We start from the raw sequence: 42385 nt of genomic DNA, 5'->3' as shown, positions 1-42385 counted from the left end.
GGAACCAAGCGAAGACATTCGCGCGGTAGCTGGAAAAGCGTACAAATTTAGAGTGCCAGAAATACTGGGATGAATAGGGTACCGAGAAAAGTTTGACACAAACATTTTAAAATATCTCCTTGACATCCTCCTGATTTCCCTTCATAATACTTTAAAATAATAGTCGGCAATGAACAGGCTAGTAAATGACGAGCAGACATTAAAGAGAGCGGAATGAGTAGCTGAGACATTCTGCAGCCCTGCGCTCATTGAACCCACCTGTGAGCTGTCAGTGACGAAGCTGACCGTCCCCTGTGCGTTAATCAGAAATGAAGCGGGCATTAAAAACAATGTCAATCTAGGTGGTACCGCGGAATCAAACCCCATTCCGTCCTTATTAATAAGGCGAGATGGGGTTTTTGTGTTGTCAAAATTCGCAAATACAATCTATGAGGAGGAATAAAAAAGCAATGTTTAAAAAGGTAGCATTTATTGGAGCGGGAGCCATTGCAGAGTCCATGATTACCGGTATACTCGCTCGGCACATTCTAGAGCCACAGCAAATATGGTTGACCAACCGAAGTAATAAGCAACGCTTAGAAACTTTACGAGACTGCTTTGAAGTGTCTGTTTCAGAGCAAACAGAGCACGTGATCCAAAACGCTGACCTCATTATCTTATCGGTTAAACCAAAAGATATCTCAGAAGTGCTTTTTTCTATAAAAGATAAGCTTCAAGAAAACCAAGTGATCCTCTCCGTATTAGCTGGCGTATCCACTGATTACATTTCCGAGCAGTTGGCGTTAGCTAATCCCGTTATTCGTGCCATGCCTAACACTTCTGCTGCAATCGGTCTATCGGCCACCGCGATCGCAGCAGGGCGCCATGCTACACCCGACCATTTACAACAGGTCAGTCATTTATTAAGAGCGATCGGCACCACGGTTAGTGTCCAGGAAAACGCTCTCCATGCGATTACTGGACTATCCGGCAGTGGGCCCGCTTATATTTATTATCTTGTAGAAGCGATGGAAGAGGCCGCTTCACACATCAATCTTGACACTAGAGTTGCGAAGGATTTAATTCTACAAACCCTTATTGGTGCAGCAGAAATGCTGAGGAGCAGTTCAGAAACCCCAAGACTTTTGCGAAGAAAAATTACCAGCCCAGGGGGGACGACGCAGGCAGGGATTTCGGTATTAGAGGATTATCACTTTCAAGAGGGGCTGATCGCAGCGATTCAAGCCGCTACAAAACGTTCTGAAGAGCTTGGCAGCCCTTTTGAGGTCCTTTCTGATTAAAGAGGATTTTTATTTAAGCGGTAGGCACTAGTTATTTTAATACAGATTTTGTTATTTAGAAACGCAATCGAGACTTTTGCTGCGCTCATATCCTGATTGGAAGCTTCTGCCTTGGATTGGATTCCCACAAGCTTCAGACGGCCAAAATCAAAGCCTAAACTTATAAGGTCTTCCACAAAGTTATAATTGCTGACGTTATTAGAAAACTTGGCTTGCACCACTTCACTGGTACTCCTGGTGTGATTTTTGCTAATCACCCACTTAGGGTGCCCGCAAGCCTTAAAAGTCGAAAGCCAAAGTGACACTTATACTCTCTTCCTTTGGGGGCGTCAGCGAAATTATACATTCTGATAGTATAAGAAAAACCGGGCGAAGAGCATGCCCGGTCCTTGTCCTTAGTATAGAGCATCAGCCAATATGAAAGAGACTTCATTGCCTGATCAAGTGGATGGAGCGCAAGGCGCGAGATTCGGAACACTCTAAAATCGTGTGTTCCGCGGGTGCCGCTGACTCATGATGCGAAGACTAGACTCCAGCGGGAAATGGGAGATCGGTAAGAGCTTAGCAGTACGAAGGCGCGAGGAGGCTTACCACTCCCCCGCGGAAAGCGAGCGGCTTGGGGCGGCAATCCGCACCGTCCTCATGACCAGAAATTTTATACTTTCTGATCTTTAAATAAAAACCCGCATGTAGCGGGTTTTTAAAACATTAATTCCAGGAGATTATCTTTAGTAATTTTACCGAAATAATGGCCAACATCAATGGAAGATAGCTTGTCTTCCACTGCATTATATTCAAAACGGGTCCCTTTTAAAAGATTGATCACATCATTGACATCCCCAACACCAAAGAAGTCACCAAAAATAATGCCTTCTTGAATGATGCCTTTTCTTACAACCATGCGGATATCGACCGTTCCAGCTCCGGGAAATCGCTTTTTATATTGAACATTGAATTTAGGTGATTTTCCGTAAACCCAATCCCAGTTTCTATAACGCCGCTCAGCGATTTCTTCAATACGTTTCCAGTCTGCTTCTGTGAGCTTATATTCATCAATCTTATCTTCAGAACCGAAGATATATCTTAGTAAGGTTTGCTTAAATTCCGTGATGGTCATGTCCTGAGCCAAGTGCTCACGAATATTAGTCACACGACTGCGCACAGATTTTATGCCTTTAGAAAGGTATTTTTCGGCATCTGGGTTAAGCGCCTTTGCAACATTTTCCAAATTGACATCGAACATAAGCGTGCCATGACTATACATACGTCCACGCGTCGAAAATTGAGCATTACCACTTATCTTTTTCCCATCAACAAGCAAGTCATTTCGCCCTTGAAGCTCAGCGTTCACCCCCATTTGATGCAAGGCTTGTACCACGGGGTCCGTGAATTTTTTAAAGTTATGAAAGCTATTGCCATCGTCTTTTGTAATAAAGCTAAAGCTGAGATCGCCCTCATCGTTATAAACTGCACCACCGCCTGACAGACGGCGCGCCACTGTGACATTGTGTTTTCTTACATAATCCAAATTGATCTCTTCAAGCGTATTTTGATTTTTCCCGACAATAACCGTTGGGGTCATGCTATAAAAAAGCAAATAGGTTTCATTAATATCCAGCTCAGTAAGGATGTATTCCTCAATAGCAAAATTGAGATTGATATCCATGATATCTTGATTATCTATGTATTTCACGCTTTTTTCCCTCCGTCTATCTCTTAAACAGCTTTTCATTTCCTTCTCTATCATAACGACACAAAACGATTTTTTCCATCAAGATTTTCTTGCAAGTGCAGAGCCTCAAGGTTTTAAATCGACTGGGCACTTTTTGCGAAACATTCTTCCTATATATAGTATAATAAAAGCATATCACCTCTTCAAAGGAGAACAACTATGCCTTACATTGTTTTTGACCGCCCAAAGTGGAGTACCTTTCCACATGACATTTCTATAGATGAAAAGGAACATTTTTCGACAATGATTGCCGAGCAAGAGCTTTCGGACATCTATAACCCACTTGGAAGCCTGTTACTGAGGCTCTATACCCTTCATCAAGAAAGAAGCACCGCTCTAGAGCAATTTTTTCATCAAGACACTCCAGCCCCAAAGCCCTTTATTATTGGCATTGCAGGCAGTGTGGCCGCTGGAAAAAGCACTTTTGCCAACACCCTCATCCAGCTGTTGACAGCAGCCGACCAGCCATTAAAAGCCACCGTGCTTTCTACCGACCATTTTTTATTTCCAAATCATGTATTAAAAGAAGGCAACATGATGGATTTAAAAGGATTCCCTGAGAGCTATGATTGGGACAAGCTGATTCACGCATTACATCAGATTAAGCTCGGAAAGCGTACGAACGTTCCCATCTATTCACATGAAACCTATGATATCCTGGACCATGAACAGACTATTGAGAAAGCGGACATTATCATTGTAGAAGGTATTAATACACTACAATATCATTCTCAAGCTCAAGGCTTGCCTAAGCTGCTGGATGTTACGATTTATCTTGATGCAGAAGAACGGGATTTATTTCAATGGTTTTGGAAACGCATTAGTGAATTAAAGAAAAAGGCTGAACAGGATCCTACGTCTTATTATCATGCCTTCAAAGAAAAATCTGAGGCAGAGCTCCTCCAGTTAGCCCAAGGGGTTTGGGATAAAGTGAATGGAAGAAATTTGTACGAGCACATTCTTCCTACGCGTTCGCATGCCGATATCATCATCAAAAAAAGAAGCGATCACACAATAGAAAACATAAAAATCAGGGACACCTTTATTTAAGGAGTGTCCCTTTACTCGTTGCTGCCACTGCCTCTACTTTAATACGGTCGGGATCCTCGAAGTATACCGCATAATGATTAGGACCGCCGGCGTAAGGATGCTTTTCTTCATATAAAGGTCGAACACCCCGCTTCTTCAACTCCTCCGTAAGCTGGTCCACTTGCTCCTGTGTCTCTACATGAAAAGCAAGATGATTTAGCCCTGCTCGGCAGCGATGATAGGGAATATCTAAAAAGCGCTCCTCTACCTGAACAAAGACAATATAACATTCGCCTAGCTTCCAGCTGATACCTTTCGGCCATTGTTGATAGACCTCATATCCAAGCCAAGTAAGAAACCAACCCCAAAAGGTTTTCGAGCGCTGTAAATCGGATACATATAACTCTATGTGGTGGATTAAGCCTTTTGTCATGATCACACCCTCCTTTATCACCTAGTATGACAGAAGGATGTCTAGAAAAGAATAAGAAAAACCAGGCGAAAAGCTACCCGGTCCTTGTCTTAGTATAGAGCATCAGCAGATATGGAAGAGGCTTCATTGCCTGAACAAGTGGATTGGAGCGGAAATCACCTCCCTTTGCCATACACATTTCAACATTTATTTTCGCGCCAAGGGAGAAGTATGCCCAAAAACAGATAACTTTTTAGTTCGCGATCTTTTATTGCTTCATCACAGTGACTTTCTTAATATGCTTCCTAATATAGTTTGGTCTTGACCTGAAATCTTGTTTTTCTTTGAAGTATGAATAAATCAGATTATACTTTCTTTTCTTTGAACAAGAAGAAGGCCGAATCATGTTTCAGCCTTCTCATTCTTTTCGCCATCATCCAGTGGAAGCCAATCCAGCATTTCTTTAATCACCGTGTTGATTTTTTGGTCGACAAATGCCTCTCCATACTTCGCCTTTGCCTTTTCGATGTGTGCCACAACGCTCTCTTCGAATTGAATGAGCTGCTGTTCTTCTTCAAGTGCGTTATATAAATTGATAATATCCTCCATACCATTATTAATGGCATCAATAGCATCACTAAACAGCTGACTTTCTTGATCATTCGCCTTCATGCATATCACCTTATTTATCTTTACATTTGTAGTTAGCTTCTTCACAATCCCGTGCTTTCATACTTTTTCTATGGGAAAATATCTGACATTCTGGTCGAATTCAGACATAAAGAAAGAAGGAAACTCTTATATTAAATTATATAAAAATTTAACTAAGGAGGACTGTACATGAAAAAGCTGCCCATGTGGCTACAAATGGTCATCAGTATGGCGCTAGCTGTCATTGTTGGCTTAATTTTTGTCGCAGCCAATATTGATGAGGGAAACTGGCTTTACAGTTTTTTTGCCTTTATCTCTAATGTCTTTATTCGTCTGATCAACATGTTAGTCGTTCCGCTTGTCGTTACTTCCTTAATCGTAGGTGTGGCCGGTCTTAAAGATCCGCTAAAACTAGGAAGTATCGGCTGGAAAACCATTGTTTATTTTATATCCACAACATTTTGTGCGGCGCTCATCGGACTCATCTTGGTCAATATCTTTCATCCTGGAAATGGCTTCACTATCCCTTCGGACATTAAGGCACCCGACTCTAATAAGCTGACCTCACTGAGTGACACCTTTTTAAATATGATACCCACCAATCCCATCCAAGCCTTAACCCAAACCTCTATCTTACAAATTATTTTCTTTTCAATTTTTATTGGTATTGCCATGGTCTTTCTTGGAGAAAAGGCAAAGCCTGCCTACAATTTCTTTGAAGCTTGTTTTGAAATTATGATGAAAATCACTGCATGGATCATGGCGCTTGCCCCCTACGGCGTTTTTGCACTCATTGTTAAAACCATTGCTGATAACGGCACTACCGTCTTTGCTCCACTTGCTAAATACATGTTTGTCATTTTATTAGGACTATTTCTCCACCTCTGCATTGTTTATTTCTCATTAATCAAAACGCTTGGTAAAATGAATCCCATTACCTTTATGCGCGGAGTCTTCCCAGCCTGGCTTATTGCCTTTTCCACTGCGAGCAGTAATGCCACTTTACCGGTAAGCTTAAGGTCGGTAGAAAATAATCTTGGCGTCAGCAATCGGGTTTCCAGCTTTGTGCTTCCTTTGGGAGCGACAGTTAATATGGATGGTACCGCTCTTTATGAAGGAGTTGCTGCCCTTTTTATTGCACAGGCCTATGGCATCCACCTTAGTATCGGCGCCCAAATTATTATTTTACTCACAGCTTCTCTTGCCGCCATTGGTGCTGCTGGGATTCCTGGAGCTGGCTTGATCACCATGGTGCTCGTCTTGAATGCCGTTAACCTTCCCGTAGAAGGGATTGGACTCATTCTTGCTGTCGATCGTCTCCTTGACATGTTTAGAACTTCAATTAACGTACTCGGAGATTGTACGGGAAGTGTTGTAGTGGCTAGAAGAGAAGGAGAAATAGAAGAAGGTACTGAACAAATCGCTTAATTGGGCCTTACTGCGCCTTGAATGCCACATCCTACTAAAAAATCATAAACCGATTATACTATGACTGGGTGTATCCTTTAGCTAAAGGTACATCCAGTTTTTCAATGTCCTTAAATAAAAACCGGGCAAATGCCTGATTTTACTTAGATTTTAATATCAAAATGCTTTGCTGTAAGCCATTAGAGCGGAGTTCCTCCCAGCGTCAGATGATCAGGATAGCTATAAAAGCGTTTGAGACAGAGCCCCTTAATATTTATGAAAGGTGAAAGCGATGCCAGTCCTCTTTTTTCATAAAATCACAAAAAAATTGATCAAAAAGGTTGCAAATTTTCCCCAAACCGCATATTATAGCCTTAGATACAAAAGTTGCACTGATGCAAAACTATGTCTTGCAGCTAAAAAGGAGGACTTCGACATGAAAGATAAGCTCTTTCGGTCGCCAAATGCTTCTGGATCCAGCGAAGCACTAGACTCAACGCAGCAATTATCTGAGGGGCAATCATTGGAGAGTATTTTGGCAAAAGGGAAAGGTTTAAAACAACTCCTACCATTTCTTGGCCCAGCTTTTATTGCAGCGGTCGCTTATATTGATCCTGGGAACTTTGCAACAAATATCCAGGGCGGATCACAATACGGCTACATGCTGTTATGGGTTGTTGCTATCTCCAATCTCATGGCGATTCTCGTCCAATCTCTATCTGCTAAATTAGGGATTGCTACGGGAAAAAATCTTCCTGAGGTTGCGCGTGATCATTTACCCACATGGGCTTCTGTCGGCTTATGGATTCAAGGTGAAATTATTGTCATGGCGACTGATCTTGCAGAATTCATTGGTGCTGCCCTCGGCCTTTATTTAGTTTTTGGCATACCGATGTTACCTTCAGCGTTGATCACAGCCGTTGCTTCCTTTTTAATTTTAGAATTACAACGGAAAGGATTTCGGCCATTAGAAGCCGTCATCGCTGGTATGGTTGTTCTGGTCGTCTTAGCCTTCGGTGTCCAGGTTGTTTTTGCCCAGCCTGAGCTCGCACCTTTAATGAAGGGGCTGGTTGTTCCGAGATTTGATGGTGTAAATAGTATTTTGTTAGCAGCAGGTATATTGGGTGCTACGGTTATGCCTCATGCCATTTACTTACATTCTGGATTAACCAACAAGCGTATTATCGGTCGCAATGACGATGAAAAATTAAAGATTTTTAAATTTGAATTTGTTGATATTTTAATTGCCATGATTATTGCCGGCATCATCAATGCCAGCATGCTTATTGTCGCAGGGGCCCTCTTCCATAAACACGGCATGGTCATCCAGGATCTTGATGTCGCCTTCGACCAATTTAAAGTGTTGATTAGTCCTTTAGCAGCCATCATTTTTGGGGTAGGACTTTTATCGTCAGGATTATCAAGTTCATCTGTCGGCACTTTATCCGGTGATATTATCATGCAAGGGTTTATTAGAAAAAGAATCCCAATTTATCTCAGACGGTTTATTACGATGATTCCGCCACTTGCCATTATCATTTTCGGGGTCAACCCAACTTACGCGCTTGTTATGAGTCAAGTTGTTTTATCCTTTGGCATCGCCTTTGCTCTTATTCCGCTTATTATCTTTACGAGCAAGAAGGAGCTTATGGGAAAACTCGCCAATAAGAAAATAACAAATGTGGCCGCATGGGCCATCGCCAGTCTAGTCATCGTACTCAATTTATTTCTTCTTTATCAAACGCTTTTTGCCTAAAAATTTAGGGAGGTGAATCTTATGCATCCTTCCCCTAGAGCACAGCAGCATCCTAATGAAATCAAAGCCCATACAGCGGCTATGAGCAAAAAACATGTTCATCGTTTTATCACAACTATTGGTTTTATATCTGCTTTTCTTGCTTAAACGCAGGCGTCAATTTTCAGTTGACGCCTGCCACATTTTAGTGTACCTTATAAGTAAGTTTATAAATGAAGTCCACTAGGGGAGCCGTTAAAAACGGCTGAGACAAGAATGTATCATTCTTGGACCCTTTGAACCTGATCTGGTTGATACCAGCGTAGGAAAGTGGAGCCGGCCTTGTCTATCCAGCCGCTCCCTTTTGGAGCGGCCTTTTGTCGCTCTAAAAGCGGCGTCCTCTAGTGACTTCACTACAATCACAAAGGAGGACTTTTTGTTATGCATTTTTCTGAGCAGCTTCGTCAGGAAGCCGATCCTATTTTTCAGGCTATTTTTGAGCATCCCTTTGTCCAAGGCATTGCCACTGGTCAGCTTCGTAAGGAGCAACTGATCCATTACGTTAAGCAGGATTACGAATACTTAAATACGTTTATGCGTATCTATGGGCATGCCGTTAGCAAAAGCACCTCAAGGAAAGATATTGAATTTTTTAATGGACAGATCGCCTTTATCCTCCATAGCGAAATCCATCCCCATCATAACTTTTGCGAGGTGGCAGGCGTGCAGTATGAGGAGCTGCAAGGTGAACCCTTGTCACCAAGCGCCCATCATTACACCCGCCACATGTTAAGCGTGGCTCAAACCGGTTCGCTTGCAGAAATTATTGCTGCACTTCTTCCCTGTCCTTGGACCTATTACGAAATCGGTCAAAAGCTTCTAAAAGAGGTCCAACCGTCACCTGACCATCCCTTTTTTGATTGGATAACTTTTTATGCCGAATCACCCAAAACAACCAACCATCTTTGTCAGCGTCTTGACGCGCTTGCACAAACCGCCAATTCTCAAGAGCGCCAACAGATCCTGGAACATTTTTTAATCAGCACTCAGCTTGAATATCAATTTTGGGATATGGCTTATCGGCTTGAAGACTGGCCGGTTAAAACGAAGGGGGTTTCACTATGAATTGGCGAATGAGAGAGGTTGTGCTCACCGTCATTCTCTCCATCGTTTGTGGGATCATCTACTTAGGCTGGTCCACCTTATCCATTCCTATCTCTGCACTTTTTGGCCCAGTGGGGTCAGAGTGGATGTTCGGCATTTGGGTGATCGCCAGTCCCTTAGTCGCCTACATTATCCGCAAGCCTGGAGCCGCATTGATTGCAGAAGTGGCAGCAGCTGCCGTCGAAGTCTTGACGGGGAGTCAATTTGGTCTATCCTCTTTCTTTGTTGGTATTTTTCAAGGGATAGGCTCTGAGCTCGCTTTTGCTCTTTTTCGCTATAAACGTTTTACACTCATCCCTTTAGTAATCTCAGGTATTTTGGGAGCCTTTGGCAGTACGATTTATGATGTAATAGCAAATGGCTTTGGCTATTATAGCGTGAAGCTTCTGCTAACTATTCTCGGACTTCGCGTTCTCAGTGGTGCCATTTTAGGTGGCTATCTAGCCAAAATATTGGCTGATACACTCTGTAAAACAGGTGCTTTACAAGCTTATGCCATAATGAAGGAGCGATACTATGGACAGGATCAGCGTGACGCAAAAAAACATTCCTCCTCATCTCGGCTGTAAAAATCTCAGTGTCTGGTTTCCTGAGCAGGTGGATGCCACATTACAAAATGTGACGCTATCCATTGCTAAAGGGGAAAAAGTGCTTTTTTTAGGACCAAGTGGGTGTGGAAAATCCACATTGCTTTCTGTGCTCTCTGGGTTGATTCCAAAGCACATCGATGCTGATGTCAAAGGAACTGTATATGGTGCAGAACAGTGCGGAGTCATGTTTCAAGATCCGGATACGCAATTTTGTATGCTTAGGGTTGACGAGGAAATCGCCTTTAGTTTGGAAAACCGTGCCATCCCCCGCCAGCGCATGGATGATCTGATTCATGAAGTAAAGGAAACCGTTGGCTTAGACATTCCTGGTCATACAATGATACAAAGCTTATCTGGAGGAATGAAGCAACGCCTTGCGCTCGCTTGCCTGTTAGCCCTTGAGCCAGATGCCTTATTTTTTGATGAACCCACTGCGCAGCTAGATCCTGCTGGTCAACAAGAGGTATTCCAATGTCTTCACGATTATTCAGTAAAAAGTGATAAAACCTTTATCTTCATAGAACATCGCTTAGATGGCTTGATTGAATGGATGGATAAAGTATTTTTATTCGATGCATCTGGGTCTTTAGTGGCAGCCGGTAATCCGAAGGACATCTTAACCACGTATGAATCAGCCATCGATAAGGCAGGAATATGGAAGCCGCAGCTTTTCCCAGCCACATGGAATGACGTTGTAGCTCAAGAACATCACCCTATCAGTCTAAGGCTAACCCAGGCGGTTCACCATTGTGCTCACAACGCCCCCTCTACTCCAGGGCCCACTCCATTATTTGAGGTTACAGATTTAGAGCTAGGCTATGGCGATTCTCCCATTATGCGGGAAATAAGCTTTACGATTGAACAGGGGGAATGGGTCACGATTATCGGTAAAAATGGCAGTGGAAAATCTACATTACTTAAGGCATTGGCTCGTCTCACAAAAGGAAAGGCTGAACACTTGACTTTCATGGGGAAAGAACTGAATCGTTGGTCTGAAAAGCAGCTTTATGAACGATTAGGCTTCGTCTTTCAAAACCCAGAGTGGCAATTTGTCACACAAACGGTTTATGATGAGATCGCCTTTGCAGGAAAGCTGCGGGATTGGCCTGCTGCTAAGCTCAAAAAGACGACGGAACGTTTGTTAAAAACCTTTCATTTAGAGCAGGTTGCCAACCAGCACCCTTTTACCCTCAGCCAAGGACAAAAACGCCGTCTAAGTGTAGCAACCATGCTCTTATTGGATCAACAAGCCTTGTTATTGGATGAACCTACCTTTGGGCAGGATGCACGGACAACCGCGGAATTGATGAAAAAGCTAAAGGAGCGCAAGCAACGAGGAACTGCGATTATTATGGTTACTCATGACATGAATAGCGTCAGTTACTATGCAGAACGCGTTCTGCTTTTAGCCGGGGGGCACTTGCAATTTAACGGTCGCCCCCATGATCTTTTTTCAAATACCCATTTATGTGCACAGTATGATATAATTCCGCCGCTTGGTTATCCATTAATTCAGGCGCGTAAGACAAGGGCTGACAATCAGGAAGAACAAGGAGGGAACAGGGCGCATGACTCCCATGAATTCAGCTTTAGCACACATTAACCCTTCCCTGAAGCTTAGTACTCACCTTGTCATTATGATCCTACTCATGATGACAAGCGATCCACGCACCACTTGCTTACTCTGGCTATTAGCTGTTAGCACAGGCATTGTCTTTGGAGGCTGGCGTCTTCACTATCTTGTAAAAAGGCTATTGCCTTATTTATTGTTTTTCGTTCTTACCTTTTGGATGCTCGCTGCATTTGGAAAAGGGGAAACACTACTTTGGCAGTGGGGATGGTTCCATATTACCCAGGAAGGGATTCAGCATGGCTTAACCATTGCGATGCGGATGTATGCCTTCGTCACCTATAGTCTTTTATTTACGTCAACAACCGATGTAAGTGAGTTTATCATGAGTTTGATTCACCAATGCCATCTATCACCTAAATGGGCTTATGGCCTACTAGCTGGCCTGCGCTTTGTCCCATTGTTTCAGTCAGAATTACAGCAAATGAAGGCAGCGCATAAAATTCGTGGATTCCAGAGGAAAAATTGGCGTGAAGCATTTATTCGCTACACACTCCCGCTTTTGACCCAGGGCATTCGCCGTGCCGAACGCGTCGCGATCGCCATGGAAGCACGTGGGTTTACTGGATCAAAAACCAGAACCTATTATGCCACGCCTCAGATAAAAAAGAAGGACTACAGCTATAGTGCTATCTTACTTTTATTCACCTTGATCATTCAGCTGCTGTCATGGCAGCTTCACTGGTTAACCTGGTCTTGGCAATAGAAAGCCTAGCTAACGGCGAGGACACTGACAAACCATAAAATTTTCAGTGTCCTTGCTTGTTATTACTCATCCATAGATTCAGAACCGCTGCTCTTATTTGTTCTATCGTCACATTTGATTATAAGCCGCTTTGCTTTCTTATAGCATAAGCAAGCGTTTCTGATCAGGCACTTCTTACCTCTCATAATCTTCCTTATAAATGGCATAAACCAGTGCCGTACTGGTTAAAAAATGTACCGTCTTTTCATAAAACATCTGATTCTTACGGGCCACAAAGATTGACGCAGGATTATTCGGGTTGATTAAAGAGATGAGCTTATCGAGTTGAAGCGCGTTAAAGCCATAGTGCTTAAAAGCCGTGGCCGCTTCTGTTGCCAGCCCCTTCCTCCAGTAATCAGGAGACAACCAGTACCCAATTTCATATTCCTCTTCACCTTCAATCTCTTGAGGAATAATCCCTGCATGACCGATCAGCTTATTTTCTGGCTTATAAATCATGGCGAACAATCCAACCCCATTCCGATAACTCGGCAAAATACGTTCTTCTAAATGTGCCTTTGCTTCTGGAGGCGTTTTAGGAATTCCAGCACCAATGTACTTTACGACCTCATAATTTCCCCATAAAGAAGCATAAAAAGGCAGATCATCTAAAGTATATTCTCTAAACTTGAGTCGTTCTGTTTCTATCATCATGATTCCTACTCTCTCTTAGGCTTCCCATGACCAGCCACTTTGGGCAAGGGATAGTGTTCCTTTAAATTCAACTTTCGCCTGTTCAACCAGCTCTTGATGGTTGCCATAATGAGGGAGATGGGACAGCAGTAATTCCTTCACCTCTGCTTGTTTAGCGATAAACCCGACGTCCTCTGCATTTAAATGCCCCATCGGTTTGCCATCAACCCCCTTATACAAACTGCATTCGGCAACGAGCAGATCAGCGTGCTTCGCAAATGGAATAAGATCTGGGAAGAAGCTCGTATCAGCAGTAAACACGATCTTTTTCCTCTCATCCGTTATCGCCATCGCTGCACAAGGCGCTGGGTGTTCTGTTTTCAGAAATGTAATGGTAAAGGGCCCCACCTGCAATGCTTTCCCAAGATCATAAGGAATCCCTTTTGTTGCTTCTTCATATGTAAGGGTTCTGAACTTGTCTGGTTCAAGCTGATGGGCATAAATAGGCAAAACCCCTTTAGGGTTCCCAATATACTTTTCAACATGCTTAGCATATTGCAATGGCCCAATATCAGCCACATGGTCAAAATGAAAATGAGAGAGAATAACCGCATCTAACTGGCTAATGGGGACATACTTCGGCAGTTGGGCAAGGACGCCACTGCCACAATCAATGAGTAGCGTGTAGTCCTCTTCTTCCAGCAAATAAGCTGAGGTTGCTTCTCCTTGCTCTGGGTGTCCTCCCCAAAAACCAACGACTGTCCATTTCATAATAATCACAGCCTTTCCGGATTTAATATAACACATATATGCAGGAAAGATACTATCACATTGTCGCATTTTTCATATATTAATAATGAAGAAGCATTTAAAAAAATCCCTTGTACACGCACAGCTCTATCCACAACATATCAGTTTCCCATGCTATAGTATAGCTATCTTTTTATCTTACTTCAGGGTTATCTTCATTATGGACTGAATCTGCGCTTAGAGAATGACCCACTTGCTGCAATGACGCGCCATCGTTGTTTGAATGACTTATTATCCTTTCCGGTAGGAAGAATGAAGGGTGATCATATGCCTGACAGTACGCTTATCTTTGAAGAAGTGCAGTATCCCAAAAAAGGAATTTGGTTTCTTACCCTTTGTATTGCAGCCATTGTTTGGTACGGCTTTATCCAACAAATGATAATAGGCATTCCTTTTGGATCTCAGCCAGCTCCTGACGGTTTCTTAACCTTCTTATTCGTTATTTTTGGCGTTGGACTCCCCATTTGCACCTGGCGCTTTAAACTTGTCACTCAAATCCGAAGCGATGGGATCTCTGTTCAATTAACACCCTTTCATCGCCATGCACGCGTCTTTCCCTATGAGACCATTCAAAGCTATGAGCCCATGGATTACAGTCCTATAAAACGCTTTGGAGGCTGGGGGATTCGCATCAACCATTTTGGTGAAACTTCTTATAGCATGAACGGCAATCAAGGGCTCTTTCTATGTACCACGAAAGGTGTTTTCGTCATTGGAACTCAGCAGCCTGAAGCTTTAGCACAAGCAATCGAAAAGGCGACCAATGGTTCTTTATGAATTTTTGGCATTTGCTTTCTTAATTTGTAAGACAGAATGGTCCTTATCAAAACCATTTTTGGAATCAAGGACAAAGTCACCATATTTACGAGAAATTTCAACAGAATGAACCACTTGGTTATCTTTTACAAATGCTACGAGATTGATATCATCCCGGTATTGTATCCCTTGCTTATGAGTTAACCACTTAAAGCCGATCTGCTTATTAATACTATTGATTGATGTATGCGGAGTGAAAATATAGACCTTTTCCCAATCAAAACCACTCATCGCTTCTTTAAAATTGATTTCTTTTCCATGATGCTTTTGGATGTTATAAATGACTTGATTTTGTAAGGAATCCTCATCCACTTGATTAAACGACGCACAAGCACTCAAGCTAATCAGTAACAGGATGAAACTTAAAAACAGCATCGTTTTTTTCATACCCATTCTCCTAACCTTTTCATTTTGCTAAAACACTGATGATCGGAATGTCATACAGCAAAAGCCCGGAAAGCCTGCAAGCGCTCACCGGGATATTTCTGTTTCTTTGGTTGTGATAATTTGCTCAGCCGCTTCCTTTGCCTGCTTGATACAATCTGGAATCCCAACGCCATCATACGAAGCACCTGCTAAATAAACATTTGGATAATCCAATGCTAAGCGTTGGCGAATAGCGGCTAGCCATTGCCGATGGCCGACAGCATATTGTGGCATGGCCTGCGGCCACCTTGTCACCACAGTCAAGTCAGGCTGCCCTTTTATTGCTACTACGCCTTTTAAATCTTGAAGGGCGATTTGCACTAACGCCTCATCAGATTGATTGATAATTTGGTCGTCTCCTGCTTTTCCCACGTAACAGCGAATGATCGCTTTACCTTTTGGAGCCGCATGTGCCCATTTCATATGTGTCCAAGTCGATGCTGTGATGGCCTTTGGTTCTCGGCGTGACACTACGAAGCCTGTTCCCTCTTTTTCCATCTGTACATCCTCTTGATTAAAAGTCATCGCAATCGTTGCAACCGATGTATCTGGTGCGGCATGCTCACGATGTAAATAGTCTGCATCAGGCAATAAGGACTCTGTCACGCGATGCGGCACACAAAATATGAGATGATCAGCAGTCATAGTCTCGCCAGTCGAAAGCTCTAAAGAATAGCCCTGCTCCTCTTTTCCAACTGCTTCTACACATGTTCCTGTGTAAATCGCCACGCCATCCTTCTTTAACGCTTGCTCTAAAGTGGACACTAATTCTTGCAAACCGCCTGTCAATGTAGCAAACTGACTGGTTTTCTTCTTCGAAGCCGTCTGACTTAATCCTTTGATTAAGCTTCCATATTGCTTCTCAATAGCAATAAATTGTGGCAGAGCAATTTGCAAACTCAGTTTGTAAATATCTCCGGCATAGATTCCAGATAATAATGGACTGATGATATGATCGACCACTTCTTCCCCAAGTCGCGCTTTAAAGAATTCCCCAACAGACATATCTTCAAAATCAGGTAGCTGGGGAATGAAGTACTCATTTAATACCCGTATCTTGCCATCCATAGACAAGAGTTCCGAATCAAGCAGTGAGCGAATCCTTGTGGGTACCCCCATCACAGATCCTTCAGGAATAGGATGAAGCTGGTCTTCCTTAAGAATATAAGATTGACCTGTTTGATTAGAAACTAGATCCGCTTCTAATCCTAAGTATTTTATGAGTTCTAAAGCTTCCGGTTTTCTTTTAAGAATTGAATCCGGACCGCGTTCAATCACAAAACCGTCACGGCGTTCAGTGCTGATTTTACCACCTACAGTCGCTGCTTCCTCAAAAAGAGCAACCTCTACGTTCTGACCTTTTTCACGCGCCAAGCGCTTCACATGGAAGGCACTAGATAAGCCAGATATCCCACCGCCTATAATTGCCACCTTCATGATTACTTAACCGCTACGCTTTCTTTAACGGCTTTTAAAACAACTGTAGCCAGCACATTGATAAAGACAGGTTCAGCATTAGGCATTGGTGGGCGGTGATAATCAGCACCAAGCTCCTCAGTCACGACTTTACATTCATAATCATTATCGTATAGCACTTCTAAATGCTCAGCTACAAATCCTACTGGGCAATAAATAAACGAACGATACCCTTCTTTTTCATAAAGTGTGCGCGTCAGGTCCTGAACATCTGGTCCTAACCATGGATCAGGGGTATTGCCCTCACTTTGCCAGCCAATCGCATAGTGCTGGACATCAGCAGCCTGTGCGATAAGTTCGGCTGTTTCACGAAGTTGTTCAGGATATGGGTCGCCATATTGCAGAATTTTTTCAGGTAAACTATGGGCAGAGAACACGACAACAGTATCCTCGCGACGTGAAGCGGGAATGTCACCAAATACCGCTTTGACCTTGTCAGCCCACATGCGAATAAAGCCTGGCTCTTTATACCAGCTTTCGATAGGAACGATTGTCAAGCCACCGAGTTCTTTTGCCTTATTTTGCGCTCTTTCCATATAGGACTTCACGCTAAATGTCGAATAATGTGGAGCAAGAACGATGGCCACTGCCTCTTTAATTCCATCCTTATGCATGGCTGTAACACCATCTTCAATAAACGGTGCAATATGCTTGAGGCCCAAATATGCCTTGAATTCAATGTCATCCTGCATGGCATTGAGATGTGCTTCTAAGTTGTCCTTTTGTTCATTGGTGATACGCGCTAAAGGAGACACACCACCAATCGCTTCATAACGACGTTTCAAATCATCGAGCTGTTCATCTGTCGGGCGCCGACCGTGGCGGATATCTGTGTAATAAGGTTCAATATCCTCTGGTTTATTTGGCGTACCATAGGCCATTACAAGTAAACCCATCTTTTTCTTTGCCATCCTAAACACCTCATTTTATTTTTTAGTATAATCATGAATAAACTGCGTTAATCGCTGCAAGGTTTCAACGCTTGCTTCTGGAAAGACGCCATGTCCTAAATTAAAGATATAGCCTGGCTGCTTGCAGCCCTGATCAAGAATGGCTGTCACTTTATTCTTTAGAAGCTCCCATGGTGCAAGTAGCATGGAAGGGTCAAGATTTCCCTGCACACTTTTCTCAATGCCAAGGGCGCGAACTTCATCGATAGAAATTCTCCAGTCAATAGACAGCACATCAACAGGAAGCCCATTCCAGATGTTTAATAAATGAGCGGTACCACTTCCAAAATAAATAGTAGGGATACCCGTCTGTTTTAACGCTGTAAAGATTTTAGTCATTGTTGGGGCAATGTATTGTTCATAATCCTCAGCACCAACTGAACCTACCCAAGAATCAAAGACTTGGACCGCCTGAGCACCGGAACGAATTTGATAAAGTAAGTATTCCACAGTCACATCAGCGAGCTTGTCCATCAAGGCCTGCCATTCCTTTGGTCGGGCATACATAAAGCCTTTGGTTTTATGATAGTCTTTTGAAGGGCCGCCCTCGATTAAATAGCTCGATAAAGTAAAAGGCGCACCAGCAAAGCCAATCAATGGTACAGAAAGCTGCTCTCTTAACAATTGAATGGTCTCACCAATAAAAGGCAGAGACTGCTCTGGATGAATGCTATGCAACCGCTCAACATCAGCAAGTGAGCGAATCGGATTGCGGATCATTGGCCCTTTGCCGGACACCATGTCAACCTCAACGCCAATGGGTTGCAGTGGGGTCATAATATCAGCAAATAAAATGGCCGCATCCACGCCTAATTGCTCAACAGGCAGGCGCGTCACTTCAGCACATACCTCTGGATTTTCATTGATTTCAAAAAAAGAATATTTTTTGCGAATCTCACGGTACTCTGGTTGATATCTTCCCGCTTGTCTCATATACCAAACAGGTGTATATGGAACCGCTTCCTTTCGACAAGCCTTCAGAAATGTATCATTAAATGCATTCTGCCCCAAATCGTGGACACCCTTTCTACTGTTCATCCCTATCTATTATTCCATATTTTTAAAGCCATGCGACCTTCAAGTTCTTTCAAATCTGTTACAGTTAGTCTTTAGCAAAGCATCTTCTATATACATATAAAAGACAGGTTTCTCTAAAAAGATCTCACCTACATTATAACATGTATTAAGTAAGAATAAGAATTATATTGCACTGATTTCCATATAGAACGTAAAAAAGATTGTTATTTTTCCTTATACACTGCGCTTTATAATCGGATTAACTCATCACTCCTGCTAATTTCAGTTTACACGATCCTTTTGTCTTAATTGATAAGCAAAGCCCAGCAAAGTTGAATTGCAGCCAAAATGTTAGACTTCCTTATTTCTTAAAAGCCTTCGCTTATACACACCGCTCGCTGAGCACCGCCTGATGTCGTGCTTTCGCACTCACACTTTAAAGGGATACCAAGCCTTAGGTGGCGAATATTAAAGCCCGGCTCATGCTCTCTTCCTTTGAGAGCGGCAGCGAAGTTTTACATTCTGATAGTATAAAAAAAAATCAGGAGATCGCTCATGTGATCCCCTGATTATTACTGATAAAGCATGAAGCTTCCTGAGCTTGTTTGAACATTTAAGCGAAAGTCCCCTGTACCAACCTGCCCTATGATATGATGGGCATCTTGTTGTGTAAAAGTCATCCCGTTTATATTGACTTTTCCGGAGCCTGAGTTTCCTCGATAATGCAGGGCAAGAGAAGCGGGCATGTTCACCTGTAATGAGACACTACCACTCGAGCTTTTTAACTGCCAATCCCCTGTCATTGTGATGTCTTCCCCTTTTATGGAGCCTGAGGAGGTGCGCGCTTCTACCTCTCCATCCAGCTGCCTTGCCTTGATACTTCCTGACGCGGTCTTTAATAGCATCCGATCTGCACTTTGTAAATCCGCCTTGATGCTGCCGCTATTTGTACTTAATTCCATAGTTTCTGCGTCATTCCTGAGAGCCTTGATGCTTCCACTAGACGTCTCCATCCGATAAAGCTTTGCAGCTGTACTTTCACTTGATTGAATGCTCCCTGAGCTTGATTTAAGAAAGAGCGATTGGCTAGAGACATGATCGAGCTTGATGGACCCTGATGTCGTTTTCACCTTTATCGAATCATAATAACGCCTAGGAACATGCACAATCATTTTTACATTAGAAAAACTAAAAATATGGAATCCACCGTCTCTTACGTAACGAGCAGTGATGTGAATGGTTTGGTGTTTCCTACTTACCTGGTCGCTGATCTCCCAGCTGTTTTTTACATTTTTTGTTACCTTGCCGCTGAGTTCAACGAGCAACAGCTCATCATCAGAAGGACATACCTGTATGCTTGTTGAGGTTGCCAGAAGATCAATATTTTTAATGTGCTCCACAGACAAGTGCTTTTGTTGATGGATATCGACGATTCGAAACATACCTATTAAGCTATTCGCAAGTGCTACAATGAGTTTAGAAAGGTTCATCTCCCACTCCTCCTTATCAAGAACTAAACAAGATGATGTTGATGAGCATAGATGGCGGCTTGCGTGCGGTCAGAGACATCAAGCTTGCTCAGAATATTACTGACATGCGTTTTGACTGTTTTGATCCCAATAAAAAGTTCCTCAGCGATTTCTGCATTGGTTTTTCCTTTCCCAATGAGGACTAAGACTTCCCGTTCACGGCTTGTTAATTCTTCATGTTTCGCCGTTTTATGATGGAGGCGATTGATCATCTTCCCGGCTACTTTTGCATCAATAACAGAATCCCCACGATAAGCTTTACGGACAGCCTCAACAATCTCTTCAGCTGAAGCCGTTTTGAGTAAGTAACTTGTTGCCCCTGCTTCTAAGGCTGGAAATATTTTTTCATCATCATAGAAGCTCGTAAGGACAATGACTTTAACGTTCGGACTCCCTTCAATTACCGCCCGCGTGGCCTCAATGCCACCCATTTTTTCCATCATTAAATCCATTAATATCACATCAGGCTCAAGACGTTTAGCAGCCGCAGCCGCCTCTGCTCCATCAGCAACTTCACCAACAACCTCAATGCCTTCTTCTACATCTAAATAAGCATGTAGCCCTCTTCGCACCATATCATGATCATCAATGATTAAAACTTTTATCGGCTCACTCATCTTAATTCCCCTTTAACGTTTTAATGGAATGCGTATATCTATAAACGTGCCTTCGTTGATCTGAGAGGTCAGTGTAAATTGTCCACCAAGCTCTTCACAGCGTTCGCGCATAGTGCGTAATCCATAAGAGGTTTTCTTGTCTTCGGTAATATCAAAGCCTTTGCCATTATCATGAATCTTCAAAACAACATATTGGCTGGTTTGCGTCAATTGTAGCTTGATGACCGAGGCCTGAGAGTGACGCAAGGCGTTCGATAACCCTTCTTGAAGCAGACGGAATAAGTGATCCTCAACCCCTTTGGTTAAGCCCTCAATCGCTTCTATAGCCGTATCAAAGGTAATATTTGTTTTTTGAGCAAGCTCATGAATTAATTTTTCCATGCCTTCTTGTAAAGAATCCTCGGATAAATGCACAGGACGAAGGTGGAGAAGCAAGGCCCTCATCTCTCCTTGAGCCTTGAGCGCTATATCAGCAATTTCTTCAATTTGTCGTTTGGCGATTTCAGGTTTGTTCGTCACCGCTTTCTTCGCAGCTGAAGCCAGCATATTCAAAGCAAATAATTGCTGGCTGACGGCATCATGAAGATCCCGGGCAAGCCGCTGGCGCTCCTCTATAGTAGCGGCGCTCTTGGCCTTTTCTGCTAAGGAGGCCCGCTCATCTGCCAGGCGTTGAAGATTTTGCACCTGCTCTTCATAACGATCAGCTAGCTGATTAAGGGCTCGCTCTATAGATGAAAATTCTCCCTCTGACACCACCATGCGATCAGAGAGTTTACCGTTTGCGAGCACCCTGATGAACGATAACGCTGCATTAAGATGATGCTTAGTTTGCTGCTGTGCTCTAAAGCCGAGATAGACGCCGAGGAAAAAAATGAGCATGACAGTTAGCCCCATTGACAGGAAGGCAATGCTTAACTTGACACCCTGTGCTTCTAAAATCGCAAATAAAATAACGCCAGATAATGAGGCAAACAGTGCATAATGCTTTAAAAAAGTAAAGGATCGCATCATCTCTAATCTTGCCTCCTACACTCTATCGACGTTGAGGTCGAGTATTTTATATGAAATATCCAAAACAATGCGACGAGTAGCGGCATCAAAATCCGGTGTCTTAAAAAAGAGCTCACGCCTACCCACACCATTTTGCTCATAGTCACCAATAGTTAAATCAACAATATTGGCTTCCCCACGTATCATAAAGGCAACATCTTCAGGGATAATGACGTCAATATCGCCCACAAAGCCTGAGAGATAAATATCTGTCTCCCGATCAGGAATAAAGGCCTTCGTAAAATCAAATTCAAGGTCGCCGACAAAGCTCCGAAGTGTCATTGGTTCAACGGACCAATTCGGTTCAGTAAAGCTGCTTTCTCGCACAATGTTAAAGACAGACGCCCCTTTATGAGCCCACTGATCATGCGCCTTCTTTTCACTTAACTTTTCCTTATCAGCTTTTCGACGAACTCTAAACGGTCCAATCATTTCAATGCCAATGTAAATTAAGACAATCGGCCAAAGCTTCCAAATGTCTGTCCATTGAAAGTGAAGCAAGCCAAAATCATCTGCTAACAATAACCCCCCATAAGCACTGCTTAGAAGCCCCAAAAACCATTGGGGATTTCTTCTTCTCATAAGTGGCCCAAAGATACTCCATAAGCCATAGATAAAAATAATGGCCGCAATACCCCCACCGAATAAGGTGCCAAAATCGATATGGACTAGCCCAAGGCTCCAAAATAACAGCCAGCCACCGCTAAAGATGAAAATGGCCGCAATAAAAAAGTTAGAAAATGAGATGTTTTTCATAGGTTGTCCCCTCATTCTTTGTTATGGCCTGAATCATCATCTGTTTTCTGTTCATTAGGTTCTGCAAAGCGCGCCAGCTTATTTTCACGTTGAGCTTGTCTTCTTTCCTGTTCATGTTGCCTTTGCCCTTTAGAATTTGGTTGCCATTGATGCGCCTCTTGTTTTAGGACATCCTTTTTTTGACGTAATCCTTCTTCTGTGTGGCGCATGTCTTTCTTAATCTGTTGCTCTATATCATGCTTCAAGTTTTGAGCAAAGACTTTGGCATCAAATGCTTCATCGGGATGATCGTTAGAATAAGCATGGTTTTTCGTCGCTTTTTTTTGATGCCTCCCACCAAAAAGGAGCATACAGCCACAATAGACAATTAGGACTGGCCAAAGCTTCCAAATATCTAACCACCCAAAGCTGATCAGGTGATGTGCATCTGTTAACAATGCACCGCCATAGCTAAGCGAAATCAATCCAAATAACCAATTGCTTCCCAGCTGGCTTTTTGTATTGACGAACGGAGCGATGAGTAATAGCGCCCCCAGCACGACTAATCCGTAGGGAACATAATGTAAGGTGCTTGTCTGCAATGTTGTATTCATTAACCCTAAAGTATTAAGGAGTAACCATCCACCAAAATAAATACACAGCAGGGCAATGACTAAATTAGGTATCGAAAACGTTAGCGAACGTCGTTTTTTCATAAATGATCCCTCACTCAAATACTATCTTACACTATCTTTTAGGTGATTCTTTGTTCCTTTCTTATACTATATAGTCTTTTAAGCCTTTTTTGAATGCACTAAAGATGGGAACAGCCTCCGTCTCCAGACTGATTTCAGCTCACTCACCAATAGGCAATCGTCCGCATAGTCTATTGACATACTAAAAAGAAACGGGGGCGCTTTTGGCACATGGAAGTGGATTTGACACTTATCCATTGGATCTATCTCGTTTTTATTGTGTTGATTATTGGAGCAATGGTCATTAAACGTGATATCACACTCATCTGCTTAGTGGGCATTTTCATCATGGGATGGGTTGCCACCTCTTCCTTTATTACAGCCATTGGAGGAGTTTTTAATAGTCTTGTATATGCCATCACCCAGCTCTTAGGTACAATTCTTGTCATTTCCGTCATTGTCGCAATGAGTCATGTCCTAACCAAAACAGGCATTAACGACGTCATGATCCGACCTTTTACAAAGCTTATACGGACGCCCAGTCTTGCATTTTGGGTGATTGGCCTTGTGATGATGATCGTCTCCTGGTTCTTTTGGCCTTCACCTGCTGTCGCCCTACTCGGTGTTGTGTTACTTCCCGTTGCTTTGAGGGTCGGACTTCCCGCCCTAGGCGTGGCGATAGCTATGAACTTATTTGGACACGGCATCGCCTTATCCGGTGATTATGTCATTCAAGGTGCTCCAAAGCTGACAGCTGATGCAGCAGGTATTCCCGTTGGTGATGTCCTGTCAGCCAGCATCCCCCTCGTCATTGTGATGGGTGTCGTTACGGTATTCACTGCCTTTTTTCTACTATTCCGCGATATTAGAAAAGGAAAATTAAGGGTGACAGAGAATGAATTGGATCACTCGTTACAAACGGAAGCTGAAAAAGAGCGGTTCAACATGTCTGAGCAATCGAAAATGGTATTTGCTGTGCTCATCCCCATCCTATTAATACTCGATGTAGTTGGCATGATCGTTTTCCATCTTCAAGGTGGAGATGCGACTGCACTTGTCGGAGGAACAGTCATCTTTATCCTCATGGCTATTTCACTTGCCGCCCATAAACAAAAAGGTTTGGAAAAAATCACGAGTTATTTGATTGAAGGATTTCAATTTGGGTTTAAAGTATTCGGACCGGTCATTCCCATTGCTGCCTTTTTCTATATGGGAGATGCAGGCTTTACCTCTGTATTTGGCAAGGTCCTCCCTGCCCATTCAGCCGGCATTGTCAATGACTTGGGCAATGCTTTAGCACACTCCATGCCACTAAATAAAGAGGTAGCGGCTTCCACATTAACCGTTGTCGGTGCAATTACGGGATTAGATGGTTCAGGCTTTTCGGGGATTTCCTTAGCGGGCTCCATCGCTCATTTATTTGCTGCGGCCATTGGTAGTGGCATTGCCACACTCACTGCTTTGGGTCAAATTGCAGCCATTTGGGTTGGCGGTGGCGCTTTGGTTCCTTGGGCGCTCATCCCTGTAGCAGCCATTTGCAATGTCGATGCCTTTGAACTGGCGCGCCGAAATCTTCTTCCCGTCGTCATTGGTTTAATTGTGACAACCATCGTTGCAATGTTTTTAATCTGATAGCCCTAGCACCACCAATTGCTCATCAATACTTCATCCTTTTGCTTTCCTCCAAATGTTTGATCTATAAAAAAAGGGGGTAACATGATACAATAAATGAAAAATAGTGTTGAGAAAGGATGAAATGTGTAAATGGACGATAAAATGAAGACCCTTATTGATGGATTAAATGAAGACCTAGCCAATGAATACGGCGCAATCATCCAGTACACCACGTATGCCGCTACAGTTACAGGAATGAATTATCAAATGCTCAAGCCATTTTTTGAAGAAGAAATCCCTGATGAACAAGGCCATGCTTCATACCTTTCTGAAAAAATAGCGACTCTTGGCGGCGAACCGACAACGCGTCCTGCTGAAGTGGTCTTTACGACTGATGCCAGAGAAATGCTGCAAGAAATTTTCAAGTCGGAAAGCGCAACGATTGAACGTTATAAAATCAGACGTCAACAAGCTGATGAACTGGGGTTGATTGACCTTGTCGTCCAGCTTGAAGATATGATTGCAGATGAAACAAAGCATAAAGAAATTACTGAAAGAATGCTAAAAGATCCTCGTTTATCATAATATCAATGCATGAAATCAAAAGAAGCCGTCGCAAAGTCCTGAAAATGGGCTTGTAGACGGCTTCTTTTTTAATTCGAAATATAAAAGAGGAAAAAGCCACATTATGTCACTTTTCCTCTTTTATGTTTTTTAGTAATCCAAAAAGAGCACGTTTTTTATTTTTCATTAACGCACAGTGCCCCTCGTTTTAGTCTGCCTCTTTATGCAATTTTCGGCTCGCATAGCCATAGGTAAATAAGAATGAGAAAACAATACCTACAGCTAGAATGAGGAAGGCAAAGAGAATAGGGATTCCAACAAGGCAACTAATGATCGCGAGTAATAACGCTTCTAGTGTGAGAAGAAACATAAAGATCGTCAAAAAGTTTTTTTGGCGCACCTGTTCAGGTATTGGATATAAGAGAGCAGGTCCCTCCTCCACTTGCCCACTGCTCCACATGGGTAAGAGCTGCATGGCCGTTAAATAGACGGTAATTACCGCTATTATCACAGAGGATAACTCTCCAGAAACCATCCAAATCACGATGGCCCCCACAATAATCAAGCGTATATAAATACCGAAATATTCTCCTGAACGCAAAAACGTTTTACTAAAAAATCTTTTAAATACAGAGTTCGAGCCAAATGAAAATATTTCAGTCACACTATTCAGATAGCGCCTTGGCTTTATTCGGTTCTTCATATGAGGCACATCGGTAATCAAATTAGCGAAGCGATCAAAATTCGCCGCTTGTCGTTCTTCTATTTCCAATAAGACCTCCCACTTTAGCAAATGGGATTGACTGAGTGGATGAAAGCTAAAGAGCGTTAGTCCGACAGTAATAACGACAAGTAAGGCAAGAGCATACCATGGGGCTTCAAAAAGCAACAGTCCGATAAATAGTAAAGACACCACGCCTCTTGCCCATTTATATCCGTTCGCTTCCAATAAGTAATTTTCCTGCCAGGCACATAAGATATTCCAACCCTTAATAATAATCAGGACAACAAGTGTTGCTCCATAGGCTGAAAACCGCGTATCCACCGTGTGAAGGTAAAGCGGAAGGGCAATTGCCCAAACAAAGATGAGCGGAATGCTTTGTAGAATGAAGCTATACACCATCGCTTTTTTAAAATAACCAGCCAGCTTGTCCTCTAAAGGTAATAGAAATACAAGATCCGCAGAACGCAACAAGGTACGAATTGGACTTCTGATGATGAAGAAGCTAAAGAGAATAAGTAAAATCCACTCTGTAGGAAAGGTCGTCGGTAATCCCTTTACCCATTGCTGGTAGAAATAGCCGCCCCCAATAATCAATATGTATAGCGTAAACATAAAACCGCTGTTCGACAGCAGCTTGAGATAGCGTGACGTCATCTGCCAATGTTCACTTAGCCGCCGTGACCAAAGCGTCTCTACTTTTTCCATGGTTCTTCACCCTTCGCAACCGAAACGTAAATATCATGTAAAGACACTTTAGGATCGCCCACGCTTTCTCGCAGCTCGTCCATTGTCCCTTGCATAGCTATTCGACCTTCGTGTAAAAGAATAAATCGATCACAATATTGTTCAGCCGTTGATAAGATGTGTGTAGACATCAAAATGCCTGCACCCTTCACCTTCATGTCCACCATGAGGTCCAAAAATGCCTGAATACCAATGGGATCCAAACCAACGAACGGTTCATCAACGACATAAAGATCTGGCTCAACTAGAAAGGCACACATGATCATCACTTTTTGCTTCATACCCTTTGAGAAATGTCCCGGAAACCACTCCAGACGATTTTCCATGCGAAAAAGAGATAATAACTGTGGCATACGTTCTTCATAGGTGGTTTGATCCAAACCATAAGCCATTGCTGCTGCTTCGAGATGCTCTCTCAATGTCAGCTGCTCATATAAATTAGGCGTTTCTGGAATATAGGCTAAATGCGAGCGATAGTCAGTCACACTTTCCTTAATGGCGTGTCCATCGACCTGTATGGTTCCCTTAAAGGGCTCCATTAGACCAAGAATATGTTTAATGGTTGTACTTTTTCCTGCGCCATTTAAGCCCACTAAACCGACAAGCTCACCAGCGCCAACTTGAAAGGATAAATCATGAATAATCGGCTTATTATGTGAATAGCCTCCGCTTAATTGCTCAACCTTTAAAATCTCCACCATCATTTATTCCCTCCGTCCGTACGATTCTCTCTATTTTCTCAAATTATGGCGGGATGAGCAATGTTTCCCCCTTCATTTCTGTTGCAAAGTGAATTTTATGATAAAATAAAGAAAGAAAACTTGGCTTGTACCCTTTCGCTGGCACTCCTGTTGTGATTATAAAACAATCACATGCTTAAGGTGTCGCCATAATCTTAATGGCCAAGGTCAAAGCCGCTCCTCTCTTCTTTAAGCGTATAGCGGACAAGTTAGCCATTCTGATAGTATAAAGAAAGCTCCCCCACTACTGGCGAGCTTCTAAAGCCTTTTAAAACCTGAGGAAGGCTTGTCTCTCTTCTGCGATTTAAAAAGGGCTTAATAATCATTTTATGAAAAACCATGCCAATCGAAAGGATGAATGCAAAAATGGCACATGATGAAAATTGCGTGTTTTGTAAAATTATAAAGGGAGAGATCCCTTCTGCCAAAGTCTTCGAAAACGAAGATGTGTACGCTTTTCTTGATATTGGACAAGTGACCAAAGGACACACCCTTGTCATTCCCAAAGACCATCAACCTAATATCTTTGAATTAAAAGAAGAGACAGCCGCAAAGCTTTTCTCTGTCGTTCCTACCATCGCTCGTGCCGTCCGCGATACCTTTAATCCCGTCGGTCTAAATCTTTTAAACAATAATGGTGAAGCGGCAATGCAAACGGTGTTCCATTATCATGTCCATATCATTCCACGCTATGGTAAAGGCGACGGCTATGGCGCCGTTTGGCATTCCCATGAAAAGGATTATACGATGGAAGAGCTGTCCGAGATCGCAAGCAGCATCGCCGAGCAGCTTTAAGACAGCATACTGCGCGGCCATTTGCCGCGTTTCTTATATTTTCGCCAATATCCAAGCGATCACTAAACAAAAGGCTCCGCCAATACCGATGAGCAATTGAATCGTTTGTTTCCGGCGTAATGCGGCATTTTTGAATGAGTAACCCCGTTGTTGATTATATCCCATGGCTGTATAGCCAATCATGGCTAGGCCAATAATGATGAAGAGCGCAATGAGGATAAACATGGGCACGCCCCCTATAATGATAAGCTATGCCATTTGTTTTATAATAATGACATAGTCAAAAAGAAAAAAAGAGGTGTGAAGCATGAGTAAAATGAAATCATACATCGTTGGATTTGCGGTTGGAAGCGTTGTTGCTGGAGCCACGGTATTACTCAATGCACCGAAGTCAGGAAAAGACTTACGGCGTGATTTAAAAGAGACGATCAATGACGCCAATACATCATTGGGCGACGTCAAATCAGCAGCCCTCTCTCTAAAAAATAATGTGTCGGACATCGTTTCAAAAAGTCTACCCACAGTCAAAAATACGATGATTGAAGTCAAATCCCTTGTGGATGCATGGCAACAAGACATCCAACCCAATATCAACAAAATTTCAAAAGACATAAAGAAAATAGAAATCAAATAACCCGCCCTTTTTTGAGCTCTATTCATTTACTACATAAAAGATCGCTTAGACATTCTAAGGCGATCTTTTTATTTTGACTAGGTAATCATGCTTTAAGACTTAGTCCTAAAGCATGATTTTTCTAATCTAACACCATCCCATTTGCTTAACGTTTGAAGGAATCTTAAGTGTTTTGCTCTCCTCCTGTATCGTTAAAAAAATAGCCAGCGCTCTTAACGTTTTTCTGTGAAAAAAATAGTATAAATTTGGGGTTGATTTTTCCTCACAATCGAAGTAAATTAGTTGAGTGGATTTTTTAACTTATCGTCTATGCAACCATTGATATTATCAAATTTATGTAGGACAGAAGTAGAAATGAGGTATGACCATGAATTGCTGGAAATGCTTTAATGTTTCCAAGGATATTGGAACGATTAAGCTAGCGATCTTTTCATTGCTTGGCATGGTAAGCTTTTTTATTGTATTTAATTTGTGCTTCCATTATCACCAGACAAGTACTGAAAAGCCCTGGACCGATGGACTCATCCTGATCATTTGTCTCCTCTTAATCGTACCCGTCCATAAACTTTTGCATGGTGTACCGATTTGGATAACAGGTCAAAAGGCTGAGTTAGCGATAAAGAAAATCAACCATCTTCCAATGTTATATTGCAACATAAAAGGGCTTATTCCCAAATCCACTGCTATTCTCTCGTTGGGCTGTCCAGTAGTCACGCTCACTGTGGCGATGATCGTTTTAACGGTCCTGTTCCCCAATCAGGCAAGTGAATGGGCTTTGGTTGGTGCCGTCCATTTTGGCCTAAGTGTTTTTGACATCTTTTATCTTGTCCATTTAATCACTGCACCCGCACATACCTATATAGAAGACGATCCTTATGGCTGTAAAATCTTAGTTAAGGACACCTTAAACAACGAGGCGCTTCATTAAAAAGCGCCCTGTTGTTTTTTGGCATTCTCTGAGACATGATACAGATTAAATGAAAGCTGATCCTTTGCGAGATCCATTTTCTTTGCTTTGAGTATGTAGCTTCCCTTTATTTTATATTGGCTCAGTTGAACATTAATCTGCTTATCACTTGGCTCGATGTTCACCCAATCGGGCAGGCTGCCACCCGCTTTTATAAATTTAAGGACCTGCGATTCTGGTAAGCTAAACACTCCTATTTTTGCTGATTTCTCAGTAAGAAGTATATCTCCATTGTGAACGTGAGGAGAGAAAATCAATTCAAAAGGAATTTCTAGCCCCAATATTTTTAGATTCCCCACTAGATTTAACGTATCCGTCATCTCCACATGAAAGGTCAGATTCCCCGTTGGATGCTTTCCAATCTCTTCATTGATCATTTGAGCAAGCTGTTGTTTATGACTACTCACTGTAAATATAGGCTCCGTGGTTGTCAATTTCTGCTCCTGTGAGGGAAGCGTAGAATGAGGCATCGCTGCCAGCCATATGAATAAAATAATGACAAGCACGATAATCAGCGCGTTAAACCCAGCCAACCACATAAAGCTCTTTTTCCATTTGTTCATTAAAACCATCACCTTTTCTTGTTTGAAAAACTTGCTGCTCTTTTCAAAAGAGCATTTATGAAAGTATTCGTCTCCTGCCGTCATAATCTTCCAACCACCAAAAGCAACAGGGCGGCAGACAAGCACCGAAGTTTAGGCTACCATTTTTAGTGAACTTTTGATAACCTATGATTATGCTCTTTTGTTCGGGAGGTCAATTTTGATGGTCTTTATTCTTTATTTACTTTTTGCCCTATTTATTTTGTACACATATAATTATTTAGTCAACCGACTTTGTACAAAAAATAAAATTCCTGAGCAGCAGCAAAAGGTAATCTATAGCTATGTCAATGTTTCGGCCATTTTGCTTCTGCTTTGTATGTACTATAATATCAAGGATTTTATGTAATTCCGCAAGTCCTCATACGCTTAAAAATGATGTGATTTTTTACATTTTTGCGGATAAGCTTAATTTTAGGTAGCATTATATGCTATATTAGAAAATGTTAATTCAAACTTTGAAACTTTATCTAATAGGAGTGGCACATTTATGAAAAAATGGATGACAATCTTTGTCGTCATTATCGGCATACTTACACTTTCTGCTTGTGGCAATAGTGTTGTTGAAACAAAAGCCGGAGACATTAAACAAGATGATTTTTACAAAAAGCTTCAGGATGCAGCAGGACCTTCTGTTCTTCAACAAATGGTCTATGAGAAAGTATTAAGTGATAAGTATTCTGTCACTAAAAAAGAAATCAATGATCAAATCGATCAACAAATCCAACAGGTTGAGCAACAATACGGCATCTCAAGTGATGACCAGCTAAAAGCTGTGCTTGCTCAGCAAGGCGAAACAATGGAGCAATTCCGCGACAGCTTCAAGGACAATGCTAAGCTCCAAGCGCTTCTCTTTAAAGCAGAAACAGATGGCATTAAAGTCACAGATAAAGACTTACAAAATTACTTTGATAAAAACAAAGACCAATTTGTTCAAGTTAAAGCGAGCCATATTCTTGTAAAAGATGAGAAGACAGCAAATAAGGTTGAAAGTGAAATCAAAAATGGCGGTGACTTTGCAACACTTGCTAAAAAGTATTCCACAGATACCGGAAGCAAATCAAAAGGCGGCGATCTTGGTTGGTTTGGTAAAGGTGTCATGTACAAAGAATTTGAGAACACAGCCTTCTCTATGAAAGTCGGAGATATCAGCAAACCTGTTAAGACAGATGCTGGCTGGCATGTCATTAAGTTAACCGGTAAAAAGGACAAGCTTTCTGACGTCAAATCCGCTGTAAAACAAGCCTATCTTCAATCTAAAGCTAAAGATTCACAAACGGTTATGAATAAGCTGCTCAAGAAAAATGACATTAAAGTCAACCTCAAGGGCGATCAATATAAAGGCTTATTTGATATCCAAAACACAAGCAATACAGGAGCACCTTCAAGCAGTGATTCCTCTTCATCTGATAGCAGCAGTTCCAGCGACTCAGGCTCATCAGATACGAGCGATTCAAGCAAATAATAGAGAACAAGCCGCCTCATCAGTCGTAAGCGCTGATTGAGACGGCTTTTTTATGCTCGACTCTCTTTACCTTATAGCAATTACTCCTAGCTACTAAAATCCACGATTGCCTTCTTCTGAATATGAAGTCGATGTGCGTCCCTCGTTTAAAAGATAATTTAGCACAGATAACTTATAACCCTCTGATCGATCATTAGAAAACTTGGCTTGCACGGCTTCGCTGTGTGCTTTTGCAAATCACACATTTAGGTTGCACCCTATGGGTACTCCTGATGTGATTTTGCAAATCACACATTTAGGTTGCACCCCATGGGTACTCCTGATGTGATTTTGCAAATCACACATTTAGGTTGACGGCAAGCCTCAGGTGACGAAAGCCAAGCCCTGAACTTATAAGGTCTCCCGCAAAGTTATAATGCTGTCGTTATAAAAAAACTCAGAGGACAGTGGCCTTCTGAGTTTTTATGAATGGACCTCTTCATTCGCTTGTCGCTTCTCACGGCGCTTCTTTTCTTCTTCCATGCGATGAATGTAGACCTTGCCTTGTTCTTCTATCCAATGGCTGTCCTCATCCTCTTCCTGCCGCGCACTTCTAAAATACTGCCAAGCGCTCACTATAATCCCTAGAAAGACGATCATCGTCCACAGCGGCATTTTATTTAAAAGACTGACAACACCATTAAGCGCATTGAACTGCTGAAGGATATAAAATGCCACCAGCAGACCGACAACAATGAATGTCCACCTTGATTTTTTCATACTAACGCCTCCTGCTTCATACAAGCCCTTTTTAACACCGTATGCAGCAAGGAGGCGAATTAGTACAGGTATCCAAGTTAATCTGACTCTATTTATACATCAGAGGAGATTGGGCTTACTTTTCTTTCAAACAGCGGTTTGTAAAAAGCGCGTTGATCCATCGCAAATAGCTTTTCTGTGAAATCTCCGGGCTTCGTATTTTCAAGAGCACGATTCATCATATTCAGCTTCGCATCGAAGTTATCAATCATGTGTAGAACCTCTGCTTCACGAAGCAATGGGGGTTTAGGGCTCCCCCACTCTCCCTTAGAGTGATGGCTTAAAATAAGATGCTGCAGCACGACTACTTCTTCTCCATCGATTTCTAATTCTCTTGCCGTCTCAGCGATTTCATTAGACATAATAGAAATATGGCCGAGTAGCTTTCCTTCCAGAGTATAACTGGTCGCTGTCGGTCCTGAAAGCTCGATGACCTTCCCCATATCGTGCAATATAATGCCTGAATAAAGCAGGTCTAAATCAAGCTCTGGGTACAGCTCTGCAAGCGCCTGAGCAAGCTTTAACATTGACACAACATGAAAAGCCAGCCCGGAAAGATACTCATGGTGATTTCGAACAGCTGCTGGATATTCAAAAAAAGCTTCCTGATGCTTTTTTACCAATGCTCGCGTGATTCTTTGAAGCTTCGGATTTTGAATTTCAAAGATACATTGATTAATATGCTCCATCATATCTTGCACCGCTAATGGAGCCGTTGGTATAAGGTCTGACTTTTTTACAGGATCAGCATCGGTTATGGGGCGAATGGAGCGAATCTTTAGCTGTTTTTTATTGCGAAACGTTGTGATCTCGCCCTCTACTTTAACAATGGTCTCAGCAAGAAAAACCTGTTCATCTTCTGATGTCGCATCCCATAACTTTGCCTCGATTTCTCCGGTCACATCCTGTAACATAATGGTTAAAAAGGGTTTATTGTTACTGGCTACAGAACGGGTTACCGATTTAATCATTAAATAATGGTTGATTGGATCTCCTTCAGCGCATTGGGCAATACCCTTCATCACTTTTCCTCCCCCACCTCTATTTAAACTTATCCCTCTAACACTAACCTTATCAAAAAGAGCACGTATGAAACAAGCTGTTTACTAATATTCCATTCATTAACTAGCTTGGAATAGTGATGATAAAGTCAACGCCCTCAGATGTGTTGCTCACCGTAATCTGACCGTCATGACGATCGACAATTCTTTTAACAATGGCAAGTCCTAAGCCAAATTGCCCCTTCGTTCCTTTTTTAAAGGGCTCAAATAAATCTTTCATATCCTCTTCAGGAATCGTCTCTCCATCATTTTGTACATGAATCTCTTGTTCATCCTTTCGAGTCACTGCCTGTAATTTCACCTCATGCTTGGCATACCGCAACGCATTTTCCACTAAATTTTCCATCACGATGAGCCATTGTTCCTCATCAACCGAGATGTGCGTATCTGCCCCCTCCACAATCATTTGAATTGAAGGGATGGTTGCTGAAAAACGCGAGATGATGGTTTCAGCCAGATCACCAAAGCGGACAGATTGGATCTCTGGGGACTCATCACGTAACGAATCCACTTTCGTATAATAAAGAAGCTTCTGCACCCGCTTTTCCATGAGCGCTGCTTCATCCATGATTACATCCATTGTACTTGCTAATTGATCCTTTGGATACATGCCATCCTTTACAGATTGGGCATAGCTCTGAATAATCATAATGGGCGTCTTCATTTCGTGGGAAGCACGTTGTAAGAAATGCTTTTGTGAACTGTCATAGCGAACAAGATTCCGCCTCATATGCTCAAATTGATCAGAAAGCTTTTGAAATTCATCGCCACTTTTCCATTCAAAGGGCTTTTTCCAGTTCAATTTGGCAATTTCCTCAATTTGATTTCCTAAGGCCACCAACGGACTCTTTAAATAACGAGTGAGCCATGCCGTGAGTATGAGTGCAATCAAAACAGCAAATAAAAAGACGTAGAACAGCTTCATCCAAAGCTTCTTAGCCATCTCCTTAGTATACGTATCACGCATAAAGGAAATAACATAGCCGTTTTGAACCTTGTGGACAATATAAAAGAGCGTCGTTTTTTTATAATCGAGCTGATATTCGCCCACTTCCGACTTTTGCTGTTCAGCTTGCTTGATCAATTTATTTAGCGTTGAGACCGGAATCGGATTGCCAATTAAAGTAGGTAAGATGTCTGACCTCACAATTAAATGGCCAACATCTCGTGAACTGTGTTGATTTTGGATCAACCCATTATTCGTATCATCATTTGAATAATTCTCTATATAAGGAATGATGTAACGACTTTGCTCCCTTTTGATGAGTTGAAACGAATCCTCCTTTAATGCCTGCTCGAGAGAAAAAGGATAGATGATCCCAACAATTAATCCAATGATAAGGATAAGTGTGATAAATGAGAGCCAAATCCGTTTTGTCAGCGTCCACTTAATCATGTCTAAGTCACAATCCTATAGCCAGCACCGTACAAGGTCTCGAGGGTTAAACGCGGAAGCTTCTTTCTTACTCTGCGCACCACATCGTCGACAGCACGCGTTGAACCGACATATCCATCGCCCCAAACAGCAATGAGGATCTCATCTCTTGTCTTAGCAACATTGATGTTTTCCAATAAAAATAACACTACGTCAAATTCCTTCATCGTCAGTTCAATTTCCTGCATTTCCTTATCGAGAACCTTGCGGCGATTGACATCAAATTTGTAATCTGATACTTCAATATAGTGCGATTTGAGCCCTTGTCCATAGATTCTATGCAACAGCTTCTTTGCACGAATGACCAGCTCCTTTGGCAAGAAGGGCTTAGCCAAATAATCATCACTGCCCATTTCAAGACCTTGAATTTTATCTAGATCGCGATCACGTGCCGAAATAAAGATGACTGGCTGCTCTGAGTTGTTTTCCTTTACTTTTTGTATTAAATCAAATCCAGAAATACCTGGAAGCATAATATCAATAATCCATAAATGGACACCAACATGGAGATAATCCAACGCATCTTCTGCATTATGAAAAAGCGTTACCGTCCACCCTTCTTTTTCAAGGTAAAGCTTTAAAATGGATGCGAGTCTTTCTTCATCTTCAACGAGATGGATGTGAAAGCTGAAATCTGACATCCTCTACCTTCCTTTCCGCATGCAAATATAACTTCTTCATTCCTTGAATTGGCTCACTATCGTGACAGGTGAGGAATAACACCTGTCGCGTTTCTGCCAGTCTACTCAATAGCTTTAAGGTTTGCTGCCTCCTGTTCTCGTCAAAATTGACAAATCCATCATCTATCAATAATGGCAGCTGATAAGGCGCCTCAAAAATCGCAGCCAATGCCAGCCGTAAGCAGACGTACAATTGTTCCTTAGTCCCGCGGCTAAGCTGCTCTAGGGAAAAGCTCTGTCCTTTCGCCTGTTTTAAGACAAAGGTTTCATCTTCCGTATAAAAGAGCTGCACATAATCGCCAGCCGTCATTTCCTTCATATATTCGCCTGCCTGTTTCAACACTTTTGGCAGCCGGGTCGTACGGTAAGCCTCTTTGGCCTTTGCTAACCATTCAGCCGCAGTCTTGAGCACAGCCCATTCCTTAGCCTTCTCTTTAAGCTGTTCACGCATTTCAGCTTCATCATGGACAAGCTCTGCATAGGTTGTAGTCTCTTCCATTTGCTTGATTGCCGAGCGTAAGTCAGCAATGCGTCCCTGAACCTCGCGGCTGGCCTTTTTTAATTTATTTATTTTTTCTAGCAGGATCGCTTCCTCTGTATTTGCCCAGTAGTCGCTTTCTAACCATTTAAAGCATTGCTCCTGTATATGCTTTTGCGGCACAACATGCTGTAGCTGAGACCATAAAGCCTCCTTCTGCTTTAAAAGCGTTTGGCGTTTTTCATAAAGTCGCCCCAAATGTTGAAAGGCTGCTTTGTCTTCCACACCGGCTAGTATAAACAAAGCCTTGCATTCTTGACGATAGCGCTGGAGCTTTTCCTCAATGACTTGTCGTTGTTCCAAAAGCTCTTGTAAGCTATCCGCCAGTTGATCAAGCTTCCCACGGTTCTCTTTATATAAAGTTAACAGGTTTATAAGTTCGGATAAAGGCTGTCCAGAGCCTTTAAGTCTCTGATCCAATGTCATACAGTGCCCTTCAAATTGGTCGAAGCGCTGACGATATTGATCGATTTGACTCTGCAAATGCTTGATGCGCAAGCGCCTTTCTTTAAGATCTTCAATCAGGTCATAGACTTCTATTAACAGTGAAGCCTCTTCTTTCATTGGGAAATGATGCTGTGCTGCCCACTCCTCGATCTTAGAATAAGCCTGATGCCTCTGTTTTTCAACTTGATCCCAGCGCGTTATTAATTCTTGGTATGATGCTCTTTCTTCCTGTAATTGGACCTTCACGCGCTCCACCTGATCGCGACGTTTTTTTTCTGAAGTGTAGTCCTCTTCCATTTGCTTCTGTTCCGGAGCCGAAGCTAGAGTGTGTTTGACTTGCTCCAATCGCCGATAAAGGTCTTCCATCTCCGCTCTTTGCGAAGTGGACTGGCCTTCAAAAGGACGAAAGCCAAGCCAGGTGAACATGCTAATGGCGAAACCTGCTCCGATAAGTAATCCTCCGGCAAGCAGATTCCCCGACACTAATAATAGAATCCCTACAAAACCCAATACGCCCAAAAGGCCACCAGAAAGCAGATGTTTAAGAAGCCGCATGGACCTAATGGTGTTTTCTTGCTTCTTTGTCCTTCTGATCTGCTCTTCAAGCCACTTCTGTTCTTGACTGAGCTGATGGTCATTTTTCTTTTGATTAATGGCTGCTTCTAACGCTTCGAAGCGTTGATCAGAAAGCAGAGACTGTTGGTAGTGTTCACATGTTGCTTGATATTGTGAAATTTTATTTTCCTTTTCTTCGATCGCAACCTCTAATGCCCGATATTGTTGCTGTAATCGCTCATAGTCATTCAGTCTTTCTTTCAATTCATGTTTGATCTCTAGACCGGTCTCAATAGCTTCCAGCTGGCCTCCTGCGTAAGTAGCTCCTAGCTTTTGGCTTTGAATGGCATATTCTTTTTGCTCTAAACGGAGACTTTCTAATCTGATCTGATATTCCGGTTCTAAGGCTTGTAAAAGTTCCCTCTCACGATTTAAACTTTGTATGCTCTCTTCATTAACTAAAAATCTATAATCAATGTTTAGCGATGCAATCTTTTCCTGGATCACTCCCAAGCGATGAGCCAGTGCTGCCTGTTCACCCTCTAATGTCACAATGGTGGTATGCCAATTCTCATAGTCTTGTAGCCCCTTATCTGGAAAATGAGCAGCTGGGGCTGTTTCTTCCAGTTCCTTCACAACGTTTAGATAATCAATCAGCAGGGACTCACAAGCCTTATATTTCAAAAAATGACCGTATTGACGTTCCCAATGCTGCTGTTCATCGATCAGACGCTTGAGTTGATCCTCAGAATCAGACAAGTCCCCTTGCCAGCGATTGTAGGCCTCACTTTTCTTGCTCCAAAGGGTTAACTCCTTGCTCAAGCCTTCGAGTCTTTTTAAAAGTTTATTAATGGAGGGATTTTTACCATATGGTCTAAATAGCTCCGAAGCTTGCTTCTCCAATGTCGTTTCAAGGTCAAAAATATTGGCGCTCCCCATCATCCCTGTGCTAAATAGATAGTGGTTCAATTGGTCAGACTTTAACTGTTCAATCCCTCTTAATCCATCAAGGTTGAAGCTAAAAATGGACTCATAGACATCTCTATTATACCCCTTCAGCCATGTTTCCAGAGGCGTTTCATCTGTCACCTGCCCATCTGGTAAATAGATGACCGCTCGCCCATCATTTTTATAACGATAGCGCTCGATTACCACTGTTCCCCACTTTGGGATCTCTACCGTCAAGGTCCCCCCCAGTTCGGTGCGCTCGGATAAACCGACAAGGTAAGGCAACATGTCAGAGCGCTTAGGAAAACCAAATAATATTATTTTAATAAAAGCCATCAGCGTGGACTTTCCCGCTTCATTAGGACCGTAGATGAATAAAAAGGGTTGATCAGCGAGTGCCTGCTGATACTGTCGAAACTGACCAAATCGCTCAATATAAATCGACTGAAGCTTCATACTCTCACCCTCCTTTTATTTCATAAAAATACTTTTATGTAAGGCTTGCTTTATAAGACGTTCAGCAGCATCCGTGATCTCAGCCTGTTCATCTGCAGTTAATGGGGATAAAAATCTTCGAGCTGTATTGTGGGAGTAGAGACCAGCTAAGTGATCGCCATTTAACACATCGTCCTTTACCCCCATTAAATCACCAAGAAAGTGCGAATCCTCTAGCCATTGTCCTGCATAATCTTGTACATGAATCGTGTTTTGCATGGAGTAAACCCACACAAAATCCTCTTTTTCGTCCTCCGCTTGTTGTAACGCATCTTGAAGCTCTTCCATGGTTGCTGGATCCCTCAGTACGTCACTCAGCTCACCTTGACCGGTCAATTCTATCCGAAGTAAAACACCTGAATCTTTATGACGCAGCTCTTCTTTTATTTTATCTAATTCGCTGATGAGCCTGTTCATTGTGGTAAACTTTTCAATATTAACAGTCACATGCTCCCACAGTATATCCGCAATAGGGATAAATACAATTTCTTGTCGCTTACCTTCCAAGGTAATAAAGTAAAAGCCCTTATCTCCCGTCTCACGAGGAGACAGACCTTGAAGAGATCCCGAATAGACGATCGGCGGCTCTCGATGCAACCATTGCCTTATATGAATATGCCCCAATGCCCAATAATCAAAGTCCATTCGCAGAAGCTCAGATATCTTAAACGGAGCATAATTATTTGGCCCGTCCCCTTCATAAGCAGCACCATGAAGAAGACCGATGTGATAGTCCGCATCATCTATTTTCTTATATTGAGTGACAAGGTTTTCCTTAATGTGACGCGTGGCATAGCTAAAACCATACAAATTAACTAGGGTCTCGCCATCCTTTTGAAGGGAGATTTTTTCAGGGGTTGGCCCAAAGATATAAACATTATCTGGAAATGCAAGAGAGTGCCATTCGCCTTCTAACGCATCATGATTTCCATGAATCATATACACATGAATAGCGGCTGCTTTTAGCTTTTGAAAGGCAGCTTTTAGGCGTACTTGGGCCCGTAAACTTCGATTTTCTTCATCAAACACGTCACCAGAAAGGAGGATGAAATCAACCTTATGCTGAATCGCAACTGTCACTAATCTATCAAGGGCCGTGAACGTGCTTTGTCTTAACCGTTGCCGAATCGTTTCAGGAAGACCTGATTGTCCCTTAAAGGGATGATCCAAATGTAGATCTGCCGCATGCAAAAATGTTACTGACACCTTGCGCTCACCTCACCTATATTTTCTTTAGTTTATCACACTTCGACCATTAGGGCACATATGTTTGTACCCCATTTTACACATTGATCATCAACTTGCATAAGCGGAAGGAATATCGATAGAGGTTGCGAATTATTGATATAAGAGGGGATATTTTAGAAAAACTTGACTTGCACCGTTTCACTGGTACTCCTGCTGTGATTATAAAGCAATCACACACTTAGGGTGACTGGCGCCAAACCTCGGATGACGAAAGCCAAAGTCTGAACTTATACTATCTTCCTTAAGACGTCAGCGAATCGTTATAAATTTTTAATAGGATAAAAAGGAGGACTCATCATGCCAAGCTATACACTGACCGTTTTTGAAAAGGATGGTCAAAAATTATTGGAAGAAACCTTCGAGGCAGCAGATGACTCGGCGGCTAGAGAGCAAGGGGAGGCAAGGATTAACACACTTGATTATAGTCATCTTCCTAGTCGCGTCGTCTCACCAATTGGCAAGCTGGTTCACTTTCACCGCTGATTAAATCCGATGAATTCCCCTTGTGTTAAAAGCATTAAGAAAAACCGGCCGAAGAGCATGCCCGGTCCTTGTCCTTAGTATAGAGCATCATTCAATATGAAGGAGGCTTCATTGCCTGATCAAGTGGATGGGAGCGCAAGGCGCGCGATTCGGAACACTCTAAAATCATGTGTTCCGCGGGCGCCGCTGACTCATGATGCGGAGACTAGAGTCCTGCGGGAAGTGGGAGATCGGTAAGCCCTTAGCAGTGCGAAGGCGCGAGGAGGCTTACCACTCTCCCGCGGAAAGCGAGCGTCCTGGAGCGGAAATCCGCACCGTCCTCATGATCAGAAATTTTATACCTTTTGATCTTTTTAGAAAACTTGGCTTGCACCCCTTCGCTGGTACTCCTAATGTGATTTTTGCCAATCACACACTTAGGGTGCCCACAAGCCTTAGAAGGCGAAAGTCAAAGCCCGCCTTATACGCTCTTCCTTTATGCGCGTCAGCAAAGTTATACATTCTGATAGTAGAACAAAGATTAACAGAGCGAACAATGCTCGGTTAATCTTTGTATTTTGGGGTTGGGCAGATCACATATCACTTATTTAAAAAATTCATATTAGGCGTTCTTCATGTGTCCATCCCCAATGCCTTTTGGGCATTCTTCATATCATTTGCTAATAGCTGATTTAAATCATAGGCGGGATAGTAGCCTTGCTGATGCATATAATTAAAGATTTTTGCGTGCATGGTGATGGCTTGATTAAGCTGTTTAACAAAAGCTTCTCTTAAAGAAGGGGTCGCTGTTTCAGTAATGGCTGCGGCGTAGGCTTTAATACTGTTTTTTGCACACGAGAGGAGCTCGCCAGCAAAGAAACTATCCTCTACCATCATGCCCATTGTTTTCTTTTCATGACGCGGAGCCTTTGGATAAAATCTGAGCAACTCAACTAAATTATTTTTATGATCTTCAATGGCTTGTCGATAGAGCTGCTGAAGCATACTATCTTCAATTTCAGGATAAAACATCTCTAGCTTCATTAATGTTGATGTTTGCATCGCGACAATTTCATGTAGTTCCAATGTTTCATGCCAGGCTAAGTGCGCTGGTCGTTCATCATTTAAAACCATTTCCATTCCCTCCAATTGTAAAATCGATACAGTATATGCATTCTCAATCATTTGGATAATGGCCTAGCATGTAAAATAGACATAAGATACCTGTAAAAACAGGCGTTTGTCCCCACCCGCGTCTTTATAGCCTACAGCAAGGCTAACATGTCTGTACACTCAGAAGTCGTCCAACTTGCATTGTGCTGGCATGTGAAAAGCAACCCCAAAAATTAAAATAAGAACAACCAGGCGAAGAGCATGCCCGGTCCTTGTCCTTAGTAGAGAGCATCATCCAATATGAAAGAGGCTTCATTGCCTGGTCAAGTGGATGGGAGCGCAAGGCGCGAGATTCGGAACACTCTAAAATCGTGTGTTCCGCGGGCGCCGCTGACTCATGATGCGGAGACTAGAGTCCTGCGGGAAGTGGGAGATCGGTAAGAACTTAGCAGTGCGAAGGCGCGAGGAGGCTTATCACTCCCCACGGAAAGCGAGCTGCCTAGAGGGGAAACCCCACTATCCACCCCATGAGTACCCAAAGTCTTACTTTTTTATGAGTTTAAAAATATAAAAAACCACATTTCAACGATAAGGATTATTCTTTTTGAAATACCTTCCTTGCCCGGC

The 42385-nt window shown here is 42.5% G+C and carries 44 protein-coding genes and 1 riboswitch; of the genes, 18 read left to right on the top strand and 26 right to left on the bottom strand.

Going from position 1 to position 42385, the window contains the following annotated elements; translation table 11 throughout:
* Nucleotides 1-449 precede the first annotated feature (449 nt).
* On the top strand, nt 450-1280 hold the full coding sequence (gene proC / locus IEW82_RS11870) for a pyrroline-5-carboxylate reductase (RefSeq protein WP_188694232.1): 831 nt from the start codon (nt 450-452) through the stop codon (nt 1278-1280).
* Here the strand turns inward: proC and IEW82_RS11865 are convergent.
* Together IEW82_RS11865 and lplA are read right to left on the bottom strand one after the other, a co-directional pair.
* Complete coding sequence (locus tag IEW82_RS11865) at nt 1277-1501, bottom strand: hypothetical protein (RefSeq protein ID WP_188694229.1); 225 nt, start codon at nt 1499-1501, stop codon at nt 1277-1279. The two genes, proC and IEW82_RS11865, sit on opposite strands and share 4 nt — an antisense overlap.
* 479 nt (nt 1502-1980) lie before the next feature.
* The gene (gene lplA / locus IEW82_RS11860; protein WP_188694226.1) at nt 1981-2973 is read right to left on the bottom strand and encodes a lipoate--protein ligase; all 993 of its coding nucleotides are present in this window, start codon (nt 2971-2973) and stop codon (nt 1981-1983) included.
* Nucleotides 2974-3171: 198 nt separating this feature from the next.
* On the opposite strand from lplA, the gene coaA reads away from it, so the two are divergent.
* Nucleotides 3172-4062 carry a type I pantothenate kinase gene (gene coaA, locus IEW82_RS11855; RefSeq protein WP_188694223.1) on the top strand — a complete coding sequence of 297 codons (891 nt, stop codon included), beginning with the start codon at nt 3172-3174 and terminating at the stop codon, nt 4060-4062.
* Here coaA and IEW82_RS11850 read toward each other — a convergent pair.
* Together IEW82_RS11850 and IEW82_RS11845 are read right to left on the bottom strand one after the other, a co-directional pair.
* Complete coding sequence (locus IEW82_RS11850) at nt 4055-4474, bottom strand: VOC family protein (RefSeq protein WP_188694220.1); 420 nt, start codon at nt 4472-4474, stop codon at nt 4055-4057. The two genes, coaA and IEW82_RS11850, sit on opposite strands and share 8 nt — an antisense overlap.
* A gap of 381 nt (nt 4475-4855) precedes the next feature.
* Nucleotides 4856-5125: an atypical membrane-integrating protein (Mistic protein) gene (locus IEW82_RS11845; RefSeq protein WP_188694217.1), complete on the bottom strand. Its 270-nt coding sequence runs from the start codon at nt 5123-5125 to the stop codon at nt 4856-4858.
* A 168-nt stretch (nt 5126-5293) separates the two neighbouring features.
* On the opposite strand from IEW82_RS11845, the gene IEW82_RS11840 reads away from it, so the two are divergent.
* From IEW82_RS11840 to IEW82_RS11815, 7 genes are all read left to right on the top strand, one after another.
* A complete protein-coding gene (locus tag IEW82_RS11840) occupies nt 5294-6532 on the top strand; it encodes a dicarboxylate/amino acid:cation symporter (protein WP_188694213.1) in 1239 nt (412 codons plus the stop codon).
* Between the two features lie 415 nt (nt 6533-6947).
* Entirely contained in the window at nt 6948-8267 is a 1320-nt protein-coding gene (locus IEW82_RS11835) for an Nramp family divalent metal transporter (protein WP_188694210.1), read from the top strand.
* 21 nt (nt 8268-8288) lie between these two features.
* Entirely contained in the window at nt 8289-8414 is a 126-nt protein-coding gene (locus IEW82_RS20215) for a hypothetical protein (protein WP_268237358.1), read from the top strand.
* Nucleotides 8415-8481: 67 nt separating this feature from the next.
* Nucleotides 8482-8592, top strand: a riboswitch (TPP riboswitch).
* Between the two features lie 95 nt (nt 8593-8687).
* Nucleotides 8688-9371 (top strand): thiaminase II, encoded by a 684-nt coding sequence (tenA, locus tag IEW82_RS11830; protein ID WP_188694205.1) that lies wholly within the window; start codon nt 8688-8690, stop codon nt 9369-9371.
* Nucleotides 9368-9979: an ECF transporter S component gene (locus IEW82_RS11825; protein WP_188694202.1), complete on the top strand. Its 612-nt coding sequence runs from the start codon at nt 9368-9370 to the stop codon at nt 9977-9979. Before tenA ends, IEW82_RS11825 begins: the two co-directional genes overlap by 4 nt.
* Nucleotides 9927-11603, top strand: coding sequence for an ABC transporter ATP-binding protein (locus tag IEW82_RS11820; protein ID WP_229672558.1), 1677 nt, complete (start codon nt 9927-9929; stop codon nt 11601-11603). The genes IEW82_RS11825 and IEW82_RS11820 overlap by 53 nt, the downstream gene beginning before the upstream one ends.
* Nucleotides 11569-12336: an energy-coupling factor transporter transmembrane component T family protein gene (locus IEW82_RS11815; RefSeq protein ID WP_188694199.1), complete on the top strand. Its 768-nt coding sequence runs from the start codon at nt 11569-11571 to the stop codon at nt 12334-12336. The genes IEW82_RS11820 and IEW82_RS11815 overlap by 35 nt, the downstream gene beginning before the upstream one ends.
* A 174-nt stretch (nt 12337-12510) precedes the next feature.
* Here IEW82_RS11815 and IEW82_RS11810 read toward each other — a convergent pair whose 3' ends face one another.
* Together IEW82_RS11810 and IEW82_RS11805 are read right to left on the bottom strand one after the other, a co-directional pair.
* Complete coding sequence (locus tag IEW82_RS11810) at nt 12511-13026, bottom strand: GNAT family N-acetyltransferase (protein WP_188694276.1); 516 nt, start codon at nt 13024-13026, stop codon at nt 12511-12513.
* 18 nt (nt 13027-13044) lie between these two features.
* Nucleotides 13045-13779 (bottom strand): MBL fold metallo-hydrolase, encoded by a 735-nt coding sequence (locus IEW82_RS11805; RefSeq protein ID WP_188694196.1) that lies wholly within the window; start codon nt 13777-13779, stop codon nt 13045-13047.
* A 306-nt stretch (nt 13780-14085) separates the two neighbouring features.
* Between IEW82_RS11805 and IEW82_RS11800 the strand changes: the two genes are divergently transcribed.
* Nucleotides 14086-14595, top strand: a complete 510-nt coding sequence (locus IEW82_RS11800; RefSeq protein ID WP_188694193.1) for a DUF6141 family protein — start codon at nt 14086-14088, stop codon at nt 14593-14595.
* Here IEW82_RS11800 and IEW82_RS11795 read toward each other — a convergent pair.
* The 9 genes from IEW82_RS11795 to IEW82_RS11755 form a co-directional block, all read right to left on the bottom strand.
* Entirely contained in the window at nt 14590-15021 is a 432-nt protein-coding gene (locus tag IEW82_RS11795; protein ID WP_188694191.1) for a hypothetical protein, read from the bottom strand. The two genes, IEW82_RS11800 and IEW82_RS11795, sit on opposite strands and share 6 nt — an antisense overlap.
* 84 nt (nt 15022-15105) lie before the next feature.
* The gene (gene hemY / locus IEW82_RS11790; RefSeq protein WP_188694188.1) at nt 15106-16497 is read right to left on the bottom strand and encodes a protoporphyrinogen oxidase; all 1392 of its coding nucleotides are present in this window, start codon (nt 16495-16497) and stop codon (nt 15106-15108) included.
* Between the two features lie 2 nt (nt 16498-16499).
* Nucleotides 16500-17447 carry a ferrochelatase gene (hemH, locus tag IEW82_RS11785; protein ID WP_188694185.1) on the bottom strand — a complete coding sequence of 316 codons (948 nt, stop codon included), beginning with the start codon at nt 17445-17447 and terminating at the stop codon, nt 16500-16502.
* A 15-nt stretch (nt 17448-17462) separates the two neighbouring features.
* Nucleotides 17463-18524 carry a uroporphyrinogen decarboxylase gene (hemE, locus tag IEW82_RS11780; RefSeq protein WP_188694183.1) on the bottom strand — a complete coding sequence of 354 codons (1062 nt, stop codon included), beginning with the start codon at nt 18522-18524 and terminating at the stop codon, nt 17463-17465.
* Nucleotides 18525-19075: 551 nt separating this feature from the next.
* Nucleotides 19076-19993, bottom strand: coding sequence for a DUF4097 family beta strand repeat-containing protein (locus IEW82_RS11775; RefSeq protein ID WP_188694181.1), 918 nt, complete (start codon nt 19991-19993; stop codon nt 19076-19078).
* Between the two features lie 23 nt (nt 19994-20016).
* Nucleotides 20017-20649: a response regulator gene (locus tag IEW82_RS11770; RefSeq protein ID WP_188694178.1), complete on the bottom strand. Its 633-nt coding sequence runs from the start codon at nt 20647-20649 to the stop codon at nt 20017-20019.
* A gap of 12 nt (nt 20650-20661) precedes the next feature.
* Entirely contained in the window at nt 20662-21660 is a 999-nt protein-coding gene (locus IEW82_RS11765) for a sensor histidine kinase (protein ID WP_188694174.1), read from the bottom strand.
* A 15-nt stretch (nt 21661-21675) separates the two neighbouring features.
* Nucleotides 21676-22455 carry a cell wall-active antibiotics response protein LiaF gene (gene liaF / locus IEW82_RS11760; RefSeq protein WP_188694171.1) on the bottom strand — a complete coding sequence of 260 codons (780 nt, stop codon included), beginning with the start codon at nt 22453-22455 and terminating at the stop codon, nt 21676-21678.
* A gap of 11 nt (nt 22456-22466) precedes the next feature.
* On the bottom strand, nt 22467-23150 hold the full coding sequence (locus IEW82_RS11755; RefSeq protein ID WP_188694166.1) for a LiaF transmembrane domain-containing protein: 684 nt from the start codon (nt 23148-23150) through the stop codon (nt 22467-22469).
* 210 nt (nt 23151-23360) lie between these two features.
* Between IEW82_RS11755 and IEW82_RS11750 the strand changes: the two genes are divergently transcribed.
* Entirely contained in the window at nt 23361-24761 is a 1401-nt protein-coding gene (locus IEW82_RS11750; protein ID WP_188694163.1) for a hypothetical protein, read from the top strand.
* 132 nt (nt 24762-24893) lie between these two features.
* Entirely contained in the window at nt 24894-25328 is a 435-nt protein-coding gene (locus tag IEW82_RS11745; protein ID WP_188694160.1) for a ferritin-like domain-containing protein, read from the top strand.
* Between the two features lie 187 nt (nt 25329-25515).
* Here IEW82_RS11745 and IEW82_RS11740 read toward each other — a convergent pair whose 3' ends face one another.
* Together IEW82_RS11740 and IEW82_RS11735 are read right to left on the bottom strand one after the other, a co-directional pair.
* Entirely contained in the window at nt 25516-26736 is a 1221-nt protein-coding gene (locus IEW82_RS11740) for an ABC transporter permease (RefSeq protein ID WP_188694158.1), read from the bottom strand.
* Complete coding sequence (locus tag IEW82_RS11735; protein WP_188694273.1) at nt 26724-27476, bottom strand: ABC transporter ATP-binding protein; 753 nt, start codon at nt 27474-27476, stop codon at nt 26724-26726. Before IEW82_RS11735 ends, IEW82_RS11740 begins: the two co-directional genes overlap by 13 nt.
* Nucleotides 27477-27881: 405 nt before the next feature.
* Between IEW82_RS11735 and IEW82_RS11730 the strand changes: the two genes are divergently transcribed.
* Complete coding sequence (locus tag IEW82_RS11730; RefSeq protein ID WP_188694155.1) at nt 27882-28310, top strand: HIT family protein; 429 nt, start codon at nt 27882-27884, stop codon at nt 28308-28310.
* Nucleotides 28311-28343: 33 nt separating this feature from the next.
* On the opposite strand, the gene IEW82_RS11725 is transcribed toward IEW82_RS11730, so the two are convergent.
* On the bottom strand, nt 28344-28535 hold the full coding sequence (locus IEW82_RS11725; RefSeq protein ID WP_188694152.1) for a hypothetical protein: 192 nt from the start codon (nt 28533-28535) through the stop codon (nt 28344-28346).
* Between the two features lie 82 nt (nt 28536-28617).
* Here IEW82_RS11725 and IEW82_RS11720 point away from each other — a divergent pair, with 82 nt between their 5' ends.
* Entirely contained in the window at nt 28618-28944 is a 327-nt protein-coding gene (locus IEW82_RS11720) for a YtxH domain-containing protein (RefSeq protein WP_188694149.1), read from the top strand.
* Between the two features lie 367 nt (nt 28945-29311).
* Nucleotides 29312-29872, top strand: a complete 561-nt coding sequence (locus IEW82_RS11715; protein WP_188694147.1) for a DUF3267 domain-containing protein — start codon at nt 29312-29314, stop codon at nt 29870-29872.
* Here the strand turns inward: IEW82_RS11715 and IEW82_RS11710 are convergent.
* Nucleotides 29869-30474 (bottom strand): YpmS family protein, encoded by a 606-nt coding sequence (locus IEW82_RS11710; RefSeq protein WP_188694144.1) that lies wholly within the window; start codon nt 30472-30474, stop codon nt 29869-29871. The two genes, IEW82_RS11715 and IEW82_RS11710, sit on opposite strands and share 4 nt — an antisense overlap.
* 202 nt (nt 30475-30676) lie before the next feature.
* On the opposite strand from IEW82_RS11710, the gene IEW82_RS11705 reads away from it, so the two are divergent.
* Nucleotides 30677-30862, top strand: coding sequence for a hypothetical protein (locus IEW82_RS11705; RefSeq protein WP_188694141.1), 186 nt, complete (start codon nt 30677-30679; stop codon nt 30860-30862).
* A 141-nt stretch (nt 30863-31003) separates the two neighbouring features.
* Nucleotides 31004-31978 (top strand): peptidylprolyl isomerase, encoded by a 975-nt coding sequence (locus IEW82_RS11700; RefSeq protein ID WP_188694138.1) that lies wholly within the window; start codon nt 31004-31006, stop codon nt 31976-31978.
* Between the two features lie 462 nt (nt 31979-32440).
* Here IEW82_RS11700 and IEW82_RS11695 read toward each other — a convergent pair whose 3' ends face one another.
* The 6 genes from IEW82_RS11695 to IEW82_RS11670 all read right to left on the bottom strand — a co-directional run bounded on the left by IEW82_RS11695 (nt 32441) and on the right by IEW82_RS11670 (nt 40141).
* Nucleotides 32441-32737 (bottom strand): sporulation YhaL family protein, encoded by a 297-nt coding sequence (locus IEW82_RS11695; protein WP_188694135.1) that lies wholly within the window; start codon nt 32735-32737, stop codon nt 32441-32443.
* A gap of 92 nt (nt 32738-32829) precedes the next feature.
* A complete protein-coding gene (gene yhaM / locus IEW82_RS11690) occupies nt 32830-33801 on the bottom strand; it encodes a 3'-5' exoribonuclease YhaM (RefSeq protein WP_373285717.1) in 972 nt (323 codons plus the stop codon).
* A 100-nt stretch (nt 33802-33901) separates the two neighbouring features.
* Nucleotides 33902-35233 (bottom strand): sensor histidine kinase, encoded by a 1332-nt coding sequence (locus IEW82_RS11685; RefSeq protein ID WP_188694129.1) that lies wholly within the window; start codon nt 35231-35233, stop codon nt 33902-33904.
* Between the two features lie 2 nt (nt 35234-35235).
* Complete coding sequence (locus IEW82_RS11680; protein ID WP_188694126.1) at nt 35236-35913, bottom strand: response regulator transcription factor; 678 nt, start codon at nt 35911-35913, stop codon at nt 35236-35238.
* Complete coding sequence (locus tag IEW82_RS11675; protein WP_188694124.1) at nt 35879-38896, bottom strand: AAA family ATPase; 3018 nt, start codon at nt 38894-38896, stop codon at nt 35879-35881. The genes IEW82_RS11680 and IEW82_RS11675 overlap by 35 nt, the downstream gene beginning before the upstream one ends.
* 15 nt (nt 38897-38911) lie before the next feature.
* Nucleotides 38912-40141, bottom strand: a complete 1230-nt coding sequence (locus IEW82_RS11670) for a DNA repair exonuclease (RefSeq protein ID WP_188694122.1) — start codon at nt 40139-40141, stop codon at nt 38912-38914.
* A 339-nt stretch (nt 40142-40480) separates the two neighbouring features.
* Between IEW82_RS11670 and IEW82_RS11665 the strand changes: the two genes are divergently transcribed.
* Nucleotides 40481-40666 (top strand): YhzD family protein, encoded by a 186-nt coding sequence (locus tag IEW82_RS11665; protein WP_188694120.1) that lies wholly within the window; start codon nt 40481-40483, stop codon nt 40664-40666.
* A 612-nt stretch (nt 40667-41278) separates the two neighbouring features.
* Here IEW82_RS11665 and IEW82_RS11660 read toward each other — a convergent pair.
* Nucleotides 41279-41779, bottom strand: coding sequence for a spore coat protein (locus IEW82_RS11660; protein WP_229672557.1), 501 nt, complete (start codon nt 41777-41779; stop codon nt 41279-41281).
* Between the last annotated feature and the right edge of the window lie 606 nt (nt 41780-42385).

The organism is Pullulanibacillus camelliae (assembly GCF_014642655.1).
Taxonomy (GTDB): domain Bacteria; phylum Bacillota; class Bacilli; order Bacillales; family Sporolactobacillaceae; genus Pullulanibacillus; species Pullulanibacillus camelliae.
The sequence above is the reverse complement of the archived record's forward strand: the minus strand, read 5'-3'. Positions and strand labels throughout refer to the sequence as shown.

Coding starts and splice junctions, on each gene's coding strand:
- proC (WP_188694232.1), top strand. CDS start 450: ATGTTTAAAAAGGTAGCATTTATTGGAGCGGGAGCCATTGCAGAGTCC.
- coaA (WP_188694223.1), top strand. CDS start 3,172: ATGCCTTACATTGTTTTTGACCGCCCAAAGTGGAGTACCTTTCCACAT.
- IEW82_RS11850 (WP_188694220.1), bottom strand. CDS start 4,474: ATGACAAAAGGCTTAATCCACCACATAGAGTTATATGTATCCGATTTA.
- IEW82_RS11845 (WP_188694217.1), bottom strand. CDS start 5,125: ATGAAGGCGAATGATCAAGAAAGTCAGCTGTTTAGTGATGCTATTGAT.
- IEW82_RS11840 (WP_188694213.1), top strand. CDS start 5,294: ATGAAAAAGCTGCCCATGTGGCTACAAATGGTCATCAGTATGGCGCTA.
- IEW82_RS11835 (WP_188694210.1), top strand. CDS start 6,948: ATGAAAGATAAGCTCTTTCGGTCGCCAAATGCTTCTGGATCCAGCGAA.
- IEW82_RS20215 (WP_268237358.1), top strand. CDS start 8,289: ATGCATCCTTCCCCTAGAGCACAGCAGCATCCTAATGAAATCAAAGCC.
- tenA (WP_188694205.1), top strand. CDS start 8,688: ATGCATTTTTCTGAGCAGCTTCGTCAGGAAGCCGATCCTATTTTTCAG.
- IEW82_RS11825 (WP_188694202.1), top strand. CDS start 9,368: ATGAATTGGCGAATGAGAGAGGTTGTGCTCACCGTCATTCTCTCCATC.
- IEW82_RS11820 (WP_229672558.1), top strand. CDS start 9,927: ATGGACAGGATCAGCGTGACGCAAAAAAACATTCCTCCTCATCTCGGC.
- IEW82_RS11815 (WP_188694199.1), top strand. CDS start 11,569: ATGACTCCCATGAATTCAGCTTTAGCACACATTAACCCTTCCCTGAAG.
- IEW82_RS11810 (WP_188694276.1), bottom strand. CDS start 13,026: ATGATAGAAACAGAACGACTCAAGTTTAGAGAATATACTTTAGATGAT.
- IEW82_RS11805 (WP_188694196.1), bottom strand. CDS start 13,779: ATGAAATGGACAGTCGTTGGTTTTTGGGGAGGACACCCAGAGCAAGGA.
- IEW82_RS11800 (WP_188694193.1), top strand. CDS start 14,086: ATGCCTGACAGTACGCTTATCTTTGAAGAAGTGCAGTATCCCAAAAAA.
- IEW82_RS11795 (WP_188694191.1), bottom strand. CDS start 15,021: ATGAAAAAAACGATGCTGTTTTTAAGTTTCATCCTGTTACTGATTAGC.
- hemY (WP_188694188.1), bottom strand. CDS start 16,497: ATGAAGGTGGCAATTATAGGCGGTGGGATATCTGGCTTATCTAGTGCC.
- hemH (WP_188694185.1), bottom strand. CDS start 17,447: ATGGCAAAGAAAAAGATGGGTTTACTTGTAATGGCCTATGGTACGCCA.
- hemE (WP_188694183.1), bottom strand. CDS start 18,524: ATGAACAGTAGAAAGGGTGTCCACGATTTGGGGCAGAATGCATTTAAT.
- IEW82_RS11775 (WP_188694181.1), bottom strand. CDS start 19,993: ATGAACCTTTCTAAACTCATTGTAGCACTTGCGAATAGCTTAATAGGT.
- IEW82_RS11770 (WP_188694178.1), bottom strand. CDS start 20,649: ATGAGTGAGCCGATAAAAGTTTTAATCATTGATGATCATGATATGGTG.
- IEW82_RS11765 (WP_188694174.1), bottom strand. CDS start 21,660: ATGATGCGATCCTTTACTTTTTTAAAGCATTATGCACTGTTTGCCTCA.
- liaF (WP_188694171.1), bottom strand. CDS start 22,455: ATGAAAAACATCTCATTTTCTAACTTTTTTATTGCGGCCATTTTCATC.
- IEW82_RS11755 (WP_188694166.1), bottom strand. CDS start 23,150: ATGAAAAAACGACGTTCGCTAACGTTTTCGATACCTAATTTAGTCATT.
- IEW82_RS11750 (WP_188694163.1), top strand. CDS start 23,361: ATGGAAGTGGATTTGACACTTATCCATTGGATCTATCTCGTTTTTATT.
- IEW82_RS11745 (WP_188694160.1), top strand. CDS start 24,894: ATGGACGATAAAATGAAGACCCTTATTGATGGATTAAATGAAGACCTA.
- IEW82_RS11740 (WP_188694158.1), bottom strand. CDS start 26,736: ATGGAAAAAGTAGAGACGCTTTGGTCACGGCGGCTAAGTGAACATTGG.
- IEW82_RS11735 (WP_188694273.1), bottom strand. CDS start 27,476: ATGGTGGAGATTTTAAAGGTTGAGCAATTAAGCGGAGGCTATTCACAT.
- IEW82_RS11730 (WP_188694155.1), top strand. CDS start 27,882: ATGGCACATGATGAAAATTGCGTGTTTTGTAAAATTATAAAGGGAGAG.
- IEW82_RS11725 (WP_188694152.1), bottom strand. CDS start 28,535: ATGTTTATCCTCATTGCGCTCTTCATCATTATTGGCCTAGCCATGATT.
- IEW82_RS11720 (WP_188694149.1), top strand. CDS start 28,618: ATGAGTAAAATGAAATCATACATCGTTGGATTTGCGGTTGGAAGCGTT.
- IEW82_RS11715 (WP_188694147.1), top strand. CDS start 29,312: ATGAATTGCTGGAAATGCTTTAATGTTTCCAAGGATATTGGAACGATT.
- IEW82_RS11710 (WP_188694144.1), bottom strand. CDS start 30,474: ATGAACAAATGGAAAAAGAGCTTTATGTGGTTGGCTGGGTTTAACGCG.
- IEW82_RS11705 (WP_188694141.1), top strand. CDS start 30,677: ATGGTCTTTATTCTTTATTTACTTTTTGCCCTATTTATTTTGTACACA.
- IEW82_RS11700 (WP_188694138.1), top strand. CDS start 31,004: ATGAAAAAATGGATGACAATCTTTGTCGTCATTATCGGCATACTTACA.
- IEW82_RS11695 (WP_188694135.1), bottom strand. CDS start 32,737: ATGAAAAAATCAAGGTGGACATTCATTGTTGTCGGTCTGCTGGTGGCA.
- IEW82_RS11685 (WP_188694129.1), bottom strand. CDS start 35,233: ATGATTAAGTGGACGCTGACAAAACGGATTTGGCTCTCATTTATCACA.
- IEW82_RS11680 (WP_188694126.1), bottom strand. CDS start 35,913: ATGTCAGATTTCAGCTTTCACATCCATCTCGTTGAAGATGAAGAAAGA.
- IEW82_RS11675 (WP_188694124.1), bottom strand. CDS start 38,896: ATGAAGCTTCAGTCGATTTATATTGAGCGATTTGGTCAGTTTCGACAG.
- IEW82_RS11665 (WP_188694120.1), top strand. CDS start 40,481: ATGCCAAGCTATACACTGACCGTTTTTGAAAAGGATGGTCAAAAATTA.
- IEW82_RS11660 (WP_229672557.1), bottom strand. CDS start 41,779: ATGGTTTTAAATGATGAACGACCAGCGCACTTAGCCTGGCATGAAACA.